Annotated in this window: 48 protein-coding genes and 1 pseudogene (1 of these 49 cut by a window edge); 26 read left to right on the top strand and 23 right to left on the bottom strand. The window is 66.4% G+C overall.

Annotated features, from left to right (window positions below):
- On the top strand, positions 1-338 hold a 338-nt coding region (locus tag Q322_RS0101585; RefSeq protein ID WP_034417254.1), incomplete at its 5' end, for a transposase.
- Here Q322_RS0101585 and Q322_RS0101580 read toward each other — a convergent pair.
- Positions 332-1,267, bottom strand: coding sequence for a hypothetical protein (locus Q322_RS0101580; protein ID WP_029475266.1), 936 nt, complete (start codon positions 1,265-1,267; stop codon positions 332-334). The two genes, Q322_RS0101585 and Q322_RS0101580, sit on opposite strands and share 7 nt — an antisense overlap.
- Positions 1,268-1,530: 263 nt before the next feature.
- Positions 1,531-2,889 (bottom strand): acyl-CoA dehydrogenase family protein, encoded by a 1,359-nt coding sequence (locus Q322_RS0101575; RefSeq protein WP_029475264.1) that lies wholly within the window; start codon positions 2,887-2,889, stop codon positions 1,531-1,533.
- Between the two features lie 107 nt (positions 2,890-2,996).
- Here Q322_RS0101575 and Q322_RS0101570 point away from each other — a divergent pair, with 107 nt between their 5' ends.
- A complete protein-coding gene (locus Q322_RS0101570; protein WP_029475262.1) occupies positions 2,997-3,512 on the top strand; it encodes a hypothetical protein in 516 nt (171 codons plus the stop codon).
- Between the two features lie 324 nt (positions 3,513-3,836).
- Here Q322_RS0101570 and Q322_RS0101565 read toward each other — a convergent pair whose 3' ends face one another.
- Together Q322_RS0101565 and Q322_RS0101560 are read right to left on the bottom strand one after the other, a co-directional pair.
- Positions 3,837-5,309 (bottom strand): M1 family metallopeptidase, encoded by a 1,473-nt coding sequence (locus Q322_RS0101565; RefSeq protein ID WP_084147703.1) that lies wholly within the window; start codon positions 5,307-5,309, stop codon positions 3,837-3,839.
- Positions 5,310-5,340: 31 nt separating this feature from the next.
- Positions 5,341-5,817: an NUDIX domain-containing protein gene (locus Q322_RS0101560; RefSeq protein WP_029475258.1), complete on the bottom strand. Its 477-nt coding sequence runs from the start codon at positions 5,815-5,817 to the stop codon at positions 5,341-5,343.
- A 300-nt stretch (positions 5,818-6,117) separates the two neighbouring features.
- Between Q322_RS0101560 and Q322_RS21475 the strand changes: the two genes are divergently transcribed.
- The 11 genes from Q322_RS21475 to Q322_RS24345 all read left to right on the top strand — a co-directional run bounded on the left by Q322_RS21475 (position 6,118) and on the right by Q322_RS24345 (position 15,331).
- Positions 6,118-7,260, top strand: a complete 1,143-nt coding sequence (locus tag Q322_RS21475; protein WP_051667983.1) for a MerR family transcriptional regulator — start codon at positions 6,118-6,120, stop codon at positions 7,258-7,260.
- A 36-nt stretch (positions 7,261-7,296) separates the two neighbouring features.
- A complete protein-coding gene (locus Q322_RS0101550) occupies positions 7,297-8,181 on the top strand; it encodes a complex I NDUFA9 subunit family protein (protein WP_029475254.1) in 885 nt (294 codons plus the stop codon).
- A gap of 675 nt (positions 8,182-8,856) precedes the next feature.
- Complete coding sequence (locus Q322_RS0101545; protein ID WP_029475252.1) at positions 8,857-10,026, top strand: YjgN family protein; 1,170 nt, start codon at positions 8,857-8,859, stop codon at positions 10,024-10,026.
- Position 10,027: 1 nt separating this feature from the next.
- A complete protein-coding gene (locus Q322_RS0101540; RefSeq protein ID WP_029475250.1) occupies positions 10,028-11,158 on the top strand; it encodes a M48 family metallopeptidase in 1,131 nt (376 codons plus the stop codon).
- A 9-nt stretch (positions 11,159-11,167) separates the two neighbouring features.
- Complete coding sequence (locus tag Q322_RS0101535) at positions 11,168-11,746, top strand: NADPH-dependent FMN reductase (protein ID WP_029475248.1); 579 nt, start codon at positions 11,168-11,170, stop codon at positions 11,744-11,746.
- The gene (locus Q322_RS0101530) at positions 11,743-12,498 is read left to right on the top strand and encodes an RluA family pseudouridine synthase (protein WP_029475246.1); all 756 of its coding nucleotides are present in this window, start codon (positions 11,743-11,745) and stop codon (positions 12,496-12,498) included. Before Q322_RS0101535 ends, Q322_RS0101530 begins: the two co-directional genes overlap by 4 nt.
- 86 nt (positions 12,499-12,584) lie before the next feature.
- Positions 12,585-12,815, top strand: coding sequence for a FeoA family protein (locus Q322_RS0101525; RefSeq protein WP_029475244.1), 231 nt, complete (start codon positions 12,585-12,587; stop codon positions 12,813-12,815).
- Positions 12,816-12,825: 10 nt separating this feature from the next.
- Positions 12,826-13,371: a FeoB small GTPase domain-containing protein gene (locus Q322_RS24355; RefSeq protein ID WP_245593099.1), complete on the top strand. Its 546-nt coding sequence runs from the start codon at positions 12,826-12,828 to the stop codon at positions 13,369-13,371.
- On the top strand, positions 13,371-15,047 hold the full coding sequence (gene feoB, locus Q322_RS20480; protein WP_245593098.1) for a ferrous iron transport protein B: 1,677 nt from the start codon (positions 13,371-13,373) through the stop codon (positions 15,045-15,047). The genes Q322_RS24355 and feoB overlap by 1 nt, the downstream gene beginning before the upstream one ends.
- Positions 15,047-15,157 carry a transcriptional regulator gene (locus Q322_RS24350; RefSeq protein WP_245593097.1) on the top strand — a complete coding sequence of 37 codons (111 nt, stop codon included), beginning with the start codon at positions 15,047-15,049 and terminating at the stop codon, positions 15,155-15,157. Before feoB ends, Q322_RS24350 begins: the two co-directional genes overlap by 1 nt.
- A gap of 33 nt (positions 15,158-15,190) precedes the next feature.
- On the top strand, positions 15,191-15,331 hold the full coding sequence (locus Q322_RS24345; RefSeq protein ID WP_245593096.1) for a hypothetical protein: 141 nt from the start codon (positions 15,191-15,193) through the stop codon (positions 15,329-15,331).
- A 5-nt stretch (positions 15,332-15,336) separates the two neighbouring features.
- Here the strand turns inward: Q322_RS24345 and Q322_RS0101510 are convergent, their stop codons facing one another.
- Both Q322_RS0101510 and Q322_RS0101505 read right to left on the bottom strand, forming a co-directional pair.
- Positions 15,337-16,038 (bottom strand): aminotransferase class IV, encoded by a 702-nt coding sequence (locus tag Q322_RS0101510; protein ID WP_029475242.1) that lies wholly within the window; start codon positions 16,036-16,038, stop codon positions 15,337-15,339.
- Positions 16,035-17,948 carry a chorismate-binding protein gene (locus Q322_RS0101505; protein WP_051667979.1) on the bottom strand — a complete coding sequence of 638 codons (1,914 nt, stop codon included), beginning with the start codon at positions 17,946-17,948 and terminating at the stop codon, positions 16,035-16,037. Before Q322_RS0101505 ends, Q322_RS0101510 begins: the two co-directional genes overlap by 4 nt.
- Positions 17,949-18,038: 90 nt before the next feature.
- On the opposite strand from Q322_RS0101505, the gene Q322_RS0101500 reads away from it, so the two are divergent.
- The 3 genes from Q322_RS0101500 (at position 18,039) to Q322_RS0101490 (ending at position 20,465) form a co-directional block, all read left to right on the top strand.
- On the top strand, positions 18,039-18,503 hold the full coding sequence (locus Q322_RS0101500) for an Rrf2 family transcriptional regulator (protein WP_029475238.1): 465 nt from the start codon (positions 18,039-18,041) through the stop codon (positions 18,501-18,503).
- A gap of 124 nt (positions 18,504-18,627) precedes the next feature.
- The gene (locus tag Q322_RS0101495; protein ID WP_029475236.1) at positions 18,628-19,713 is read left to right on the top strand and encodes a quinone-dependent dihydroorotate dehydrogenase; all 1,086 of its coding nucleotides are present in this window, start codon (positions 18,628-18,630) and stop codon (positions 19,711-19,713) included.
- A gap of 2 nt (positions 19,714-19,715) precedes the next feature.
- Complete coding sequence (locus Q322_RS0101490) at positions 19,716-20,465, top strand: metallophosphoesterase family protein (RefSeq protein ID WP_029475234.1); 750 nt, start codon at positions 19,716-19,718, stop codon at positions 20,463-20,465.
- Here the strand turns inward: Q322_RS0101490 and Q322_RS0101485 are convergent.
- From Q322_RS0101485 to cobA, 4 genes and pseudogenes are all read right to left on the bottom strand, one after another.
- On the bottom strand, positions 20,462-20,653 hold the full coding sequence (locus tag Q322_RS0101485; protein ID WP_029475232.1) for a hypothetical protein: 192 nt from the start codon (positions 20,651-20,653) through the stop codon (positions 20,462-20,464). The two genes, Q322_RS0101490 and Q322_RS0101485, sit on opposite strands and share 4 nt — an antisense overlap.
- 93 nt (positions 20,654-20,746) lie before the next feature.
- Positions 20,747-21,979, bottom strand: a pseudogene (locus tag Q322_RS20470) (aminopeptidase).
- Between the two features lie 96 nt (positions 21,980-22,075).
- Positions 22,076-22,258 carry a 50S ribosomal protein L32 gene (gene rpmF, locus Q322_RS0101475; RefSeq protein ID WP_029475230.1) on the bottom strand — a complete coding sequence of 61 codons (183 nt, stop codon included), beginning with the start codon at positions 22,256-22,258 and terminating at the stop codon, positions 22,076-22,078.
- Positions 22,259-22,456: 198 nt separating this feature from the next.
- Positions 22,457-23,989, bottom strand: coding sequence for a uroporphyrinogen-III C-methyltransferase (gene cobA / locus Q322_RS0101470; RefSeq protein ID WP_029475228.1), 1,533 nt, complete (start codon positions 23,987-23,989; stop codon positions 22,457-22,459).
- A gap of 56 nt (positions 23,990-24,045) precedes the next feature.
- Here cobA and Q322_RS0101465 point away from each other — a divergent pair, with 56 nt between their 5' ends.
- Positions 24,046-24,870 carry a GNAT family N-acetyltransferase gene (locus Q322_RS0101465; RefSeq protein WP_156952818.1) on the top strand — a complete coding sequence of 275 codons (825 nt, stop codon included), beginning with the start codon at positions 24,046-24,048 and terminating at the stop codon, positions 24,868-24,870.
- Positions 24,871-25,247: 377 nt separating this feature from the next.
- On the opposite strand, the gene Q322_RS0101460 is transcribed toward Q322_RS0101465, so the two are convergent.
- The 5 genes from Q322_RS0101460 to Q322_RS0101440 all read right to left on the bottom strand — a co-directional run bounded on the left by Q322_RS0101460 (position 25,248) and on the right by Q322_RS0101440 (position 29,404).
- Positions 25,248-25,721 (bottom strand): HIT family protein, encoded by a 474-nt coding sequence (locus tag Q322_RS0101460; RefSeq protein WP_245593095.1) that lies wholly within the window; start codon positions 25,719-25,721, stop codon positions 25,248-25,250.
- Between the two features lie 20 nt (positions 25,722-25,741).
- A complete protein-coding gene (locus Q322_RS0101455; protein WP_029475222.1) occupies positions 25,742-26,194 on the bottom strand; it encodes an NUDIX hydrolase in 453 nt (150 codons plus the stop codon).
- On the bottom strand, positions 26,191-26,634 hold the full coding sequence (locus Q322_RS0101450) for an NUDIX hydrolase (protein ID WP_029475221.1): 444 nt from the start codon (positions 26,632-26,634) through the stop codon (positions 26,191-26,193). The genes Q322_RS0101455 and Q322_RS0101450 overlap by 4 nt, the downstream gene beginning before the upstream one ends.
- 9 nt (positions 26,635-26,643) lie before the next feature.
- Complete coding sequence (locus tag Q322_RS0101445; RefSeq protein WP_029475217.1) at positions 26,644-27,546, bottom strand: P1 family peptidase; 903 nt, start codon at positions 27,544-27,546, stop codon at positions 26,644-26,646.
- A gap of 61 nt (positions 27,547-27,607) precedes the next feature.
- Entirely contained in the window at positions 27,608-29,404 is a 1,797-nt protein-coding gene (locus Q322_RS0101440; protein WP_029475215.1) for a M3 family oligoendopeptidase, read from the bottom strand.
- Between the two features lie 178 nt (positions 29,405-29,582).
- On the opposite strand from Q322_RS0101440, the gene Q322_RS0101435 reads away from it, so the two are divergent.
- The 4 genes from Q322_RS0101435 (at position 29,583) to Q322_RS0101420 (ending at position 34,124) form a co-directional block, all read left to right on the top strand.
- Complete coding sequence (locus Q322_RS0101435) at positions 29,583-30,824, top strand: ABC transporter substrate-binding protein (protein ID WP_029475213.1); 1,242 nt, start codon at positions 29,583-29,585, stop codon at positions 30,822-30,824.
- 133 nt (positions 30,825-30,957) lie between these two features.
- A complete protein-coding gene (locus Q322_RS0101430; RefSeq protein ID WP_034417233.1) occupies positions 30,958-31,905 on the top strand; it encodes a carbohydrate ABC transporter permease in 948 nt (315 codons plus the stop codon).
- Entirely contained in the window at positions 31,902-32,756 is an 855-nt protein-coding gene (locus Q322_RS0101425) for a carbohydrate ABC transporter permease (protein ID WP_029475208.1), read from the top strand. Before Q322_RS0101430 ends, Q322_RS0101425 begins: the two co-directional genes overlap by 4 nt.
- A gap of 240 nt (positions 32,757-32,996) precedes the next feature.
- Positions 32,997-34,124, top strand: coding sequence for an LLM class flavin-dependent oxidoreductase (locus Q322_RS0101420; RefSeq protein WP_029475206.1), 1,128 nt, complete (start codon positions 32,997-32,999; stop codon positions 34,122-34,124).
- Positions 34,125-34,187: 63 nt separating this feature from the next.
- Here Q322_RS0101420 and Q322_RS0101415 read toward each other — a convergent pair whose 3' ends face one another.
- From Q322_RS0101415 to Q322_RS0101400, 4 genes are all read right to left on the bottom strand, one after another.
- Positions 34,188-34,703, bottom strand: coding sequence for a hypothetical protein (locus Q322_RS0101415; RefSeq protein ID WP_029475204.1), 516 nt, complete (start codon positions 34,701-34,703; stop codon positions 34,188-34,190).
- An 88-nt stretch (positions 34,704-34,791) separates the two neighbouring features.
- Positions 34,792-36,153, bottom strand: a complete 1,362-nt coding sequence (glmM, locus tag Q322_RS0101410) for a phosphoglucosamine mutase (RefSeq protein ID WP_029475202.1) — start codon at positions 36,151-36,153, stop codon at positions 34,792-34,794.
- A gap of 38 nt (positions 36,154-36,191) precedes the next feature.
- Positions 36,192-37,301: a winged helix DNA-binding domain-containing protein gene (locus tag Q322_RS0101405; protein WP_029475200.1), complete on the bottom strand. Its 1,110-nt coding sequence runs from the start codon at positions 37,299-37,301 to the stop codon at positions 36,192-36,194.
- Positions 37,302-37,303: 2 nt separating this feature from the next.
- The gene (locus Q322_RS0101400) at positions 37,304-37,780 is read right to left on the bottom strand and encodes a peroxiredoxin (protein WP_029475198.1); all 477 of its coding nucleotides are present in this window, start codon (positions 37,778-37,780) and stop codon (positions 37,304-37,306) included.
- Between the two features lie 119 nt (positions 37,781-37,899).
- Between Q322_RS0101400 and dgt the strand changes: the two genes are divergently transcribed.
- The 3 genes from dgt (at position 37,900) to rpsI (ending at position 40,112) form a co-directional block, all read left to right on the top strand.
- On the top strand, positions 37,900-39,027 hold the full coding sequence (dgt, locus tag Q322_RS0101395) for a dGTP triphosphohydrolase (RefSeq protein WP_029475196.1): 1,128 nt from the start codon (positions 37,900-37,902) through the stop codon (positions 39,025-39,027).
- 204 nt (positions 39,028-39,231) lie between these two features.
- On the top strand, positions 39,232-39,708 hold the full coding sequence (gene rplM, locus Q322_RS0101390; RefSeq protein WP_029475193.1) for a 50S ribosomal protein L13: 477 nt from the start codon (positions 39,232-39,234) through the stop codon (positions 39,706-39,708).
- 2 nt (positions 39,709-39,710) lie between these two features.
- A complete protein-coding gene (rpsI, locus tag Q322_RS0101385; RefSeq protein ID WP_029475191.1) occupies positions 39,711-40,112 on the top strand; it encodes a 30S ribosomal protein S9 in 402 nt (133 codons plus the stop codon).
- 84 nt (positions 40,113-40,196) lie between these two features.
- Here the strand turns inward: rpsI and Q322_RS0101380 are convergent, their stop codons facing one another.
- Together Q322_RS0101380 and Q322_RS0101375 are read right to left on the bottom strand one after the other, a co-directional pair.
- On the bottom strand, positions 40,197-40,667 hold the full coding sequence (locus Q322_RS0101380) for an NfeD family protein (protein WP_029475189.1): 471 nt from the start codon (positions 40,665-40,667) through the stop codon (positions 40,197-40,199).
- Between the two features lie 2 nt (positions 40,668-40,669).
- Positions 40,670-41,599, bottom strand: coding sequence for an SPFH domain-containing protein (locus Q322_RS0101375; RefSeq protein WP_034417229.1), 930 nt, complete (start codon positions 41,597-41,599; stop codon positions 40,670-40,672).
- Positions 41,600-41,674: 75 nt separating this feature from the next.
- Between Q322_RS0101375 and Q322_RS0101370 the strand changes: the two genes are divergently transcribed.
- A complete protein-coding gene (locus Q322_RS0101370) occupies positions 41,675-43,099 on the top strand; it encodes an ATP-binding cassette domain-containing protein (RefSeq protein WP_051667975.1) in 1,425 nt (474 codons plus the stop codon).
- Between the two features lie 37 nt (positions 43,100-43,136).
- Here Q322_RS0101370 and Q322_RS0101365 read toward each other — a convergent pair whose 3' ends face one another.
- Complete coding sequence (locus tag Q322_RS0101365) at positions 43,137-44,018, bottom strand: SMP-30/gluconolactonase/LRE family protein (protein ID WP_051667973.1); 882 nt, start codon at positions 44,016-44,018, stop codon at positions 43,137-43,139.
- A gap of 192 nt (positions 44,019-44,210) precedes the next feature.
- Between Q322_RS0101365 and Q322_RS0101360 the strand changes: the two genes are divergently transcribed.
- On the top strand, positions 44,211-44,780 hold the full coding sequence (locus Q322_RS0101360) for a PsbP-related protein (RefSeq protein WP_029475181.1): 570 nt from the start codon (positions 44,211-44,213) through the stop codon (positions 44,778-44,780).
- A 71-nt stretch (positions 44,781-44,851) separates the two neighbouring features.
- Here Q322_RS0101360 and Q322_RS0101355 read toward each other — a convergent pair whose 3' ends face one another.
- Positions 44,852-45,409: the 3' portion of an HAD-IIB family hydrolase gene (locus Q322_RS0101355; RefSeq protein ID WP_342667648.1), read on the bottom strand. 276 nt of this gene lie beyond the right edge of the window; the window shows 558 of its 834 coding nt (coding positions 277-834); the start codon falls outside the window, past its right edge; its stop codon occupies positions 44,852-44,854.

Genomic DNA, 45,409 nt, shown 5'->3' with positions numbered 1-45,409 from the left:
GAAGTGGAGACGTGATCGCGTTCTTCCGGCATCTCCTGCGTCACATCCAGGGGAAGATCGTGGTGATTCTGGACAATGCGGGTATCCATCGGGCGAAGATGGTTCAGGCGTTCGTGGAGATCCACGAACGCCTGTCGTTGGTGTACTTGCCACCGTACGCGCCAGAGCTCAATCCAATTGAGCTCGTGTGGGCGTACGTCAAACGAAATGTGTTGGGGAATTTCTGTGCCCGTTCGGTCACCGTCCTCAAGGAGAAACTGGTCGGTGCCTGGCAGCGCGTCAGATACATCCAGTTGCCGCGCCGCTTGATGGACTCTAATTTATGCCGCGATCAATAGCTGGGAGGGTTGCGGACAGCGACGTTGGTCACGGCGTGGGTGGCCGCGCTACGCGCACCGAGGATGCTGGCCAGCAGGGTCAGACCGGCCACCAGCAGCCAGCCCCAGCCTGCGGTGCTGGCCGCGCTCCGGGCAGTGGCTTCAGCATTCTTGACGGCCTGATCGGCCTGCTTCTGGATGCGGTCCACCGACTGGTTGACCTCGGTCTGCACTTCGGTGGCCTGGGCGTTGCTCAGCCCCTGGCGTTCCAGACGGGTCACGAACTGCGGGCCGCTCAGGGCCTTCTTGATCGACTCCACGCGGGCGGTGGCGAAGTCCCCAATGTTGCTCAGGTCCACCTCACCCAGATCATTGCCGGCGCGGCGCACGATCCCGGAGATCACATTGGCGGTGGCCGTCACCTGCTCCTGATCCAGATCGGTATTGTTGGCGATCAGCCCCTCGGCGTCAGCAGGGGTGATGTTGCTGAAAAAGCCCTGGATACCGGGCACCTGCACGCCGTCCGCGCCAGCGGTGGCGGTAGCAGCCGTGCCCACCAGCCCGCCCAGCGCACTGGTGGCCGTGCCGACGATGCGCGAGGCACTGTTAAAGGCGAACAGGGTGGTCAGCAGCACCAGCACGCTGCCCATCACCAGACCGGTCAGGGTAGCGTCGTCGCCCGTCATGGCGGCAATGCCGTCTTGACTCTGGGTGGCGGGGGCACTGGAGCGCACGGCAGTCAATCCTGCCAAGTACGCGCCCACCAGCGCGGCGATGCCGGTCCAGATGGCGGCGGCGATGCCCACGCCGCTCAGGCTCAGGCCGGTCAGGGCCGTGATGATGACGCCCAACGCGATAATGGTCAGGGTAGAGACCAGTCCCACCACCAGACCGGCAATAATGCCGCGCCAGGAGAGACGGTGGGAATTGAAGTCACGGTTCAAAGTCATACTTGCTCCTTTCGCACCAGATTGGGGGGTATGGGGCCAACCTGGCGCGGCGTTCCCAACCACTAAGGTTTGCGGGAAACGCCTGTCATGCGCCCAACTTATACTGCCCCCGCTGGAACAGCATGCATCCCTACACTTAACCTGCGGCTCATATACATTTGTCGTGTGGAACAGCGAAACACTGTATTGAGAATCTCTTAAAAAAGAAGGGGGGAAAAAGGGATAAGCGTACGCAGCTCTCATCCCTTTTCGCTGAAAAGTGTTTAAACAAAGGCACTCAATCCGGTAATGGCCCGGCCCACCACCAGGGTATTGATCTCGTTGGTCCCCTCGTAGGAGTAGATCGCCTCGGTGTCGGCGAAGTGCTTAGCGACGCCGTGCTCCAGCAGAATGCCGTTGCCGCCAAAGGTTTCGCGGGCCAGGGCCACGGTTTCGCGGCAGCGCGCGGCGGTAAAGACCTTGGCCAGCGCGGCGTGTTCGTCTTTCATGTCGCCGCCGTCGGCCATGTGGCTCAGGCGCAGGCACAGCGCAAACATGCTGGTCACGTTGCCCAGCATATGCACCAGATGATTCTGAATGAGCTGAAATTCGCCGATGCGCTTGCCGAACTGCTCACGGTCCTGACTGTAGTTCACGGCCAGTTCATACGCGCCCATCGCGCAGCCCACGCCCTGCCACGCCACGCCCGCGCGGGTGATCTTGAGTACCTCGGCGGTGGTGCGCCAGCCCTGCACGTTCTGGAGGCGGTCACTGTCGGGGATGCGGCAGTCCGTCAGCGTGATCAGGCCGTTTTCCACGATCCGCAGGGCGATCTTGCCCTCGATCTTTTCCACGGTGTAGCCCGGCGTCCCGGCGCGCACGATGAATCCGCGCACCTCCTGGGTGTCCACGTCGCGCGCCCAGATCACAGTCAGGTCACTGAATGTACTGTTGCCAATCCACTTCTTCTGGCCGCGCAGGGTCCAACTGTCGCCGTCGCGCTTGCAGGTGGTCCGCATGCCCTGGCTGACCTGCGAGCCGCCCTCGGGTTCAGTCAGACCAAATGCGCCAATCGCTTCCAGGTCCAGCATCCTGGGCAGCCATTCGGCTTTCTGCTCGTCGCTGCCGCCCAGCGCGATGCTGGCAAAGGCCAGACCGGCGTGGACGCCGAAGAACACGGCGGTGGACACGTCTACCTTGCACGCCTCCAGCGTCACGAGTCCTTCCATGACGGTGGCGTTGGGCTTGCGGCTGCCGTCCTCGTTCCAGATCTTGCGGAGCAGGTCCAGCTTGCGCAGTTCGGGGATGATGTGTTTGGGAAACTCGTCGCGGCTCCAGTATTCGTTCATGATTGGGGCGACGTGCTCGTGCATGAAGGCGCGCGTGACCTGGGCCACCTCGCGCTCCTCGCCGGTCAGGGTATCCATCTGGCCATAGAAGTCGCCGTTGGCCTCGGGCAGCTCCTTTTCCTTGTCCTCCTTGCCGCCCGCCAGCATGCGCGAGAGTTGCTTGAGCTGGCCGTCGCTCATGCCGGACGCGGCGTTCAGCAGGGCGGGCAGGTCCACCTTCTGGCTCAGGCGGCCCAGGGCGTCCATGTCGATCTGCGCGAGCAGGGCCAGCGGATTGGGGGCGGATTTGGTCATGCTGTGTTGTACCGCCTCCAGCCTTTTGCGACAGGATTAAAGCGCCCAGGCCCGTGTTCACCGATTCTTTAGGGCTTTTCTGGAGTGTGAGCGGGTAAGATGGACGCATGACCGCCTCTGCCGAGCGGCCCACCCGCCCGCTGGCCAGCAAGCCCGGCGGGTACGTGGAGCTGGCGCGCTATTCCAGCCTGTCGCGTTTCTGGGCGCTGCTGGGGGGCGCGGCGCGGGCGGGGCGCAACGTCAGCACCGTGCGCGGCGATCCGCCAGAGGTCTGCCGCCGCCGCATCGCCGGATACACCCTGCCCAACGCCTCGATCTTTCTGGACACCGCCCGCCTTCTCAAGGAACTGGAAGACGGCTTCGAGCCGCATCCGGCGCTGGTGGACCTGCTGTCGGGCGATCCCTTTCCACTGCGTGCCGAGCTGAACGCCCATTTCGAGCTGCGTGCCGACGTTGTGATCGCCTTCACCGCCCGCCGTGACCTGATCGCCCGCCCAGAATTCCACTTCACACCCATCGTGCAGGGCCTGAGCAGCCTGCCAGATGGTCTGCCGCTGGACGCCCGGCGGCTGGGCCGCGATGAGCTGCATCTGCTGCTCCAGCGGGCGTGTGGAGTGGCGTGAAGTGATCGCAGCGCTGTCGATGAGGCAAAAAGTCCAACCGCAAAGGTTGCTCGGCTTTCTGGCGGTTAGCCCTCATCGAATGGTCGGCGGTTTAGAGCATTTGTCAAAAGAGCCGTCCACTTTTGGCCGAACGGGCGGGCAAGCGTCCTCATGGGGAGGAGTAGCCCCATACGGGTGCTGTCTCACGACGAGAGTCTGTTCTTCCCAAGACAGTGAGTGAATTTGATGGAATATTTGGGACTGGCACAGCTCCGTAGCAGAGAATGGAAGCATCGAAAGTCTGTTTCCCCGAAACTGTAATTCGGACAAATGCTCTGATCTGTTTCACCTTTCTGGCATCGGCGGCAGGTCCGGCGACTCCACCCACAGCCGCAGCGCTGCCTCGGCCCGCGCACCCAGCCTGCTGTGGGTGTAGGTCAGCAGATCGGCAGTGGTCACGGGGCGGTCCTGGAACTCCGAGACCCAGCCGCGCAGGTATGCCCTGAAAGCCGCGTCGTCCACGGTCACGCGGACGGCGTGCAGGGCCAGCGCGCCCCGGATGTAGGCAGTGGTGTCGAACAGTTGGCGTTCGGTGGTGGCGACGAGAGGGCGGGTCTGGTTGCGGCCTGCGCGGGCGTACCACCCCTGCACGATCTCGCTGCCCGTCTCGCCCTGCGCCTGCGCCCACAGCAGTTCGGCGTAGGTGGCCAACCCCTCGTTGAGCCAGACCTCGGACCAGTCGGCCAGGGTCACGCGGTCCCCGAACCACTGGTGGGCGGTTTCGTGGACCAGCACGCGCACGGCGCTGGACGCGACCGGCATGGTGGACAGCGTGGCCGTCTCCAGCGCCGGAACGCGCGGCGTGACGATGGCCGAGCCGTAGGCGCTGAATGGGAAGGGGCCGAACCAGTCGGCCAGCACCTGGAGGACCCCTTCCGTGGAGGCGTAGGCGTCGCGCGTGTCAGCCGCAATGCCAGCAGGAAAATAGTCGCGCCGCAGGACTTCCGTGCCGCCAACCCCGACAGGCACGGCGGGCGAGTCCACGCGCTCGAAGCGGTTGACATGAATCGCCAGCGCATAGGTGGGAATCGGCTGCGCCTGCTCAAAGACGAAGGTCCGGTTCCCGTTCGGCGCAACTTTCTCCAAGCGCTGCACGCCGCTGGCCGCCGCCGTATACCCGGCTGGCACGGTGATGCGGGTGGTAAAGGTGGCCGGATCGGATGGGTGATCGTTGACGGGCAAAAAGGTGCGTGTGCCGTCCGGCTCGCTGAGGGTAAAGTTCGCGCCGACGCGCTCACCCTCTGCCGGGACCGCCTGCCAGCCCACGTTCAGGGGCAGATCGGGGTCAGGCCGCACGCCCACCTGTCCGGCGAAACTGACTGCGACCTCGGCCCGCGTGCCAGGGAGCAGGGGCTGGGGCGGCCCAATGATGAGTTTGCCCGCCGTCCCATCGTGGCGGTAGGGGACAAGGAGACCGTTCCAGCGCAAGTCCAGCACCGGCGGCCCCAGGAAATCCAGGCTCAGCACAGGCAGGGACTTGGTGGCGGTCACAGTTAAAACCACCGTACCGCGCAATTCGGAGGCGCCGGGGCGGTCCACCGTCAGGTCCAGATCGTACTTCAGCACGTCCAGCCCGGCCTGCCCCAGCGCCGGGAAGATCGAATCACCAATCGGTTGCGCGGTGACGAGGCCGGACGGTGGTGGCAGCGTGGGAACAGCGGTCTGCGGCAACGGCGTCTGGGCCTGCACGCACGTCAGCAGGACCAGCGCCAGCAGGCTGGACTGCCCCCACAATGACCTGACAGCGCAGTGTGTCATACGGCTCAGTGTCATGCGTCTCAGCCTCTTCCTAGATCGGGTAATAGGCGCGCGGCACACCCCCCACAAAATCGCGGGTGGGCACCCAGATCAGCGGGTTGCGTTCCTCGACCTCGGGCGGGGGGCCGTAGCGGACCAGCATCTCCACCTGCTCGAAGGGCACCCAGCGGATGCCCACCACCTCCGGGTCAGTGGGGTTCAGCTCGCCGGAAAAGGTGGCCGTGAACCGCCCGAAATTGGCGTAGCACTCGTTGCGGGTGCCGGTCAGCAGCTCGCCTTCTAGCAGGCTGAGAAAGACCAGATCGGTGACGGTCAGGCCCGTTTCCACCAGCACCTGCCGCACCGCAGCGTCGCCCAGCGTCTCGCCGGGGTGCGCCTTGCCGCCGGGCAGGCCGTAAAAGATGCTGCCGTCGTCCATGCGTTCCTCGACCAGCAGCAGTTTGCCGTTCTGGACCAGATAAACGTGCGCGGCGCGCTTGACGGGCAGGGTGCGCGACAGGTGGCTCATGGACGCTCCGGGCGGGGGGGCGGGGCGGGGAACGGCAGACAGATCATGTGCGGCGCAGTCTAGAGCATTTGTCCGAATTACAGCATCGGGAAAAGAGACCCCCGATGCTTCTATGCTCTCCTACGGAGCTGTGCCAGTCCCTAATACTCGGCAAAACCCACTCACTGTCTTGGGTCAAAAGTGAAGAACTCTTTTGACAGATGCTCGAGCGAAGATTGCCGCGTGAGGACGGTCTCAACAATTTGTCTAGGCACGAAGCCTTACGGTCCCCCAGGTGCTTTTCCGGCACAATGCGTGGCCATGACTGATGCGGGCGGGACCAACGGACAGTGGGCGCAAACGGCCATGTTCACCGCCTCAGAAGTAGAGACCCAGACCGGGGTGGCCGCCGCGACCCTGCGCCAGTGGGAACGGCGGTACGGTTTTCCGCACCCGGTTCGCAACCAGAGCGGCTACCGCCTGTATTCGCCCGAGGATGTCCGGGACATCGGGGTGATGCTGGAACACCAGCGGCGCGGCATCAGCGCCCGGCTGGCGGCGGAACTGACCCTGCGCGGGGTGCCGGTGGGCCACGCCGGGAATCCGGAGCCTGGGCCTGAGCCGCGGCCCGCGCCCGCGCGCGCCCCGGTTGACCTGCCTGATCTGGCCCACGCGCTGGCGCAGGCGCTGATCACCGCCGATCACGCGTGGGCCGGGGACCTTCTGGCGGTGGCCCACGCCCGGCTGCCCGTCGAGGACGTGTTGACCCAAGTGATGTCCCCGGCGCTGGTGGAGATCGGAGAGCTGTGGGCGCGCGGCGAGATCACCATTGCCCACGAGCGCGGGGCCAGTCATTACCTGCGCTCGCGCCTGTCGGCTTTGATGGAGATCGCGGGCAGCGAGGAGGGCCGGGGCGGCGGCTTTGGACCGCTGGTGGTGGCCGCCTGCGCCCCCGGCGAACAGCACGAGCTGGGATTGATGATGCTGACCCTGGCCCTGCGCCGCCGGGGGGTGCGGGTGGCCTATCTGGGCGCGAACGTGCCGCTGGGTGACCTGACCACCTTCGCCCATGAGCGCGGCGCGCAGGCCATCCTGCTGGCGGTCAACGGGGACTGGGCGCTGGAAGGCTGGGTGCCCGGAGACTGGGTGCCCGGAGAGTGGAGCGGCGGGCGCTGGGTGCCGGACCCCGGATGGCCCGCAGAGCCACCCGCAGGCACGGCAAAGGGCGGGCGGGCGTTGAACGGTGCGTCGAACGGTGCGTCCCCGGCAGCCACGAGACCCATCCTGCAACGGCTGGGGCTGCCGGTCTTTCTGGGCGGGGCGCTGATCAACGCCCGCCCCGAACTGGCTGCCGAACTGGGCGGCCACTATGCTGGCCCAGACGCCCCGGCGGCCACAGCCATTATTTCCAGAGCGCTGGGCCACCGTCCAGACGCGCCTCGGCACACACCCGAAATGCCGTAGCGTACAGACGGTGAGATGGAGACAAAGGAGGAGACTATGAACATACTTGTGACCGGGGGAACCGGTTTTGTGGGGCAGGCCGTCGTCAGGGAACTCGTCTCGCGCGGGCATCAGGTCTGGGCAGGCAGCCGCGATGGTCGGGAGGGCGGGCCTGGCCAGCCGATCAAGCTGGACGTGACCGATCCGGCCAGCGTGCTGAACGCCGTGGCACAGGCGGACCCCGACGCCGTGATCCATCTGGTGGGCATCATTGCCGAGAAGGGCGCACAGACCTTCCAGGCAGTGCATGTAGACGGCACCCGGCATGTGCTGGCCGCCGTGCCGCGCGGGGCGCGCTACGTGCACATGAGCGCGCTGGGTGCAGATGTGAACAGCGCCAGCGGCTACAGCGCCAGCAAAGGCCGCGCCGAGACGCTGGTACGGGACAGCGGCCTGAGATACACCATCTTCGAGCCAAGCCTGATCTTCGGCGTGGGCGACGACTTCTTCGGGCGGGTGCTGCGCGAACTGGTCAGCGCCGCTCCCATCGTGCCGCAGATTGGCGACGGCACCTTTCCCTTTCGCCCTGTCAGCGTGCAGGACGTGGCGCAGGCGTTCGCCGGGGCCGCCGAATCGGAGACTGGCCTGGGCGAGACCTACGCCCTGACCGGCCCGCACGAATACACCTTCCGGCAGTTGCTGGACCTGGAACTCGGCGCGCTGGGCAAGAAAAAGCCCATCGTTCCGGTGCCGCTGCCGCTGATGAATCTGGCCGTGCCGCTGATGAACCTGCTGCCCAATCCGCCGATCACCAAAGACCAGTACGCCATGCTCAAGCAGGGCAACACCGCTCCCAACGAACCGGCGAAAACTGTGTTTGACCTGCCGATGCTGAGTCTGCCGGACCACCTGCCGGACATCGTGGCGGCAGCGAAGGGATAAGGGAGAACGGACGGCTTGGCAGTCAACCCCTCTTTGGGCAGAAGGGCTTCCGGCTCCTCCCCTTTGCAACGCTTGATGTGCGATGAGAAATTCATCGTCTGAGACGTGCTGCATTTCTCTCCTCTATAGGAGAAAGGGCCGGGGTCAGCGGCAGCGGGCGGAGCTTGCCCCCGTACCAGATGGCGGCAATGCCTTTGCTGGTTCCGAGACTCCGGTTCACAATATGCACCGAACCTACAAGCCAGAGACGGGAGAACAGGTGATCTGGACACAACCCAATGGTTTCGGCAGGACCGCAGGTTCAACCCAAGTCTCAGGAGTTGCACCTGCATAATCAGAAAAAACCTCTCCTGGCGGGAGAATCCCAGAGTAATCGCCAGACTGGTCTGGCGAAATTGGATAGGCGTGATCGGTTCGGGAAAATGATGAAAGGCGTGACGACAGCATTGAGACACTGGGCTTTTGAGATGCGGGGGAGCGGAGGAAGGCGAGAGAATGGCAGAAACCGCCCCACGCGAGCAGGTCAAGATTTATCGTCTGGGACGCTGCTCCCGCGCTATTCATAGGTGCAACTCCTGAGCAAGTCGGCAGCGAGGCAGACCCCCACCGCGCCCCTTCACCCCCTCCACGCTTCGTCATCCACCCCGCCTTTTCAGCGCATAGCATGTCAGGCAGATGACCGATCCCGCCGCGCCTCCGAATGACGCTCCAGCCCCGGGCCGCGAGGTCCAGTCCTCGCCGCCGGGCGCTCTCCAGCCCGAACCCGCCGCGCCCGGCACGGTGACCGAGTATCCCGTCGGCTTTACTGGTACGGCGGGCGAGTATTTCCGACTGTGGATCGTGAACATCGCGCTGACCTTCGTGACGCTGGGGCTGTACTTGCCGTGGGCGCGGGTTCGCAACCGGCAGTATTTTTACGGGCACACCTGGGTGGACGGCCAGAACTTCGAGTACCGCGCCAACCCGGCGGCGCTGCTGCGCGGCTACCTGATCGTGGCCGCGCTGTTCGTGGCCTACGCGGTGTCCAGCAATTTCGACTCGACGCAGTGGGTGGCCGCTGCGCTGGCCGTCATGTATGCCGCCGCCTACCCGCTGCTGGTGCGCCAGTCGATGCGCTTCCAGGCGGTCAACACCGTTCACCGGGGACTGCGCTTCCGCTTTCACGGCACCGTGGGCGGGGCATACGTGGCCTACCTGCTGGCGAATTTCGTGGCGGGCATTTCCTTTGGGCTGGCGCTGCCGTGGGCGTGGTCCATGCAGCGGCGCTATCAGGGCGAGGGGTTGGCCTACGGCTCGGCCCGCGCCGCCTTCCGGGGGGATGTCGGTCCCTTTTACCTGATCGGCCTGACCGCGCTGGGGCTGACCATCGCGGGCGGCGTGCTGATCGGCGTGCCGCTGATCGCGCTGGCGGCCTCGCTGCTGGGCAATTTCGATCTGGGCGACATCGATCCGACGAATCTGGCATCCTCCACGCCGTTTCTAGCAGTGGCGCTGACGGGGTACATCGCCGTCCTGGTGCTGTACGTGGTGGCGTGGCAGTACGTGCGTGGCGCGACGATGGCATATGTCCTCAACAACATGGAACTGAGCGGCGTGATCCGCACGCGGGCCACCTTTAGCCCCTGGCGGTTGGTCTGGATCAGCGTGACCAACAGCGCCGCGCGGGTGCTGACGCTGGGGCTGGCCACCCCGTGGGCGGCGGTGCGCCAGAACCGCTACGTGCTGGGCGGCCTGACCGTACGCGCCATCGCCCCGCTGGACGACTTTGCGGCGGGGGTGGGCGGCGAGACCTCGGCGTTCGGCGAGGCGGCCACCGAATTGCTGGACATTCAGGTGGGGTTCTAGCATGACGCGCGACGCCGGTCAGACCGTCTTGCAGGGCGTGTATTTCGATGGCCGCAGCAGCCGCGATCAGGCCGCCACGCTGAGGGTGGACGCACAGACCGCGACGCTGGAGCTGGCGGACGGCTCGGTCCCAGTCCAGAGGTGGCCCGCCCACCTGCTGGGCGTGGAGGCCCCGGTGCCGGGCGTGCGCCGCGCGGTGACGCTGCCGGGCGGGGGCCGTTTCGAGACGCGCGACGACGCGGGCGTCAGCGCCTGGGAGCGCGCCACCGGACGCAACCGCGCCCTGAGTGGCGTGCGCGCCCTGGAATCGCGCTGGTGGGCGGCGCTGGCCGCGCTGGGCGTCTCGCTGGCAGCGCTGGCGCTGTTCGTCGTCTACGGCATTCCGGCAGTGGCACGGCAGGCGGCCTTCGCCACGCCCCGCAGCGTGCTGGCCACCTTTGACCGCGAGACCATCAACTTGCTGCAAAAGGGCGAGTATTTCGGCCCGTCCAGACTGAGCGCGGCGCGGCAGGCCCGGCTCAAGGCCGAGTTCCGGCAGGTGGCGGCCTGGGCGGGCGGCGGCTACCCCTACCGCCTGCTGCTGCGCGACGGCGAACCAGGCGGCCCCAATGGGCTGGGCGCAAAGGGGCTGGGCACAAATGCCTTTGCCCTGCCCGGCGGCACGGTGGTCATGACCGATCAACTGGTGGCCCTGGCCAAAAGTGACCGCGAATTGATGGGCGTGCTGGCCCACGAAACCGGGCACGTGACCAGCCGACACGGCCTGGCAGGCGTGTATCAGGCGCTGGGGCTGACGCTGGTGACCACCGTGATCACCGGCGATATCGTCAGCGCGGGAACATTTGCGGCGGCGGTCCCGGCGGCCCTGCTCAGCGGCGGCTACTCGCGCGCGGCGGAAACCCAGGCGGATCAGGTTTCGGGCCACTACATGCTGGGAACCTACGGCACCACAAAGCCTCTGCAAACCATCCTGGCGCGGCTTGCAAAGGACGATTCGGATGAGTCGGGTGGATCTTCGAAGAAGTCCGGCCCGTCCATCTTTGACCTGCTCAGCACGCATCCGGGAACGCCGGACCGGATCGCCTACCTGAAGAGGATGGAGGCGGAGGGCAAACCCGCGCCGACACGCTAGCCTGCCGTTATGAAGTTCGCCGTCCTGTCCACCAGCCTCGATCCCGAGAGCCGCAGCGCCTGGCTGTGTGCGCTGGCCGCCCGGCAACTGCGCGAGGCCGGACATACGGTCACGCACCTGGACCTGCGCGAGACGCCGCTGCCGCCGTTTGACAACGCTGGCTGTTACGCCCACCCCAACGCAGACCTGTACCACCGCACCATTCTTGAGGCCGACGGTGTGCTGCTGGGCGTTCCCGTCTACAACTGGGGGCTGGGTTCCGGGGCGCGGACGCTGGTGGAACTGACCGGCAGCAGCGACCCGGAGCGCAATCTGCACGGCGCGTGGTTCGATCAGCCCGTCACCTTTCTGGTGTCCGGCGGGCTGGACCACGGGTATCTCAGCCACGGGGCGTTCGCGCTGGGCCTGATGTACGACTTCCGCTGCGTGATCAACCCTCATTTTGTGTACGCCACCTCGGCCCACTGGGACGCGCCACAAGTGGCGGGAGAATGGCTGGCGGGGCGACTGTCCAGAACGGTGGACCGCACGGTTGATCTCTCCGAACGCCTGCGCGGGCGCGACTACCGAAGCGTGTGGGAGATTTGACCTCCGCTTCCCCGGAAAAACCCCGCATCGTGACCGAGCATCCCGACTTCTACCTCGTCCACAAGCCCGCGCTGTGGCTGACGCACCGGGTTCGCAGCGTTGGGGTTCACAGCGGCGGGCGCGTGGAGGTGCCGGACGTGCTGGCCTGGATGCAGCGCGAAACCGGGGAGCCGGACCTCTCGCCGCCGCACCGCCTGGACCGCGAAACCAGCGGCCTGCTGGTCCTGTCGCGCGACACCGACGCCGCGCGGCGCTTTTTTACATTGTTCAAGACGCATCTGGTAGGCAAGACCTACCATGCCATCGTACGCGGCATGCCCGACTGGGAGCGGCGCACGCTGGACGCTCCGCTGGGTGATCTGGGTCTGGGCGCGGCCAACCGGGTGCTGATGCGGCAGGCCGTGGTTCCCAACGGACGCCCCGCCGTGACCGATTTCCGGGTGCTTGAAAAACGGGGCGGACACGCGCTGATCGAGGCGCACCCGCGTTCGGGCCGCCTGCACCAGATCCGGGCGCATCTGTTTCACCTGGGTCTGCCGATGGTGGGCGACAAGATCTACGGCCCGGAGCGCGACGCCTTCGTGGAATTCATCGAAACTGGACAGACCTCCGAACTCACCGCCCGTCTGGGGCTGCCCCGTCAAGCGCTGCACGCCGCTCGAATTGCCTTTCCCTGGGCCGGGGCGCAGATGGTGGCGACGGTGGAACTGCCGGAGGACATGCGCGGGTTCTGGGACAGCCTGGAGACCTGACCTGAAAGTGTGACGCTTCCCGCCTTGCCTTTTCGGCTAATCCGAGTAATCTGATCGGGTATGGGATTTCTCACCTCGGAGCAGGCATGAACGAACGGACGCTGGACCTGCTGGCCCCCGGCGAGAGCGCGCATGTGGTGGGCCTGGACCCGGCGCATCCGCTGCGCCGCCGCCTGCTGGAGCTGGGCTTTGTGCGCGGCGCTCCGGTGATGGTGGTGCGCCGCGCCCCGCTGGGCAATCCGCTGGAAGTCCGTGTCAACGGCACCAATCTGGCCCTGCGCGCTGCCGATCTGCACGGCATTCGGGTGCGGCAGTGAAGCTGACACTGTGACGGCCACTTTGCCTCTGCCCAGCGTGCATGTCCCCGACGAGGCCGCCTGCCTGGCCACCCTGGGCCGCCTGAAGGGGGCCAGCGAACCCAGAGTCGTGGTGGTGGGCAACCCCAACGTGGGCAAGACCACGCTGATCAACGCGGTGGCCGGAACGCGCCTGAAGGTGGGCAACTGGTCCGGCGTGACCATCGAGAAGCGGGAGGCAAAATTGGACTACGCGGGCCGCGCCGTTCACCTGCTGGACCTGCCTGGCGCGTATTCCCTCAGCCCGCACACGCCCGAGGAGCTGATCGCCCGCACCGCCCTGCTGGACGAGGCTCCCGACGCCGTGCTGAACGTGCTGGACGCCGGGAATCTGGAACGCAACCTGTATCTGACCTTGCAACTGCTGGACTTCCGGCTGCCGGTGGCGGTGGCCCTGAATCTGGTGGACGAGGCGAAGAACAAGGGCATGACGGTGGACGCCGCCGCCCTGTCCCGCGCGCTGGGCGTGCCGGTCACGAGACGGTGGCGAGCCGGGGCCAGGGAACCTCGGAGCTGATGGGCGACGTGCTCAAGGGCGCGACGCTGGGCATTGCCGTTCGGTATCCGCCCGCTATCGAGGCGACGGCCAATGACCTGACCACCCGCATGCTGGGGATGCCCACCCTGCCGCCCCACGCGCACCGCTACCTGGCCCTCGCGCTGCTGGAGGGCGATCCCAGCGTGCGCGGACGGCTGGCCGCCACGGGCCACAGCGCCCTTCTGGACGCCGCAGACGCCCACCTGGCCGCGCTGGAAACCGAGGGCGTGGACGCCCTGATCGAGATTGCCGAATCCCGTTACGCCCGCGCGGGCGATCTGGCGCGGCTGGCCGTTCCGCAGGCGCAGGCGCGGCGAACGCTGAGTGAGCGGTTGGACCGGCTGGCGCTGCATCCCGTCCTGGGTATTCCCATCTTCCTGGCCCTGGTGCTGATGGTCTTCCGGCTGACCTTCAGCGTGGCCTCGCCCTTCGTCTCTCTGATCGGCGGCCCGCTTCAGACGATCATCGGCGGCTGGGCGGCGGCGGCCCTCGCGTGGTTCCCGCTGGGCCGCGATCTGGTGGTGGGCGCGATCATTCCGGGGGTGGGCACGGTCCTGAGCTTTCTGCCCACGCTGCTGGTCCTGTACCTCGCCATGAGCTTTCTGGAAGACAGCGGCTACATGGCCCGCGCCGCCTTTTTAATGGACCGCGCCATGCGGAGCATCGGGCTGGATGGGCGCTCCTTTATTCCGCTGATTCTGGGCTTCGGGTGCAATGTTCCAGCCATCTACGCCACCCGCGCGCTGGAGCGGCGCAGTGACCGCGTGCTGGTCAGCATGATCCTGCCGTTCATGAGCTGTTCGGCGCGGCTGCCGGTGTACGTGGTGTTCGCCGCCGCGCTGTTTCCGCGTTCGGGAAGCTGGCTGGTCTGGAGCATGTACGTGCTGGGCATGGCGGTGGCCTTTTTCTTCGCGCTGGTGTTGCGCCGGACTGGCCTGCCCGCCGAGGGCGGCGGCGTGCTGCTGGAGCTGCCGCCGTACCGCTTTCCCGCCTGGAAGGTGCTGTGGAAGCACGCGTGGCGGCGCACCGCCTCGTTTGCCCGCCGCGCCCGCACCACGGTCATGGGCACGGTGGCGGTGGTCTGGCTGCTGCTGGCGCTGCCCGCCGTCTCGGGCCAGAAATTCGCCACGGTGCCGCCGCAGGACAGCCTGTTCGGCACGGTCAGCCGGGCGGTGTCGCCCATTTTCGCGCCGCTGGGGTTTGGCGACTGGCAGGCGACGGGCGCGCTGATTCCCGGCTTTATCGCCAAGGAAGTCGTGGTGGGAACGCTGGGGCAGATCTACCTGGGCGAGATTGCCGCCAATCCCGAGCCGCTGGGCGTGCTGGACGGCCTTCAGCAGACCGTGACCGCCACCTGGGAGACCGTTGCGGCCAGCGTCTCAGCCCTGCCCACGGTGCTGGCCCTGCCCAGCCTGAGCGCCGCCGCCCCCGAGACACAGACCCCGCTGGCGGCGGCGCTGGCAAAGGCATTCACCCCGGCCTCTGCCCTGGCCTATCTGGTGTTCGTGCTGCTGTACACGCCCTGCATTGCCACGGTGGGCGCGCTGGCACAGGAGCATGGGCGGCGGCTGGCCTGGGTGACGGTGGGCTGGCAGATGGCGACCGCATGGGTGGTGGCCTTCGCCGTCTATCAGGTTGCCGTGAGGCTGCTGTAATGGCTCCGCTGGCCGTCATCCTGCGCGCCGTGGCCGGAGAGCCGCGCACGCCCTCCGAGCTGGCCCGTGACCTGGGCAGTTCGGAGGCGGCCCTGAGCGGCATGCTGTGAACCCTGCAAACCGGCGGCTACGTGCAGGAGGCCATGCCTGCCGCCGACGGCTGTTCGTGCGGCCCGTGCGCCCTGAAAAGCATGTGCCGCAACGCGGACGGCGAGGTTGCGCCGCTGGCCCTGCTTAAACTCACTCCAAGGGGCGAGGCCTATCTGGGGCGGGTGAGCGGATAACAGCCCTACCCTTCCGGCCAGATCAGCGCCGGATTATCCGTCTGAGGCCACTTCGCAGACAAGGTTACGCCCCAGCCAGCGCCCACAATTTCCCGCACTGGCACGGTGCCCACGCCGCTGCCGCAGATCCAGGCGCGGGTCACGGTGGGCAGTTCTGAGCAGTGAACCTTGCGCTCTGACCATTCACGGCCTTTCAGAAACGCAGCACGCGTGACGCCCGGCAATCCACCCGCTGGGACTATCAACTGGCCATCAATTTCCAACAATAGCGAGGTGCGGGAGCCGTCCGCCAGCGTGCCATCCGGGCCGACGAGCCAGGCCTCGAAGGCCTCCCCGGCCTGCTGCATGGCGAGGCGATACGGCAGATAATTTCCGGTCTTGTGCGCGGCCAGTTGCGGGTGAACCTGAATGTCGGTCAGGCGCACGCGCACGCCCTCTGACGGACGCGGGCCAGGGGTCAGGGGGCGGTGGAGGCGGAAGGTGCCTTCTGCCTCCACCGTGACGCGCAGCAGGCCCCAGGGCCACGGCTCCAGCGTGGGCAGTTCCCCATCTGGCGCAGGCAACCCCAGGAACGCGCAGGTTCGGCGCAACCGCTCCAGATGCGCGGACCACAGCAGTGGTTCACTCCGGCGCGTGCGGACGGTGGTGAAGGCCGTCATGCCGTGCAACCACGCGGGGCGATCCAGTTTGGGAGGCAGAGGCTTCAAACCTCCAGCACCCGCCCCGCCTTCTGTTGCTTCCACTCGCCACTGAGCCGCAGCCAGTTGCCCAGCAGCACCCGGCCCGCCGGACTCAGGACGCTTTCAGGGTGAAATTGCACGCTCCAGGCGGGTTTTCCAGGCACGGCCACAGCCATAGTTTCGCCGCCTGCACCCGTGGCCGTGATGTATTCCGGCGGCAGCCCGCGCACCACCAGCGAGTGATAACGCCCGAACGCCGCGCCGGGTGGCACGCCTTCAAACAGCCCGTCGCCGCCGTGTTGCACCGCTTCCGGGCGGCCATGCACAGGGTTGGCCCTCTCCACCGTGCCGCCCAGCACCTGCCCCAGCGCCTGATGGCCCAGGCACACGCCCAGCAGCGGCAGGCCCAGGCGCAGGCATTCGCGGGTGAGGGTTAGTGTGGGGCCACTGGTGTCCGGCGTTCCCGGCCCCGGCCCGGTGAGTACGGCGTCCGGGTGGGCGTGCAGGATTTCTGGAACCTCCGCATCCTGCGAAAAGACCGTGACTGCCGCACCCAGCGCCCGAAGGTCATGGACCAGATTCCAGGTGAACGAGTCGCGGTTGTCCAGCAGATGCACCCGCAAACCCTGGCCCGCTGCACCGGGGACAGATGGAGGCGTCCACACGCGGCCCGGCGTGGGCGGTGCGGGCGGCTGGGCAGCACGCCCCGGCACGCCAGAGAGCGCACTCAGCAGCGCTTGGGCCTTGTGAACGGTCTCCTTTGCCTCGTGCTGCGGGTCCGAGTCAATGACGGTGCCGCCGCCTGCGCGGACCTCCACCTCCCAGCCCTCTTCCAGACGGGTGAACGCCGCCGTGCGGATCAGGATATTCAGGTCCACCCGCGCCCCGCCGATGATCCCCACGCTGCCGGTGTACCAGCCGCGCGGTCCCGGCTCGTGGTCCCAGATGGCGGTCATCACCCGCTGTTTGGGTGCGCCCGTGATGGTTCCGCCCGGAAAGGTGGCGGCCAGCACCTCGCGCAGCGTCACGCCGTCTGCCGCCTGACCCCGCACCTCTGAGACCAGATGCATGACGTGGCTGTAGCGTTCCACCAGCATCAGCTCTGGCACATGCACACTGCCCGCCTTTGAAACGCGGCCCAGGTCATGGCGCACCAGGTCCACCAGCATCAGGTGTTCGGCGACTTCCTTGGGATTTGAGCGCAGTTCGGCCTCTAGCGCGGCGTCCTCGGCAGGGGTCTGGCCGCGCCGCCGGGTTCCGGCAATGGGGCGGGCGGAAACCTCGTCTCCGACCCAGTCCACCAGCCGCTCGGGGCTGCACGACACCACCACCTCCTTCCCCATATCCAAAAAGGCCATGAACGGGCTGGGATTCAGCCCCCGCAGCCGCAGGTACGCCGCCAGCGGATCGCCGCCCGCCCGCGCCCTCACCCCCCGCGAGAGGTTAACCTGATAGACCTCCCCGGCCCGGATCAGCTCCTGAATGGCCCGCACGCCCGCCAGATAATCCACGTCGTCCGCACCAAATTTGTCCACGTTCAGCGTCGGAGCTGTAGCCGGGTCAAGGTCCAGCAGTTCCCCCCAGTCCAAATGCGCCTCGCCCACCACTTCCAGCGTTTCAGTCAGGCGGTCCCAGACCAGACCAGATGGATAAAAGCCCCACCATGCCGCCTCGCCGTGCGCTGGGTGCGCCTCTAAATCAAACTCCCGCGCCGCCTCGTATTTCAGGCCGCCCAGCCACGCGGGGAAGGGGGTGTTGCCGCTGGGACGCGCGGGCAAGGTGGACTGAACCTGTGTCGGCCACGCACTCAGAAACGAGTAGCGGCCATAGGGCACGGCTGGCCCCAGCGATTCCAGCAGGGCCACACCCGGCGCATTCGCCCCCCGCAGACGCAGCAGCACGTCGGCAGGAGAGAGATGGGGCAGGGCCGGGGTCACGCCAGAATTGTACGCAGGACGGACCCCCCGCCTCCCGCCCCTTCTTAATCCCCTACAGTTCACCAGGAATTAAATGGTAGACTGCAACACATGTGGGTATCGACGAAAGCTCAGTACGGCCTGCGCGCCATGATCGAGATCGGACGGCAGGGCGGCGACGCCGTTCCCCTCAAGGACGTGTCCGAGCGCCAAGGCCTCAGCCAGCATTACCTGGAGCAGATCGCCAGCAACCTGCGCCGCGCCGGGTTTATCCGCAGCATCCGGGGCGCGCACGGCGGCTACCGGCTGGCCCGCCCGGCGGCAGAGATCAACGCCTACGATGTGGTCACCGCACTGGAAGGCAGCATCGCCCCGGTGCAGTGCGTGGAGGATGACCACACCTGCGAGAGCCAGAACGTCTGCGGCACCCAGGACCTGTGGTTCCGCGTGGATGCCGCCCTGCGCGACGTGCTGGGCAACACCACCCTGGCAGACCTGATCGCCGACAGCGAACGCCAGCAGCACTCGCGGCTGGTGCAGATCGAGGGCAGTTACGGCGGCTCAGCCGTGCCCTAAGGACTGGAGAGCAAACGGGAAAGGCGGGCCGGGAAATTGGTTCCGCCTTTTTCAATTTCAGGGTCGGCGGTGATGCGAGCCAGACCACCGCCTCAACGCCGCCATATGCGTATCCTGTCGGGCGATGTACCGTCGCCTTGCCCGCCCGCTGCTGTTCCGTCTGGACGCCGAAGACGCCCACCACCTGACCCTGAGTGTGCTGGAAGCGGCCTCCAAAGTTCCGGTCTGGCCTGCGCTGGCCCGTGCCGTCACATCGCCTGACGCGGCGCTGGGGCAAACCGTCTTCGGTCAGTCCTATGCCTCGCCCATTGGGCTGGCGGCGGGGCTGGACAAGAACGCGGTGGCGGTCCCCACTTTTGCGGCTCTGGGCTTCGGCTTTCTGGAAGTCGGCACGGTCACGCCCCGGCCCCAGCCAGGAAACGAGCGGCCCCGCCTGTTCCGGCTGCTGGAAGACGAGGCGCTGATCAACCGCATGGGCTTCAACAACGCGGGGGCAGCCGCCCTGCACGCCCGCCTCAGCGCCCTGCCCGCCCAACCTGCGCCTATGTGGGTCAACATCGGCAGGAACAAGGACACGCCCAACGAGGCGGCTGCCGGGGATTATCTAAAATGCGTTCACGCTTTGCAGGACGTGGCCGACGCCTTCGTGATCAACGTCAGCAGCCCCAACACCCCCGGTCTGCGGGCCTTGCAGGCGGCAGACGGTCTGGGCGAACTGGTCCGCGCCGTCCTGGCTGAGGTGGACTCGGGCCGGGTCCGCACCCTGCGCCGCCCGCCGGTGCTGGTCAAGCTGGCCCCAGACCTCCACCCTGCCGACTTCGAGGCCAGCGTGGGAGCCGTGCAGGACGCGGGTGCGCACGGCCTGATCATCAGCAACACGACGCTGGGGCGAGACGGCCTGTTCAGCAAGAAGTCGAGTGAGACGGGTGGCCTGAGCGGACGTCCGCTGACGCAGAAATCCACCGCGCTGATCCGCGAAGCGTACCGTCTGACCGGGGGAGGGTTGCCCATCGTGGGCGTCGGCGGCATTTTCAGCCCCGCCGATGCTTACGCCAAGCTGCGCGCCGGGGCCAGCCTGCTGGAGGTCTACAGCGCCCTGATCTACGAGGGGCCGGGGCTGGTGCGTCGGCTGAGCCGGGGGCTGGCGGACCTGCTGGCCCGCGACGGCGCGGCAAACGTGGCCGAAGTCATCGGCGTGGACGCCCACTAGCCGTGCGGGTCGCCGTTCTGAGTGACGTTCATGGCAACGCCTTTGCGCTAGAGGCGGTGCTGGCAGACATCCGGGCCACCTCACCCGATCTGATCGTCAATCTGGGAGACCAGATCGAGGGCAGCGCCGATCCGGCCCGCGCCGCCGCGTTGCAGGCCGAACTGGGGGCCACCGAGGTGCGCGGCAACAACGAGGAAAAGCTGTGGCCGGGCGGACGGCGCGCAAAAATCTCATTGGAGATCGGCGCGTGGCTGGCCACCCAGATGGACGCCGCCACCCTGGAGCGCCTCGCCGCCCTGCCGCTGACCGCCCGCGTGCTGGACGGACGACTGTTCGCCTGCCACGGCACGCCGCAGAGCGCCTGGGAGATGCTGCTGTGGCACTGGGAAAATGAGCCGGAGCGGGGGCATGGAGCGGGATACTACCGCGCCCGTGACCCGCGCGATCTGCGCGCAATGATTGAACCCCTGAACGCTGAAGTCGTGCTGTGCGGCCACACCCACCGGCCCGGCGCAACCCGCGTGGGCGACACGCTGGTGGTCAACAGCGGCTCGGTCAGCGATCAGGTGGACGGCGATCCGCGCGCCCGCTGGACGCTGCTGGAGGAACGCGGCGGGCGCTGGACAGCAGACTTCCGCGCCGTCGCCTACGACATCGAGGCCGCCGTGCGCTGGTCCGGGGCGTACTCCCCCTTCGGCGAATTCGAGGCTATGCTGATGCGAAGCGGCGAGATGGTGGGGCGCGGCGGCTAGCGCTGAGGCAGGACATCGAACGACGCGCGCAGACGCCGGAACGCCTCGACGCTCAGGCCCAGGGCCGCCGCCTGCGCTTCCTCTGCCCCTGGATCAGCCGCCACCCGGATGGTCAGGCGGTGACGCTGGATATGCTCGATCAGGCTATCCGCAGGCCCAAAAGTCAGGCCGGGCAATTCGAACTTCATGGATCAGGATATATCTCTGGAAGCCAGAGAAACAGCCGTCCAGATGGCTTATCAGAGGCCACCTGGACAGCTTTAAAGACTGTCGCCCTGCGCTCAGATCACGAATTCGCCCGCCCGCATCATCGGCTCGCGGCTGCCGTCCTTCATGACGCCGTCCACGTCCATCTCGCCGCTGCCGATCATCCAATCCACATGGGTCAGGCTGTCGTTGCCGCCCCTCGCGTTAAAATCCTGCACATTCATATCCACGCCGCCCTTCACGTTGCCCCGGTAGGCGCTGCCGATGGCGATGTGGCTGGCGGCGTTCTCGTCATACAAGGTATTCATGAACAGCAGGCCGGATCTGGAGATCGGGCTGCTGTGCGGCACCAGGGCCACCTCGCCCAGACGGTGGCTGCCCTCGTCGGTGTCGATCATCTTCTCCAGGGTGGCCTGTCCCTTGCTGGCGGTGGCCCCCGTGATACGCCCGTCCTTGAACTCGATGCGGATGCCGTCCAGCAGCGTGCCGTTGTACGACAGCGGCTTGGTGCTGACCACCACGCCGTCCACACGCCCCCGATGCGGGGCAGTCCAGACTTCCTCAGTGGGAATATTGGCGGTAAAGGTGATGCCGCCGGGGGTATCCGCCGCCCCGCCGCCCCACAGGTGGTCATCGGCCAGGCCCACCGTCAGATCGGTCTCGCCGCCCCTGAAATGGAGGGCGGAATATTGCTTGGCGTTCAGCACCTCACGGCGGCGCTTGAGGTTCGCCAGGTGTTCCTGCTACGCCTTCACGGGATCAGGCTGGTCGGCGCGGGTGGCGGCAAAGATGGCGTCCCACTGTTTTTCCACCGCCTCTTCAGCAGTCGCGTCGGGGAACATCAATTCCGCCCAGGCGGGAATCGGGGCGCTGATCAGATTCCAGTTGAGGCGGTTGGTCATCACCTGCTCGGTGTAGGGCTTGCGGTAGGCGGCCAGCGCCTTCTGATGCGTCGCCACCCGCGCGGCGTCCACCCCGCCCAGCAGATTGGGATTGGTGGCGCGGATGGCGATGACCGCGCCGCCCGCCCCCGCCGTCTCGGTCTCGGCGTCCACCCGCCACTGGCTGAGGGTCTCGAAGGTGCCGTCCGGGGCCAGCTCGAAGCGGGCCAGCACCACGTCGTCGTCCCAGCGCACGTCCACGAAGGACGCACCCGCCGCATAGGCCTCGCGCACCACGGCGCGGGCCAGGGGGGCGGTATCCACCGGGGCCTGCACCAGCACGCGCTGACCCGCCCACAGGCCCAAGCCGACGCGGACGGCCAGCCGCGCGTAATTCTGCAATTTCTCCTCGAATGTCAGACTCATGGGGGGAGGATAACGCGCAGTCAACGCGGAGCCGGGAGGTTAAGGGAGAAATGAAAAAAGCTCCCACGCGGGGAGCCTCTTTTAAGTCTGGCGTGCTTAGACGGCCAGCACCTGACGGCCATCGTAATAGCCGCAACTGGGGCAGATGTGGTGCGAGAGCTTCTTGGCGTGACAGTGGGGGCACTCGGACAGGTTGGGGGCGCTTAGCGCGTGGTGGCTGCGGCGCATGTCGCGCTTGCTTTTGCTGGTCTTCTTCTTGGGGACGGGATGTTTAGCCATGTCGTGATTCTCCTCTTGCCACCGTGACTTTTAGCGCTGTGGCTTGTGCCGCTGGGGCGCACTCGGCCCGCCGCTGGACGCGGGGAAGGCAACAGGCGGGAGTATAGCACGGCTCAGGGTTTGGGCCAGCGGTGGGCGAGGGTCGGCCTGGATGCGCCTGGATGCGCCTAGCTGCACAGGGCGCTTGCAGCAAACCGCTCAGTCAGCTTCGCGGCCAGCAGACCGGACCGCCCGCTCGGCTGCGTCGGCCAGCGCTTGCAGGCTGGCCGTCTCCGCCACCACCACGCGCGCAAACCCCGCCTCGCGGGCAGCGTCGGCGGTCTGCGGCCCCATTGCGGCGACGGGCATCTCCAGCGGATTGAAGTTCTCGTCGGCCAGCTTCGCCAGATGCCGGGCGGCGCTGCCGGAGGCCAGGGTCAGGACGGCGGCGTTCTTCAGGCGCTCCAGCCTGTTCTCGTCGGGCGCGGCGGCCTCCGTGCGGTACAGTTCGGCCCGCGTGTAGCCGATGCCGCGCGCCTCCAGACCCTTTTGCAACTCGTCCTCGGCCAGTTGGGAGGTCAGGTGCAGGGCAGCCTCTCCCGCACTGGCAGGCAACTCCGCGCCCAGATGGCGTGCGCCGGGGGTAGACGGCACGAAATCGGCGCGCAAACCGCGTTCCGCCAGACTGCGGGCGGTGCTGGGGCCGACGGCGGCGAGCTTGCACCTTGCCAGCGCACGGGCATCTAGCCCGGCATTTTCCAGCAGCGAGAACAGCGCCGTCACCGCCTGGTTGCTGGTCAGCAGCAGCCAGCCCGTGAAGTCGCGCAGGGACTTCAGGACCGCCTCTCCCCCATCCGTGGCCGCCTCGAAGCGGATCAGCGGCACCTCCAGCACGTCCGCGCCGCGCGCCCGCAGCACGTCACTGAGGGCGCTGGAGCCATCGCGGGTGCGGGTCACGGCCACCGTCTTGCCACTCAGGGGACCGCCAAACGTGGGCGTGTTGTCAAACCAGCGCAGGGTATCTCGCAGCTTGACCACCTCGCCCACCACGGTCACGGCGGGAGCTTCGAGTCCAGCGTCCCTGACTGCCTGGGCGATGGTTGCCAGCGTTCCCACGGCCACGCGTTGCTGGTGGGTGCTGCCCCACTGCACGGTGGCGGCGGGGGTCTGTGGATCACGTCCAGCGGCGATCAGCTCGTCAGCAATGGTGCCCAGATTCCGCACGCCCATTAAAAGCAGCAGGGTGTCCACGCCCGACAACCGCTCGTAATGCGCGCCGCCCTCGCGGGTGTTGCCAGTCAGCACGGCAAACGAGCGGGCCACGTCGCGGTGGGTGACCGGAATCCCGGCATAGGCGGGGGCGGCGATGGCGCTGGTCACGCCGGGAACGATCTCGAAGGGAACGCCCGCATGCACGCACGCCTCGGCCTCCTCGCCGCCGCGCCCGAAGACGAAGACATCCCCGCCCTTCAGGCGGGCCACGCGCTGGCCGCCATTTTCCTGCGCCGCCTTCACGATCAGCGCATTGATCTGCTCCTGGGTGATGTACTCGGAAAAACCCTTCTTGCCCACGTAGACGGTGCGGGCACCCGGGCACCAGTGCAGCAGTTCGGGGTTGGCGAGGTAGTCGAACAGCACCACATCGGCGTGCTGGAGGGCGTGCTGGCCGCGCAGGGTCAGCAGTCCGGGATCGCCCGGCCCGGCCCCGATCAGCGAGACGAAGGCGCGGGAAGAGTTAGAAGCCTGAGTCATGCTGCCTAAGCTAGCGGGCGGAGGCGGGGACAAATGCGGGGCGCTACGCTGGCGGGATGAATATAGACATTCTGACCCGGCTGGCCCACGCGGAGGCGGCGGCGCACAGGCGTTACGGACGCACGGGCGAGACGGCACAGTTTGGTCCGCTGGTGGCCGTCCACGCCGGGCCAAATCTGCCTGTGGATACGGCGTGGCACGACGGCACGCGCCCGCCCACCGCCGGGGAGCTGAACGCGTTTGAGGCGTTCAGCGTCCAGCACGATCAGCCTGCCACACTGCATCTGCTCTCGGCCTTCGCGTCTCCGGTGCTGCCGCTGCTGAAAGAACGTGGCTACGAGCTGGATTACCTGCTGCACGCTTACATTCACGACCTGACGAACTTGCCCGAGCAACCTCCAACTCAAATTCGGTCAGAAGGGGCCGAGGCCTGGGCTGTCCTGGCCGCGCGGGCCTTTGGGCCAGGAACAGAGGAAATCATGGCCGTTGTGGCGAACGCCCCCGGAACGCAGCTTTTCGTGGCAGACATGGACGCCGCGCCCGCCGCCACCGCCGCCCTGAGCATCACGGAGGGCGTCGCCGCCTTTCACGGCACCGCCACGCTGCCAGAGTTCCAGGGGCGGGGCCTGCAAACCGCGCTGCTGGCTGACCGCTTGAATGTCGCCGCACAGGCCGGGGCAGACCTCGCCAGCGTGTTCGTCACGCCGGGGACGGGCAGCGAGCGCAACGTGGAGCGGGCCGGGTTCAGGCTGGTGGGCGCGCGGCTGACGCTGACGCGGCGGCCCCACCTTCAGCCCGACGCCCTGGCGAGCACGGCCAGTCCAGATGATGCGCCGCCGTGTCGTGCAGCCCGGCAAAGCGCAGATGACGCTGACAGATGAACCACAGCTCATCCTGGTCATTGGGCAGGATGAAGTACGCGTCCGAGGTTTCCGAGGGGTTGTAGACACCCACCACACGGTAGGCCCGGCTTTCCAAGAAGCCGCTTTGCAAGGGGCGTGGCACCGGGGCGCGCGGGCCATCAAGCTCCACGATCCGCACGAACATCTGGGGATGAAAGGCGAGCATGCCTCACGGTGCGGTGGCGCTGGGCGCACCACCGGGCCATAGGCCACAAGTTTAAGGAAGGGCCAAAGCGGACTCCGATCAAAAAGTGCTGAACATCCGAGCCGAGTGCTACGGAGAGATACGGGTTCCGGGCGCGCAGTGCATCAACCGGTGCACTTCCAATTCATGCACGGAACAGACAGAATCCGTATCAGACCAGTGAAAGCTGCCGCAATACATCCAGCAACGCGAGGCGCAGCCGGGCTGCCTGTGTGGCCCGTACCTCGTCGGGAAGCCGCACCCGGCGCGCGGAATACAGCCCGCCACCCTGCCAGCGCGGGAAAACATGCAAATGAAAGTGCCATACATCCTGATTTCCGGCAGGTTCGTTGTGCTGACGGGTGCTCGTGCCCTGGCAATCTCTGATGGCTTTAAGGGCTAGCGCCATCCGGCGGGCCAGAGCATGAATCCGGGCAGCGAGGTGATCAGGCAAATCGTAAATATTCTCGATATGGGCCAGCGGAACGATCAGCACATGCCCTGGGTAGTTAGCACCGAACGCGCCGGGAAATGGCCCGGCAGCCACGAAAGCCAGCACCAGATCATCCCGGTAGATAAGGTCTGCCGGACGGCTCCAGACCTGCTCACCTACGATTCCCCCGGCCAGCAGGCAGAACGGACACACGTATCCCCCAGGCGCGTGTGTCATTGCAGTCCCAACCACAACAGCTCCAGCGCCTCGCCGTCCACCGGGCCAAGTGGGGCGGGTAAGTCATCCAGAGCAAAAAATCTCAGCTCCGTGCCTTCCTCGCCGTCTGGCACAGGCTCCCCATCCCACTCGCGCACCACGTAGACCGCCACCACCTGATAGAACTCGTCGCCATTGGGGAGTTTCTGGTAGGTCTGTGGCCCGCTGATGACGGTCAGAAATTGCGGGTCAATCGGCGTGAGCCTTGCCTCCTCCCACAGTTCGCGGCGCAGTGTTTCGGGCAGCTCCTCGCCCAGTTCCGCGATGCCGCCCAGGGTTCCCCAGCCGCCGGTATCGGTGCGGCGTTGCAGCAGGACTTCGTTTGCGGCATTCAGCACCAGCGCACACACGCCCACCCAGTTGACGGGCGCGTGACCGATCAGCGCCCGCAGATCACGGACGTAATTCACGCCAGCCACTCCTGAGCTTTGCGGCCCAGGCGGTTCAACGGGGGCAAATCGCCAAGAGAGAAGAACCGCGCCTCCGCGATTTCCACGCCGTCCGGCACAGGCGTTCCGCTCCATTCGGTCACGCGGAACAGGGCGGTGTAGCTGTAAAACTGATCGCCGTTCGCCACCTGTGCGAGTTGTTCGGGGCTGAGCATTTCCAGCAGCTCCACCGCGCCGATGCTCAGCCCCGTTTCTTCCGACGCCTCGCGCCTGAGCGTGTCTGCCAGGGCCTCGCCCAGTTCGCTGATGCCCGTGACCAGGCCCCAGGAATCCGCCCCCACCCGCCGCAGCAACAGCAACTCGCCGTTTCCATTGACGATGACGCCCGCCGCGCCAACGAAATTGACGGGCCGCGTGCCAACCATCAGCCGAAGATCACCGACATAGTCAAGTGTACTCACCTGAGTATCTTACACATCCATTCCATTCGCTATCCGTACCGCGTCGCGCACCGCCGCGCAGACGGCTTCCTGCACCAGTGCGCCCAGCAGCAGGGGATCGGCGGGCAGTTTGGTGCAACTGCTGAGCATGAAGGCGGCGTCACCGTCCCAGTAGGTATGGCTGGGGTGAATCACGCGGCCCAGCGCGGTCTGCGCGGCGTCGGCCAGGCGGCGGCAATCGGCCTTGCTCAGGCTGTGTTCGGTGACAACAGCAATTAAAGTGGTGTTCTCCACGTCACCTGGGATAAACGAGACCGCTCCCGGCCCCGTTCCCGGCCCAGCCAGTACGCCGCCGTGTTCGTCCAGCACGTCGCCAATCGGATTGACCACCGCCAATGCGCCCACGGTCAAGCCGTACCGCGCCAGCATCACGCTGCCCAGGCCGCCGGGAACCGCGCCCTGACCGCCCAGGTATTTGCCCGCCGTGGTTCCGGTTCCTGCGCCCACACGCCCACGCAGGACGGGACGGGAAGAGGCCGACCGCGCCGCCGCCTCACCCTCCCTCTCGCCGGGCCGGGCCAGGGGATCGCCCACGCCCAGGTCATAGACCACCGCCGCCGGAACAATCGGCACCCGCGCCCACGGCGTTTCATGGCCCACGCCGCGCTCCTCCAGCACACGCACCACGCCGCTTGCCGCCGCCAGACCAAAGGCGCTGCCCCCTGTCAGCAGCAGAGCATGAATGCGCTCCACCTTCTTGTCGGGGGACAGCAGCACGCCCTCCCGCGTCCCCGGACTTGGCCCCAGGAAGGAGGCGGAGGCCACCGCGCCCGCATCCGGGCAAAGGATCACGGTGCAGCCGGTCATGCCCACAGCATCGGTCCAGTGGCCGACGCGAAAGCCGGGGATGGCAGTCAGGGTAGTGTTGGTCATGGGGTGGGACGCGCGGTGAACAGTTTCGGACCCCTCGGTTCCCTGAACCTCAGACCTCCACTCACCCCACCGCCTCCTCATACGCCCCGATCTGCCGCCGGATCACGTCCAGGCTGCCTTCCCAGAAGTCGGAGGCGTGCAGATCGATGCCAAAACGGGCCGCCAGGGTCAGGGGGTCCGCGCGTCCGGTGGAGGCCAGCAACTCGTCGTAACGGGTCTGGAACTCGGCCTGGGTTCCGGCCTCGCGCGCCGCCACATATTGCGCGTACAGGCCCAGGCCGAACAGCAGGCCAAAGGTGTATGGGTAGTTATAGAACGCCAGGCTGTAATAGTGCGGCTTGACCGCCCACATATACGGGTGCAGCGTATCCAGCGCATCGCCGTAGGTCTCGCGCTGCGCCCAGGTCATCAGGTCATTGAACTCGTTCGGGTTGAGGTCACCCCCCTCCCGGCGCTCAAAGACCGCCCGCTCGAACAGGAAGCGGCTGTGGATGTCCACCACCACCTGCGCGTGGCCCATCAGGCTGGTTTCTAGCACGGACAGGCGTTCCGGCCCCGTCGCGCCCTCCAGCGCGGCGTTTTGCACCACCGTTTCGCAGAAGATGGAGGCGGTCTCGGCCAGGGTCATGGGCGTCTCGCGTTGCAGGGGTTCAAGGGCAGCCAGGCGGGCGTTGTGGTAGCCGTGGCCCAGTTCGTGCGCCAGGGTGGACACGCTGTCCAGGCTGGGGGCATGGTTCATCAGAATGCGGCTCTTACCCCGCGTCCAGCGCATGCAAAACGCCCCGCTGCGTTTGCCCTCGCGCGGGCCAGCGTCCACCCACTCGCCCTCAAAGGCCTCGGCGGCAAAGTTGCCCAACTGGGCGGAATAGCCTCGGAATTGCCGCTGCACAAATTCCGTTCCCGCGCCGTACGTCCACTCAGTTTCAGAACTGCCCACCGGGGCCAGGATGTCCCACCAGTCCAGCTTTGGCTTGCCCAACGCCCGCGCCTTGGCGGCGAAGTAACGCCGGAAATTGGGAAAGGAGCGCACCACCGCGCCCTGCATGGCATCCAGCGTCTGGCGGTCAATGCCGTGGGTCAGCAGGCTGGGGGCCACCGCGTCCGCGAAGCCGCGCCGCCGGGCCAGGGTGCCTTCCTCGCCCTTGACGCCGTTCAGGGCGGCGGCGAAAACCACCTCCGAGGATTTCCAGGCGGCGATCTCGGCCTCGAAAGCGTCGCGGCGCACCGCCTCGTCCGCGTCGCTGGCGAGGGCGCGCAGGGCGGTCACGGGCAAGCGCTGGCCCCGGAACTCGCCCTTAAGCTGGCTGCTGACATTCCCAGCCAGCTTGGACCAGCCCCCGGCTCCGCTGGGACGCAGACGGGCGGCCAGGTCTTCTTCAGGCGGGGACATCTGGTAGTGGGCGAGCTGCACGGCGCGGCGCAGAAAGTGCTCGTGGCTCCGGGCGGTCTCGGAATCGGCCAACAGACTGGACAGTTGCGCGTCGCTCAGCCCCCCCAGCCACGCGGTCAGCCGCGAGCGCAGCGGCCCCAGCGGCAGCGTCAGGGTGGTGAAGGCGGCCATGCGGCTCTGGGCCAGCCCATCGCGGCTGTCGGTGGTGAAAAAGGCGTTCAGGTACGCCCCGATGGGGGCGGAGTGCGTACTCAGGGTGTTCATGGCGTCCAGCACACGTTCCAGGGTCTTGGGAGTGGCGGCGGGGCCGTCCTTGCGGATCTCCAAGTCGTCGAGGAGCGTTTCAAGGGCTGCGATTTCGGCGCGCAGCCCCTCCAGATCCTGCTCCAGCTTGGGGTCAGACAGGCTGGCGTACAGGTCATCGGTGCGCCAGCGGGGCATCTCCGGGACATTCGCGGTGGAAGTCATGGTCCCAGTTTAGAGCGCAAAAAATCCCTTCAGGCCACGCTCCACTTGATCGATTCAGTCACCCACGGCGACGCGGTTCACACTTCGCTGGCACCCACCCAGAAAGTGCTACTTTAAGGGAACCATTAACTGAGCTGGCGTCAAACCGGACGCCTGATCCACCCTGGAGGTTCCACCTATGCGTAGCCGCTTGTTGTTGTCCGTTGCCCTCGTCGTTTCCGCCGCCCTGACCACCTCGGCCAGTGCCGTGACCACCCTGAACGTCTTCATGGGCAGCCAACTGCGCCCCGAGGTGTTCCAGCCGCTGTTTGACCGCTATGAAAAGGCCAATCCCGACATCAAGATCAAGATCGAGACCGGCGGGGCCACCAGCGAGGCGCAGAACCAGTACCTGACCACCGTGCTGGCCGCCCGCGACGACACCCTGGATATTTTTCTAATCGACGTGGTCCGCACCGCCACCTTCGGCGCGGCGGGCTGGGCCGAGCCGCTCAACAGCTACCTGGGCGGCACCGACGCCTACCTCAAGTCCTTTTTGCCCGGCCCGATCAGCGCGGCCACCTATGGCGGCAAGCTGTACGCCATGCCCGCCTTTACCGATTCGCAGTTCCTGTACTACCGCAAGGACCTGCTCACCAAGTACAAGGCCAAGGTGCCCACCACCTGGGACGAGTTAAGCGCCACCGCCGCCAAAATTCAGAAGGGCGAGGGCGGCAAGATGCAGGGCTTCAACTTCCAGGGCGCGCCCATCGAGGGAACCGTCTGCAACTTCCTGGAAACGCTGTGGACCGCTGGCGGCGACGTGGCCAACGTGGACAGCGCGGCGGGCAAGCAGGGGCTGGGCTTCCTGGTGGACTCGGTCAAGTCCAAGCTGTCTTCCCCGGCCAGCGCCGAGATGAAGACCGACGACTCGCGCCAGCAGTTCCAGGCCGGGGACGTGGCGCTGGGCCTGAACTGGAGCTACGCCTGGGCGCACTTCCAGGGCAACAGCCCGCAGCCCACCACCGTCAAGGGCAATGTGGGCGTCGCGGCGCTGCCGTCGTTCGGCAAGAACGCCAGCGCCACCTGCACCGGCGGCTGGCAGTGGGGCGTCAATGCCTACGGACAGCACAAGAAGGAAGCGGTCAAGCTGCTGCAATTCATGGCGAGCACCAATGTGCAGCGCGACATGGCGATCAACGGCGCGTACCTGCCCGTCCGCAAAAGCCTGTACAACGATCCCAAGGTGCTGGCCGCCAACCCGCATTTCAAGGCACTCTACCCGGTGGTCCTCAAAGCCCGCCCACGCCCCGTCACGCCCAATTACCCCAAGGTCAGCGAGATCATCCGCAACAACGTCTCCGCCGCCATAGCGGGCAGCAAGACCGTGGACACTGCGCTGAAAGAAATGCAGCGCGATCTGGCCCCGCTGCTGAAGTAAGTTTTCAGCGCCTGGCCTGCCCCCCACATCTGGAGCTGAACAGAGATCGGGGGGCAGTTTTTTTGGAGGGAGGCCACAGCCAGCGCACTCCTCTCGTCATTTTGATCCCGCAGCCCGGCCAAAGGAGTCATCCATGACCCAGAAAAATGTCGCCGCCCCGGTGCCAAAGGTGCAAAAGCCAAAGGGCCGCATCCGGGGCGAGGCCAGCGAGGGGCAACTGGCCTTCTGGCTGCTGCTGCCCGCCGCAGTGCTGCTGTGCGGCGTGCTGCTGTTTCCCATGATCACCACCATCCGCGACTCCTTTTTCTTTAACAAGCTGACCGAGCCGTTCAACGGACAGCCGTTCGTGGGCCTCAAGAACTACGTGCAGATGTTTAATGACCCACGCTTCGGGACCTCGCTGCGAAATACGCTGTTCTTCGCGGTGCTGACGGTGGGCGGCTCGTTCCTGGTGGGCATTCCGATGGCCCTGGCGGCGCACAATCCCAGCCGGGTGCGGGGAATCGCGCGGGTGGCGCTGCTGCTGCCGTGGGCCATGCCGCCGGTGATGACCGGCCTGATCTTCGCGTGGCTGTTCAACGCCCAGTACGGCGTCTTCAACGACATCCTGGTGCGGCTGCATATCGTCAAGGAGCCGCTGCTGTGGCTCAGCACGCCGGGGCTGGCGGTGCTGGCGATGGTGGTCACAATTGTCTGGAAGACCAGTTCCTTTGTGGCGCTGATCGTGCTGGGCGGCCTCCAGGGCATCCCCCGCGAACTGACCGAGGCGTCGGAGGTGGACGGCGCGAGCCGCGCGCAGTCGTTCTTCCGCATCATTTTGCCGCTGCTGGCCCCCAGTCTGGCGGTGGCGTTCATCTTCCGCTCGATCAGCGCCGTGCAGGTATTTGATATTCCGTACACCTTTATCCAGCAGGCTCCGGCGCAGGGCTTGCTGGAAACCCTGGGGGTTTATATCTACCGCACCAGCATTGAGTTTCTGGACTTCGGCTACGCGGCCACCCTCAGCGTGGCGCTGTTCGCGGTCAGCCTGGCGGTCACGGCGGTCTACGTGCGCTTCGTGCGCGACGGGGCCAGCACATGAGCGGCGAACTGGCGGCCCCCGAACGGCTGAGCGCTGGCGATAGGGCCATACGCTGGGCGGGACTGACCGCCCTGATCGTCGGCGGCTTCTTTCCGCTGATCTGGATGCTCCTGACCAGCCTCAAGACCGAGGCCGAGTTGCAGAAATTCCCGGTGCAATACCTGCCGGGCATGCTGAACTTCGCCAACTACCTGCGCGTGTTTACCGAGCAGCCCTTCGCCCGTTTCTTCTTGAACTCGATGGCCGTCAGTCTGCTAAGTACGGCCCTGTGCATCGCGGTGGCGGTTCCGGCGGCCTACGCGCTGGCACGGCTGAACATCCGGGGGCGCGGGCTGCTGCTGACGGCTGTGGTGGCCTTTTCCATGTTCCCGGTGGTCAGCCTGCTGGTGCCGCTGTTCCGCCTGTTCCGGGGCCTGAGCCTGCTCAACAGCTACCCCGCGTTGATCCTCCCCTACGCCGCCCTCAGTCTGCCGGTGGCGATTCTGACGCTGGTGGCGTTTTTCAGCGCCATCCCGCGTGATCTGGAGGCGGCGGCCATGATCGACGGCACCAGTCGCGTGGGCGCACTGCTGCGCGTGGTGCTGCCGCTGTCTGCGCCCGGTATGGTCACGGCGGCGCTGCTGATCTTCGTGAACTCGTGGAACGAATTCCTGCTGGCGCTGAGCTTCAACACCAAGCTGGACATGCGAACGGTCAGCGTGGGCGTCACGCTGTATCAGGGGGAATTCGCCTTCCCGTGGCCGCTGATCGCCGCCGCCGTGGTGATTGCCACCATTCCGGTGGTCATGCTGATCGCCGTCTTCCAGCGCCGCTTTGTGGCCGGATTGACAGCGGGCGGGGTGAAGGCTTGAGGTGTTGCCCGCTTATGTTTCTGGGTGGCTGCCACGGTTTGACCCCTCAGTCTGCTTCGCAGCCAGCTCCTCTCAAAAGGGAGCTGAGGAGCGCAACTGGCCGAGCAATTCCACAACTCTTGCCTCCCTCCTAAGGGGAGGTGGCCCGAAGGGCCGGAGGGGTTCACCGTGGGAGCATCCCCTTCACCCTGAACGAATCTCGCTCTCTATCCCCGCCCACCCGCTCAAGGAGTCTTCCCCATGTCCATCCCCTCCCAGTCCGAATTCCTGTGGTTCCTGCAACTGTCGCGCGACGGCGAATTTATTGGCACCAAAAACAAGATGCCGCGCAAGCCCACGCTGCCGTACCTGCAAAGCCTGATCGCCACGGCGGGCGAGGCGGGCTTTGACGCGCTGCTGACCGCCACCAATTACCACAGCGAACACGAGAACTACACGGCGGCGGTGGCGGCGCTAGCGCAGACGGCGGCTACCGATCCGGCGCTGCTGATCGCCGTGCGGCCCGGCATGTTCCAGCCCGCCATGTACGCCAAGATGCTCGCCACGCTGCAAAATCTGTTTCCAGGGCGCGTTCGCCTGAACATCGTGACCGGCAGCAGCCCCGCCGAGAACGCCATGTACGGCGACTTCGAGGATCACGCCAAGCGCTACGAGCGCACCCGTGAATTCATGCAAATCCTGCGCCAGTTGTGGACCCAGCCGCCGCCGCAGTCTTTCAAATCGGATATTTATACCTTCGACAACGCCGTGCTGGACCCCGCCCCGGTGCAACCCATCCCGATCTACTTCGGCGGCGCGTCCCCGGCGGCCCAGCAGATCGCCGCCGAACTGGCCGACGTGTACCTGATGTGGGGCGAACGCGAGGACATGATCAAGGAGCGGATGGCACAGATGCAGGCGCTGGCGGAGACAGCCGGGCGCACCCTGCGCTACGGCCTGCGAACCCACGTCATCGTGCGCGAAACGGAAGCCGAGGCCCGTGCCGCCGCCGAACGGCTGATCAGCCGGGTGGACCCGGAGGTGCGCGCCGCCTTCGTGAACAGCCACGCCCATGTGGACGGCGTGGGCCAGCAACGCCAGATCGATATGGTCAAGGGCCTGGACGCCGATCTGATGGTGGAGCCGGGACTGTGGGCCGGGGTGGGCATGGCCCGCAGCGGCGTGGGCGTGGCATTGATCGGTGACGCGCAACAGGTGGCCGACAAGATTCGCCGATACGAGGAGATGGGCTTTAGCAGCTTCATCTTCAGCGGCTACCCGCATCTGGAGGAGGCCCGCCGTTTTGGGGAACTGGTGATGCCGCTGTTAAAGGGCAAGCAGGAAGAGGGACGCGCCATCCACACGGATAGAGTGGCCCCCGTCGCCTGATCCGGCCAGACGAAGAGGGAGGCGAGCAATCCAGCTCCGCCTCCCCTTTCTAGCCTGCGCCGCTTACTTGACGTTGGCCCGGATAAAGCAGGTGACCGTCGCGCCACCCTTCAGCTCGGGCAATTGCCAGCGGACGTTGGTGTACTCGCTGGGATTGACGGTCACTTCCTTCTTCACGTCCTGGCCGTCCTCGGTGACCGTCACAAATTTCTTGAGGGGTTCGGCGGCGTAGGTCTTGCCGTCGACGCTGAACAGCGCCGTCACACCAGGAATGTCGCACTGCTGGCCGATAAACGAGGTGGCCGCCGGGACCGCCATGTTCAGCTTGAGCTGCCGCACGGGCGTCCTGCTGGTGTTCTCGACGCGCTGCTGGAGCTGCAACAGGTTGCCCGGCGAGACGCCCCGGTTGGCGGTGTCGGTCAGTTCTTCAACCGTCTTACCGTCTGCCTGGACCACGCTGACCAGCAGGGTGGTGGCCGTGACCTTGAGGGGCGAGTTCTGCGCGCCCGCACTCTGGGCCAGCAGCGGAGCGGCCAGGAGCGCGGCCACCAGCGATGTGGTGATGTGGGTGTTTTTCATGAGGGATCCTCCTGTCACCTATTGTGCAAAGGCCAGATGAGAGACGGGGGCCGGGGGCTGATCAGCAAGGCCGGGCAATGGGGGGGGGTCAGGGGCGAACGGGGACCGCGCCGCTCAGGCCCCGTTCCTCAACCACAGCGGCCAGCACGCGGGCCACCTCATGGATCTCGGCGGCGTCCTGGCCCTCCACCATCACGCGGATCAGATTCTCGGTGCCGCTGGGGCGCAGGTTGACGCGGCCCTTGCCCGCCAGTTGGGCCTCGGCCCTGGACACCGCCAGTTGCACCTCCGCGTCGCGGGCGATGGCCTTTTTGTCGGCCACGCGCACGTTGACCAGGGTTTGCGGGTACATGGTCAACTCGTCGAACAGCATATCCAGGGTGGTGTCCAGCTTTTGCATGCTCGCCAGGGTCAGCAGCGCGGTCAGCACGCCGTCCCCGGTAGGCGAGACGTCCAGAAACAGGACGTGACCACTCTGCTCGCCGCCCAGTTGCAGTCCCTTGGAGTGCAGGCGCTCGTGGACATAGCGGTCCCCCACGGCGGTGCGCTCCAGCGGAATGCCGGCCTCCTCCAACTTCACCTCCAGGGCCATGTTGGTCATGATGGTGGCCACCACCGACGCCTCCTGACGGGCACGGGCGTTGAGCAGCAGCATGTGATCGCCGTGGACCGTGTTGCCACGCGAGTCCACGAACAGCGCCCGGTCCGCGTCGCCGTCGAAGGCCACCCCCAGGTCATAGTCGCCGTTGCGAACGATGGCCTGAAGGTGGTCCATGTGGGTGCTGCCGCAACTGCGGTTGATGTTGCGCCCGTCGGGGGTGGTGTACACCGCGAAGACGTCGGCCCCCGCCGCCTGAAAGACCTTGGGGGCCACCCGGTAGGCTGCGCCGTTGGCACAGTCCAGCACGATCTTGAGGCCCGTCAGGTCCGGCGCGTGAGAGGTCAGGTACTGGACATACAGCCGCTCGGCATCGGTGGAGTTGGTCACGCCGCCCAGGTCCACGCCGGTCACGGGGGCCAGCTCCGCAACGTCGAGGGTGGCCGCCTCGATCTCGTGCTCGGTGGCGTCGCTGAGCTTCTGTCCGTCTGCGCCGAAGAATTTGATGCCGTTGTCCTCGTATGGGTTGTGCGAGGCGCTGATCACCACCCCGGCGTCGGCCCCCAGGTACCGCGTGAGGTAACTGACGCCGGGGGTGGGCAGCACGCCCACATGGATCACGTTCACGCCGCGCGCGGTCAGGCCCGCCGCAAGCGCGGCCTCCAGCATGTCGCCGCTCTGGCGGGTGTCCTTGCCGATCACCACGCTCACTTTTCCAGATTCGGAACGGCGGGTCAGCACCTCGCCCGCCGCCGCGCCCAGGGCCATCACCCAGGCCGCAGTCAGGGGAAATTCGCCCGCCACGGCCCGCACGCCATCGGTGCCAAAGTACTGCCGGTCACTGTCGCTCATATCACGCCGATCATAGCGCCATGAGTGACTTACACACCCTACTCATCCCCGGAGTCTGAAGGTGCGGTCAGAAACGTGCGGTAGCGGTCCAACTCGGTTTCCAGACCCTTGCGGAAGGTGGCGGTCTGCCGGAAACTAGGAATGAATCCCAGATCCACTTCCAGCTCTCCTCCACCCATCTTGAGATTGGCCCAGCCCACCGCGCGTCCGGCGTGGAGCACAGGCAGGGCATAATAGCCCATCGTGCGTTTGGCGGCGGGCGTGTACGCCTCGAAGCGGTAGGGCCAGCCGTGCAGATGCTCGAAACGGCGGCGGTCCCACACCAGCGGATCGAATGGCCCCACGATCCGCACCCCGCGCGGGGCGGGAGAGTCGACGGGTGACCCCTCCGCCGTCCAGACATAAGCCACTCCATCGACTTTTGCGCCCAGCAGCTCCTCTTTAATAACTCCTTTCAGCACCGCCCTCAGTTCGCCGCGCAGGTGTGGAAAGCCGAAGCCGGACAGGGCCACCAGGTAGCGCAGGCTGGCCTCCGGCAGCGGGCTGTACAGGGCGGCCAGCAGATGCACCGCGCGGCGCAGGCGATCGGCTTCGGGCAGCGGACCCTCGCGCAGAACGGCCAGATGCGGGGCGGGGCCATACACCCGCACGCCGCCCACCCGGCGGGTCACGCGGGCCTCGCCCCGGTAGTGCAGCGCGCCCAGAATGCGGGTAGTGGCGCTGGATTGACCGCCCCAGGCGTTGACAGTGCGGCCCTTGCCCAGCGTGGCGGCCAGATCGCGCGGATGCAGCTCCTTGCCCTCATTCAGCCGGGCGCGGACCTCTTCGAGCAGCCCCGGATGCTCCAGTTCCACGCGGCCCGGCGCGACTTCGCGCGGGTGCAGCAGCGCCTGTACCGCGCGCGGCACGAAGCCGTAGTTGGGAATCATGTCTTCCTCGGCGTCCAGCTCGGCGTAACAGCGTTCCAGTTCTCCTGCCCGGTAACCTGGAACGCGGGCCAGCAGGGTCAGATCCTGCGCGCGGGCGGGAGCGCGGATCGGATCGGCCTGTAAGAAGCCCATGCGGTCAAGCGCCGCCTGAAGTGACGGCTGCGGTGTCAGGGTGCGCCAGGCTGCCGCGCGCAGATCGGCGGAGGTGAGGGGGGCCATCTCTAGTCTTCCAGCGCGGCCCCGGCTCTGCGCTCCAGCTCCCGCAACATCATGGAGGCGTGGTTGGCGGGGTTGCCGCTGCGGTGCTCGTAGACCAGGCAACCCTGCGGATCGATTAAGAAGGTGGCGCGGGACGCCATGCCCAGCAGCCCCCCCAGGCCGCCGATCACGCCGTAGGCCCGGCACAGCGATCTGTCGCCGTCGGGAATCAGCGGATGGCTCAGGCCGCAGGTGTCGCGAAAATGGGCCTGGTGGGCCTCGGTGTCGGTGCTGACGCCGATCACCGCCGCGTTCAGGCGCTCGAATTCCGGCAGCGCGGCCTCGAAACGCGCGGCCTCGATGGAACAGCCCGGCGAACTGGCGCGCGGGTAAAAGTACAGCACCACCCACTGGCGGCGCAGGCCCGGCAGGCTGACGGTGCGTCCGTCGTCGCTGCGGCGCGTGAACTGGGGGGCCGGTTTCTGGACGGCGGACTTCATGTCGGCATTTTAGGGGGGCGGGCGTCGGAATGCGGCAAGGCGACGGGGCGGCGGTCTGTGGAATGGATGGCCCGCGAAGGAAAGACCACCCCCAGCGGCCTCTGCACTACACTCGTTTCATGCTCAGCCGCGCCGATCTGGAGGCCCGCGAGGCGCGGGTGCTCGCGCCCTGCGCCACCCTGAGCCGCGATTCGCGTGGGCGGGAGTACCCCGAGACCGAGAGTGCCACGCGCACCGCCTTTCAGAAGGACCGGGACCGGGTGCTGCACACCACCGCCTTTCGCCGTCTGGAGGCCAAGACGCAGGTGTTCCTGAATGCCAGTGGGGACCACTACCGCACCCGACTGACGCACACGCTGGAGGTGCAGCAGGTGGCCCGTTCGGTGGCCCTGAGTCTGGGCCTGAACGAAACCCTAGCCGAGACGGTGGCGCTGGCGCACGATCTGGGCCATCCACCGTTCGGCCACGCCGGGGAGCGTGTGCTGGACGGTCTGATGGCCGGGCACGGCGGCTTTGACCACAACACCCAGGCCCGCCGCATCGTGTCGGTGCTGGAACAGCCCAAAGCAGAATATCCGGGATTGAACCTGACCCTGGAGACACTGGACGGTCTGAACAAGCATGACCGGGCCAATCTGGGCCAGCCCAGCCTGGAGGCCCAACTGGTGGACGCCGCCGACGCCCTGGCCTACACCGCCCACGATCTGGACGACGGCTTGCGAAGCGGATTGCTGTCGCACGCGCACCTGCTAGAGCTGCCACTGTGGGCGGAGCTGGCGGACCAAACGGGCATTTCTGGCGCAATCCTCTCTGAAGGTCAGCGCCGGACCCTGCACCGAGAACTGCTCGGCTGGCTGATCGGGGACCTGACGGCGGCCAGCGACGCAGCGATCGTCGAGAACGGGGTAGGGAGTGCCGCCGCCGTCCTGGTCCTGCCGGAGCGGTTGATTACCTACAGCCCCCACCTGCGCGGCCTGCTGCGCGAAACGAGCGTCTTTCTGAAAGGCAACCTGTACCGCCACTGGCGCGTGGAGATGCAGGTGGAGCAGGCCAGCCGGGTACTGACCACGCTGTTTCACGCCTTCGTGCAGCGCTCCAGCATGTTGCCCCCGCAATTCCAGGCGCGGACCGGGCAGGAGGAACTGGCCCGCGTCGTCTGCGATTACCTGGCAGGCATGACGGACCGCTACGCGCTGGACATGCACGCCAGCATCGCGGCCCCCGCGCAGCACGCCCCGCATTTTTAGCTTCGACGTTGGGCCGGGTCCACGTCACGCCACTGCCGCTCCCCTTGCCCACCCACGCCTGCATCTGATAGCCTGACCTTTAGTGTCTTGCGCTTGGTAGGGCGCGGATAGCCGGGCAGGCACCCGGACACGCACGAACCTTTCTCCCCGTTAGGCCGGGGCGTGTCGCCGCCAAATCCCACTTTATCTGTACGGAGTCTCACCGTGAAAACCTTTGTTCCTAAAAATGACGAGCAGAACTGGATCGTGGTGGACGCCACCGACATCCCCCTGGGCCGCCTGGCAACCGTGGTGGCAAGCCGGATTCGTGGCAAGCACCGCCCCGACTTCACCCCCAACTTGATCCAGGGCGACTTTGTGATCGTGGTCAATGCCACCAAAGTCGTGCTGACCGGTGGCAAGCTGGACGGCAAGGTTTACACCCGCTACAGCGGCTACCAGGGCGGCCTGAAAACCGAAACCGCCCGCCAGGGCCTGGCCAAGCACCCGGACCGCGTGATCGAACACGCCGTGTTCGGCATGCTGCCCAAAGGCCGTCAGGGCCGGTCCATGCACAACCGCCTGAAGGTCTACCCCGGCGAGCGTCACCCGCACGTCGCGCAGAACCCGCAGGCGCTGGCAATCACCAACACCGCACGCACCAAATCAATGCAGTCCAAGCAGAAAGCAGAGGTCAACTAATCATGGCGATCCAGCAACCCGAACAGTTCTACGGCACGGGCCGCCGCAAAACCGCCGTGGCCCGCGTGTTCCTGCGCCCCGGCGAGGGCAAGATCATGGTCAACGGCAAGGAGTTCCAGAGCTACTTCCGTGGCCTGCTGCGCGCCGTCAACGCCCTGCAAGCCTTCAAGGAAACCAGCACCGGGGGCCGTTACGACGCGCTGATCACCGTGGCTGGCGGCGGCCCCACCGGCCAGGCCGACGCCATCAAGCTGGGCATTGCCCGCGCCCTGCTGAAGGTCAACCCCGACTTCCGCGCTGTGATGAAGCCCCACGGCCTGCTGACCCGCGACTCCCGCGAAGTCGAGCGCAAGAAGTACGGCCTCAAGAAAGCCCGCCGCGCGCCCCAGTTCAGCAAGCGCTGAGCGAAACTTCGACGAAAAGACCCCTCCAGATCCTGGAGGGGCTTTTTGTTGTGGAGTTCGGAACGGGCTAGTAGCCCAGGCCCTTCACACCCACGTCCCGCTGATTTCCCGCACCGCCAGCGTCGTTCCCTCGGCGCTCACGATCAGCACCTGTGCGCCTTCGGGGGTATCAGGACCCGTCGCGCGCCAGTCGCTGTCGCCGACGCGCACCCGGCCCACGCCATTGTGGATGGCGGCGGTCACGGTCACGGTGCGGCCCACCAGACGGTTTGCCCCGGTATTCAGGCGCTCGCCTTCCTGGCCGCCCAGCGCCAGCTTACCCACGTAGCGCTTGCCCAGGAACACGGCCACGACGCTCAGGATGGCGAACAGTGCCAGTTGGAACGGCACCGCCAGCGGCAGCACGAACACGATCAGTCCCAGCGCAAACGAGGCCAGCGCCAGCCACACGAAGAAGATTCCCGGCGCGGCCACCTCCAGCATCAGCAGCACCGCGCCCAGCACCCACCAGTGGCCGGGCAGGACGCGCTCGAAAGACGGCAGCAGATCGTTCATACCTACCTCTTGGTCCCGCCGCCCGCACCGAAGGCTTCTTTCGCCACCTCCGCGATGCCTTGCAGGCTGCCCAGGATGCTGGTGGCCTCGATGGGCAAGATCAGGGTCTTTTGGTTGGGGGCGGTGGCAATCTCCTTCAGCGCGTCCACGTACCGCTGCGCGATGAAGTAATTGATGGCCTGCGCGTTGCCGTTGGCAATGGCGTCGCTGACCAGCCTTGTGGCCTCGGCTTCGGCGGCGGCCTCGCGTTCGCGGGCCTCGGCCTCCAGGAAGGTGGCCTGACGGCGGCCCTCGGCACTGAGGATCTTGGCCTGCTTCTCGCCCTCAGCCTTGAGGATGGCGGCCTGGCGAAAGCCCTCGGCGTCCAGGATGTTGGCGCGCTTCTCACGCTCGGCCTTCATCTGACGGCCCATGCTCGCCACCAGATCGGCGGGCGGGCGGATGTCCTTGACCTCGATGCGCGTGACCTTGACGCCCCACGGCTCGGTGGCCTCGTCCACCACGGCCAGCAGGCGGGCGTTGATGGAATCGCGGTTGCTGAGCAGGTCATCCAGATCCATGCCGCCCATCACGGTGCGGATGTTGGTCATGGTCAGGTTGAGGGTGGCCTGTTCCAGGTCGCGGACCTCGTAGCTGGCCTTGGCCGAATCCAGCACCTGATAGAACACCACGCCGTCCACGGTAATCAGGGCATTGTCGTGGGTGATGACTTCCTGGCTGGGCACGTCCAGCACCTGCTCCATCATGTTGACCCTGCGCCCGATCCGGTCGATGTACGGGATGATCAGGTTCAGGCCGGGTTTGAGGCTACGCTGATACTTGCCGAAGCGTTCCTGCGTCCACTCGTACCCCTGTGAAACGCTCTTGACACCCGCCAGCAACGTGATCAGCACCAGTAAAACGAGAACGACGATAACGATGAGTGGACCCATGAATTTCCTCCTGACAGCAATACGCGAGGCGAGGGCGGAAGGTTCCCGTCCCAGAAGGCTCTAAACTCCGTTCCGATGACGCTGGTGGATTTGAAGGAAGTGACCGTGAGGGCGGGGGGCCGCACCCTGTTAACAAACGTGAATCTGAACCTGCAACGGGGCGAGGCGCTGCGGCTGTTCGGCCCCAATGGGGGCGGCAAGACCACGCTTTTGCGGCTGCTTGCGGGCGAGGTGGCCCCAGTCTCAGGCCACCGCACTTACATCCTGCACGGCGTGAAACAGACTTCGGCGGTACGGGCGCGGCGCAGTCTGTCGGTGGTGGGGCCGGATGCCGAGGCCTTTTATCTGACCCGCGACTGGGAACAGACCGTGCAAGACGTGCTGCTGGCCGCCTACGAGGGCGACACCCTGAAATTGTGGGAGGCGACGCCGGAAGCCGAGGCCCGCCTCCTGGAAGTCGTGGCGTTGACTGGTCTAGATGCCCTGCTGGAACGAGATTTCCGCACCCTAAGCCACGGGCAGCGGCGACGGGTGATACTGGCGCGGGCGCTGATGCCCCGGCCCGAAGCCTTGCTGCTGGACGAGTTTACCGATGGCCTGAGCGTGGGCGCACGGCATGACCTGGGCCGCGTGCTGGCCGACGTTCACGCTTCGGGCGTCACCATCGTCCTCGCCACCCATCGCCCGGAGGAAGCCCCAGAATTGCCGTGGCGCACCGTGCGGGTGGAAGGCGGGCGCGTGCAGGAGGAAGAGGCCACCTCTCCCCCACCCCACCCCACCCTGAGCCTGCCCATTCCACCGGGCGCGGGCGACTTGATCCGCTTGCAGGATGTGGAGGTCTGGCGCAACGGCACGCGGGCGCTGGGGCCATTGAGCTGGACCTGGGAGGCCGGACAACACTGGCTGGTCACGGGCGAAAACGGCAGCGGCAAGAGTACGCTGGCGCGGTTGATCGCCGGGGAGCTGCATCCCGCTTTGGGGGGCCAGATTCAACGCCCATATTTGCAGCGTGACTTGCTCACCGAGCGCCGCCGCACCGTGGGCATCGTCGGGGCCGAACTGGGCATCCGGCAGCGGCGCGACTGGACCGGGCAGGACATCATAGGCAGCGCTCTCCACGGCACAGAAGGCTTTGTGCCGGAGCTGAGTGATGAGGAACTGGAGAAAGTCACAGCCCTCGCCACTCAACTTGATCTGCTGGACCTGCTGCCCCGCCACGCCGAAACGCTGTCACAGGGGCAGTTGCGGCGGCTGCTGCTGGCCCGCGCCGTGCTGCACGCGCCCACACTGCTGATTCTGGACGAGGGGCTGGATTTTCTGGACGCCGGGAGCCGCGCCCGCTTCCTGGCCCTGCTGCCCGAACTGGCGCGCGGCGGCACCCACGTCATGGTCATCGCCCACCGGGAAAGCGACGCACCAGACGGGCTGACGCACCACCTGCATCTGAACGGGGGGAAAGTCGGTGGAGTATCGCGCCTGCCGGTGGTCTCAGCAAAATAAAAAGGAGGGCGCGCGCCCCCTCCTTTGCAAAGAATGCTTATTTGATGGCGATGTCCGACACCGTGAACGGCAGCTCCGGGTTCTTGCCCTCGCCGCGCCGATCAAACTGGGAGTTGACCACCAGCAGGCGTTTGCCCTCCTGCGCGATGGTGGTGGGGTAGCGCAGGCTGCCGTCGCTGAAGGGCGTGCCCAGCGTGCCGCGCCCGAAATCGGCGGACAGCGTAACGGGCACGATGATCACGTCGGCGTTGCGGACCACGTACAGCGTCTGACCTTCCAGCAGAATGCCGTCGCCGTTCTTGACGGTCTGCCCGTTCAGATCGATCTCGGTCACGGATTTATCGGCCACGGTAATGCGGAACAGCTTGCCGGTATTGCTCTGGACCACAATCAGGGTTGTGCCGTCCGGGGTGGAGGCGATGCCGTTGAGGTTAAAGCCCATCTGGTATTGCAGCGCCGTGCCGGTAAAGTCCAGCCATGCCTCGGCGTCGCCCACGCTGGAGGCCGTGCGGCTGATGCGGAACAGGACCGGGCGCTGTGAATCGGTGACAAACGCAGCGTCCGGCGTGAGGGTGATGTCGTTGAGGAACGTGGCGCTGGCGGCGGGCGTGGTCAGGGTTCTGAGCAGGGACCTGGTGGCCGTATCGTACACGAAGACCTTGCCGCTGCCGCCGCCCGCAACGTACAGGCGGTTTTGCGCATCTATTTTCATGCCGATGGCGGTGGGGCGATCTGCCCTGGCAGGCAGGAACTCGGCCATGTCTTTCTGGCCCAGCGTTCCCTTGTTGATCGTGCCGTCGGTGGTACTGCCCACGTAGAAATCCTTGCTGCCAGCCAGATGGGCGATGCCCTCGGGGTAAACGGCGTTGCCGGGCAGGGTATAGCTGGTTATGCCGCCGGGGCAGCCCCAGCACGCCACAGGCAGCGAGGGTGACGGTCAGGGCGGCGGCATGCTTCCCTTATATAGAGGCCAGGCGTCAGCTACGGGTGCGCTTTGCCTTCAAACCTGTTTACACGGGATTCAGAAACAAGTCTGGACTGCGTTTCACAGCAACCATTTCCCGCGCCCCGTCGTCAGACTCGCCTCACTTTCAGGCACTAGCCTCCGCGCATGACGCGTTTTGCCCTGACCCTCGCCCTGCTTGCCCTGCCCCTGATGCCGTCCACCCTGGCCCAGACGGCCCCCGCCGCCGCCCCGGCCACCACGCCCGCCGCCGCAAAGGTCATCGACGCCATTACCGTGACCAGCAGCAAGGGCTACGCGATCACGGTGCCGGGCGGCTGGACCCCGCTGAAAAATGTGCCGGATACCGACGTGGCGTTCGTTAACAAGACCGTGGGCCAGCTTCGCCCCACCGTAACCGTACTGGTGCAGGACATTCCTGCCGACCTGAAAGCCACCCTGGCGGACGTGCGCGACCTGAACGCCCGCAAGATGCCCGAGCTGGTCCCCAGCCTGAAGATGCTGGGCGAGAAGACGGTCAGGGTCAGTGGCCAGAACGCCATCCTGTGGAGTTACACCGGCGACGGCGACGGCGGCAAGGTGCGCTGGACCCAGCTTTTCACGCTGAAGAACAACCGCCTGTACACCGTGACCCTGGTGACGCCCACCGGCACGCCCCAGGAACTGCTCGACAGCGGACGCGGTATCGTGGACAGTTTCGCCCTGACGGCCAAGTAACCCGGCCACAGCCGCGCTCCTCTTCCTGCGCGGAGAGGAGATTTTTCTGTGCACGTCTAGGCTGTGCACGTCTAGGCCCGCCCCAGCCGGTCTGCCCAGGCATTCAGGTACGCGCCCAGATCGGTCTGGCGCTCCAGCCGGGTGTGGGCGTGGCGGGCCAGCAGCGGCAGCGTGCCCACCTGCACGGCGTAGCCCGCAACCTCCAGCATGGCCTCGTCGTTGTCGCTGTCGCCAAAAGCCACCGCGCGGCCATGCGGCAGCTCCAGCGCGTCCGCGATCAGCGTCAGGGCCGCGCCCTTGTGCGCCCCCTGCGGCGTGATGGTCAGGAAACTGAGGTAGGGGGGCTGCGCGCCGGTCAGCACCAGATGCGGGTGGGACTGCCGCAGCCGCCCGGCAAAACCCGCCACCTGTGGATGGTAGAAGCCAACTTTCAGCACGTCCCCGGCGGGCGCTTCGCTAAGCGGGCCAGAGTTGCGGGCGATCATCCAGGGTTCCGGCTGGGTGCCGCGCGGCAGGTCCACGAACAGCCGCTGGGCCGTGAACAGCACAACGCGCGCGCCGTCCAGCTCGTGGGCCAGCACCGCTTCCAGGTCTGCGGCTGTGAAGCGGGCCTCGGTGTGCAGCTCGCC

This window comes from Deinococcus frigens DSM 12807, assembly GCF_000701425.1.
GTDB classification, from domain to species: Bacteria; Deinococcota; Deinococci; order Deinococcales; family Deinococcaceae; genus Deinococcus; species Deinococcus frigens.
The sequence above is the reverse complement of the archived record's forward strand: the minus strand, read 5'-3'. Positions and strand labels throughout refer to the sequence as shown.

Bases quoted from the DNA above. Each gene is read 5' to 3' on its own strand.
- Q322_RS0101580 (WP_029475266.1), bottom strand. From the start codon at position 1,267: ATGACTTTGAACCGTGACTTCAATTCCCACCGTCTCTCCTGGCGCGGC.
- Q322_RS0101575 (WP_029475264.1), bottom strand. From the start codon at position 2,889: ATGACCAAATCCGCCCCCAATCCGCTGGCCCTGCTCGCGCAGATCGAC.
- Q322_RS0101570 (WP_029475262.1), top strand. From the start codon at position 2,997: ATGACCGCCTCTGCCGAGCGGCCCACCCGCCCGCTGGCCAGCAAGCCC.
- Q322_RS0101565 (WP_084147703.1), bottom strand. From the start codon at position 5,309: ATGACACACTGCGCTGTCAGGTCATTGTGGGGGCAGTCCAGCCTGCTG.
- Q322_RS0101560 (WP_029475258.1), bottom strand. From the start codon at position 5,817: ATGAGCCACCTGTCGCGCACCCTGCCCGTCAAGCGCGCCGCGCACGTT.
- Q322_RS21475 (WP_051667983.1), top strand. From the start codon at position 6,118: ATGACTGATGCGGGCGGGACCAACGGACAGTGGGCGCAAACGGCCATG.
- Q322_RS0101550 (WP_029475254.1), top strand. From the start codon at position 7,297: ATGAACATACTTGTGACCGGGGGAACCGGTTTTGTGGGGCAGGCCGTC.
- Q322_RS0101545 (WP_029475252.1), top strand. From the start codon at position 8,857: ATGACCGATCCCGCCGCGCCTCCGAATGACGCTCCAGCCCCGGGCCGC.
- Q322_RS0101540 (WP_029475250.1), top strand. From the start codon at position 10,028: ATGACGCGCGACGCCGGTCAGACCGTCTTGCAGGGCGTGTATTTCGAT.
- Q322_RS0101535 (WP_029475248.1), top strand. From the start codon at position 11,168: ATGAAGTTCGCCGTCCTGTCCACCAGCCTCGATCCCGAGAGCCGCAGC.
- Q322_RS0101525 (WP_029475244.1), top strand. From the start codon at position 12,585: ATGAACGAACGGACGCTGGACCTGCTGGCCCCCGGCGAGAGCGCGCAT.
- feoB (WP_245593098.1), top strand. From the start codon at position 13,371: ATGGGCGACGTGCTCAAGGGCGCGACGCTGGGCATTGCCGTTCGGTAT.
- Q322_RS24350 (WP_245593097.1), top strand. From the start codon at position 15,047: ATGGCTCCGCTGGCCGTCATCCTGCGCGCCGTGGCCGGAGAGCCGCGC.
- Q322_RS24345 (WP_245593096.1), top strand. From the start codon at position 15,191: ATGCCTGCCGCCGACGGCTGTTCGTGCGGCCCGTGCGCCCTGAAAAGC.
- Q322_RS0101500 (WP_029475238.1), top strand. From the start codon at position 18,039: ATGTGGGTATCGACGAAAGCTCAGTACGGCCTGCGCGCCATGATCGAG.
- Q322_RS0101495 (WP_029475236.1), top strand. From the start codon at position 18,628: ATGTACCGTCGCCTTGCCCGCCCGCTGCTGTTCCGTCTGGACGCCGAA.
- Q322_RS0101485 (WP_029475232.1), bottom strand. From the start codon at position 20,653: ATGAAGTTCGAATTGCCCGGCCTGACTTTTGGGCCTGCGGATAGCCTG.
- rpmF (WP_029475230.1), bottom strand. From the start codon at position 22,258: ATGGCTAAACATCCCGTCCCCAAGAAGAAGACCAGCAAAAGCAAGCGC.
- cobA (WP_029475228.1), bottom strand. From the start codon at position 23,989: ATGACTCAGGCTTCTAACTCTTCCCGCGCCTTCGTCTCGCTGATCGGG.
- Q322_RS0101465 (WP_156952818.1), top strand. From the start codon at position 24,046: ATGAATATAGACATTCTGACCCGGCTGGCCCACGCGGAGGCGGCGGCG.
- Q322_RS0101445 (WP_029475217.1), bottom strand. From the start codon at position 27,546: ATGACCAACACTACCCTGACTGCCATCCCCGGCTTTCGCGTCGGCCAC.
- Q322_RS0101440 (WP_029475215.1), bottom strand. From the start codon at position 29,404: ATGACTTCCACCGCGAATGTCCCGGAGATGCCCCGCTGGCGCACCGAT.
- Q322_RS0101435 (WP_029475213.1), top strand. From the start codon at position 29,583: ATGCGTAGCCGCTTGTTGTTGTCCGTTGCCCTCGTCGTTTCCGCCGCC.
- Q322_RS0101430 (WP_034417233.1), top strand. From the start codon at position 30,958: ATGACCCAGAAAAATGTCGCCGCCCCGGTGCCAAAGGTGCAAAAGCCA.
- Q322_RS0101425 (WP_029475208.1), top strand. From the start codon at position 31,902: ATGAGCGGCGAACTGGCGGCCCCCGAACGGCTGAGCGCTGGCGATAGG.
- Q322_RS0101420 (WP_029475206.1), top strand. From the start codon at position 32,997: ATGTCCATCCCCTCCCAGTCCGAATTCCTGTGGTTCCTGCAACTGTCG.
- Q322_RS0101415 (WP_029475204.1), bottom strand. From the start codon at position 34,703: ATGAAAAACACCCACATCACCACATCGCTGGTGGCCGCGCTCCTGGCC.
- glmM (WP_029475202.1), bottom strand. From the start codon at position 36,153: ATGAGCGACAGTGACCGGCAGTACTTTGGCACCGATGGCGTGCGGGCC.
- Q322_RS0101405 (WP_029475200.1), bottom strand. From the start codon at position 37,301: ATGGCCCCCCTCACCTCCGCCGATCTGCGCGCGGCAGCCTGGCGCACC.
- Q322_RS0101400 (WP_029475198.1), bottom strand. From the start codon at position 37,780: ATGAAGTCCGCCGTCCAGAAACCGGCCCCCCAGTTCACGCGCCGCAGC.
- dgt (WP_029475196.1), top strand. From the start codon at position 37,900: ATGCTCAGCCGCGCCGATCTGGAGGCCCGCGAGGCGCGGGTGCTCGCG.
- rpsI (WP_029475191.1), top strand. From the start codon at position 39,711: ATGGCGATCCAGCAACCCGAACAGTTCTACGGCACGGGCCGCCGCAAA.
- Q322_RS0101380 (WP_029475189.1), bottom strand. From the start codon at position 40,667: ATGAACGATCTGCTGCCGTCTTTCGAGCGCGTCCTGCCCGGCCACTGG.
- Q322_RS0101375 (WP_034417229.1), bottom strand. From the start codon at position 41,599: ATGGGTCCACTCATCGTTATCGTCGTTCTCGTTTTACTGGTGCTGATC.
- Q322_RS0101370 (WP_051667975.1), top strand. From the start codon at position 41,675: ATGACGCTGGTGGATTTGAAGGAAGTGACCGTGAGGGCGGGGGGCCGC.
- Q322_RS0101360 (WP_029475181.1), top strand. From the start codon at position 44,211: ATGACGCGTTTTGCCCTGACCCTCGCCCTGCTTGCCCTGCCCCTGATG.